Annotated in this window: 74 protein-coding genes and 1 tRNA gene; all 75 read right to left on the bottom strand. The window is 36.3% G+C overall.

Going from position 1 to position 57366, the window contains the following annotated elements; translation table 11 throughout:
- Positions 1-89: 89 nt before the first annotated feature.
- A complete protein-coding gene (locus tag RMR19_RS01355; RefSeq protein ID WP_310601754.1) occupies positions 90-2246 on the bottom strand; it encodes a VirD4-like conjugal transfer protein, CD1115 family in 2157 nt (718 codons plus the stop codon).
- Between the two features lie 5 nt (positions 2247-2251).
- On the bottom strand, positions 2252-3379 hold the full coding sequence (locus tag RMR19_RS01350; protein ID WP_310601753.1) for a PcfB family protein: 1128 nt from the start codon (positions 3377-3379) through the stop codon (positions 2252-2254).
- A gap of 44 nt (positions 3380-3423) precedes the next feature.
- On the bottom strand, positions 3424-3804 hold the full coding sequence (locus RMR19_RS01345; protein WP_310601752.1) for a hypothetical protein: 381 nt from the start codon (positions 3802-3804) through the stop codon (positions 3424-3426).
- A gap of 5 nt (positions 3805-3809) precedes the next feature.
- Entirely contained in the window at positions 3810-5003 is a 1194-nt protein-coding gene (locus RMR19_RS01340; RefSeq protein WP_310601751.1) for a hypothetical protein, read from the bottom strand.
- Between the two features lie 35 nt (positions 5004-5038).
- Positions 5039-6487, bottom strand: a complete 1449-nt coding sequence (locus RMR19_RS01335) for a relaxase/mobilization nuclease domain-containing protein (protein WP_310601750.1) — start codon at positions 6485-6487, stop codon at positions 5039-5041.
- Positions 6474-6815, bottom strand: a complete 342-nt coding sequence (locus tag RMR19_RS01330; RefSeq protein ID WP_331654596.1) for a MobC family plasmid mobilization relaxosome protein — start codon at positions 6813-6815, stop codon at positions 6474-6476. Before RMR19_RS01330 ends, RMR19_RS01335 begins: the two co-directional genes overlap by 14 nt.
- Positions 6812-7387, bottom strand: coding sequence for a multidrug transporter (locus RMR19_RS01325; protein WP_310601748.1), 576 nt, complete (start codon positions 7385-7387; stop codon positions 6812-6814). Before RMR19_RS01325 ends, RMR19_RS01330 begins: the two co-directional genes overlap by 4 nt.
- 289 nt (positions 7388-7676) lie before the next feature.
- A complete protein-coding gene (locus RMR19_RS01320; RefSeq protein WP_310601747.1) occupies positions 7677-8654 on the bottom strand; it encodes a DUF3991 and TOPRIM domain-containing protein in 978 nt (325 codons plus the stop codon).
- A 5-nt stretch (positions 8655-8659) separates the two neighbouring features.
- Positions 8660-9226 (bottom strand): JAB domain-containing protein, encoded by a 567-nt coding sequence (locus tag RMR19_RS01315; protein ID WP_331654595.1) that lies wholly within the window; start codon positions 9224-9226, stop codon positions 8660-8662.
- Positions 9171-9326: a hypothetical protein gene (locus tag RMR19_RS01310; RefSeq protein WP_310601746.1), complete on the bottom strand. Its 156-nt coding sequence runs from the start codon at positions 9324-9326 to the stop codon at positions 9171-9173. Before RMR19_RS01310 ends, RMR19_RS01315 begins: the two co-directional genes overlap by 56 nt.
- A 9-nt stretch (positions 9327-9335) precedes the next feature.
- Positions 9336-10331, bottom strand: a complete 996-nt coding sequence (locus RMR19_RS01305; RefSeq protein ID WP_310601745.1) for a DUF5688 family protein — start codon at positions 10329-10331, stop codon at positions 9336-9338.
- 13 nt (positions 10332-10344) lie between these two features.
- A complete protein-coding gene (locus RMR19_RS01300; protein ID WP_310601744.1) occupies positions 10345-10566 on the bottom strand; it encodes a hypothetical protein in 222 nt (73 codons plus the stop codon).
- Positions 10567-10661: 95 nt separating this feature from the next.
- Positions 10662-12740: an InlB B-repeat-containing protein gene (locus RMR19_RS01295; RefSeq protein WP_310601743.1), complete on the bottom strand. Its 2079-nt coding sequence runs from the start codon at positions 12738-12740 to the stop codon at positions 10662-10664.
- An 18-nt stretch (positions 12741-12758) separates the two neighbouring features.
- Positions 12759-13556, bottom strand: coding sequence for a hypothetical protein (locus RMR19_RS01290; RefSeq protein ID WP_310601742.1), 798 nt, complete (start codon positions 13554-13556; stop codon positions 12759-12761).
- 10 nt (positions 13557-13566) lie between these two features.
- Positions 13567-13956 carry a hypothetical protein gene (locus RMR19_RS01285; RefSeq protein WP_310601741.1) on the bottom strand — a complete coding sequence of 130 codons (390 nt, stop codon included), beginning with the start codon at positions 13954-13956 and terminating at the stop codon, positions 13567-13569.
- On the bottom strand, positions 13953-14495 hold the full coding sequence (locus RMR19_RS01280) for a hypothetical protein (RefSeq protein ID WP_310601740.1): 543 nt from the start codon (positions 14493-14495) through the stop codon (positions 13953-13955). Before RMR19_RS01280 ends, RMR19_RS01285 begins: the two co-directional genes overlap by 4 nt.
- The gene (locus RMR19_RS01275) at positions 14496-14648 is read right to left on the bottom strand and encodes a hypothetical protein (RefSeq protein WP_310601739.1); all 153 of its coding nucleotides are present in this window, start codon (positions 14646-14648) and stop codon (positions 14496-14498) included.
- A 124-nt stretch (positions 14649-14772) separates the two neighbouring features.
- Positions 14773-15114, bottom strand: a complete 342-nt coding sequence (locus RMR19_RS01270) for a hypothetical protein (protein WP_310601738.1) — start codon at positions 15112-15114, stop codon at positions 14773-14775.
- Between the two features lie 11 nt (positions 15115-15125).
- The gene (locus tag RMR19_RS01265) at positions 15126-16628 is read right to left on the bottom strand and encodes a hypothetical protein (RefSeq protein ID WP_310601737.1); all 1503 of its coding nucleotides are present in this window, start codon (positions 16626-16628) and stop codon (positions 15126-15128) included.
- Positions 16625-17674 carry an ATPase, T2SS/T4P/T4SS family gene (locus RMR19_RS01260; RefSeq protein ID WP_310601736.1) on the bottom strand — a complete coding sequence of 350 codons (1050 nt, stop codon included), beginning with the start codon at positions 17672-17674 and terminating at the stop codon, positions 16625-16627. Before RMR19_RS01260 ends, RMR19_RS01265 begins: the two co-directional genes overlap by 4 nt.
- Before the next feature lie 69 nt (positions 17675-17743).
- A complete protein-coding gene (locus RMR19_RS01255; protein WP_170865455.1) occupies positions 17744-17914 on the bottom strand; it encodes a hypothetical protein in 171 nt (56 codons plus the stop codon).
- Positions 17915-17969: 55 nt separating this feature from the next.
- A complete protein-coding gene (locus RMR19_RS01250; protein WP_310601735.1) occupies positions 17970-18140 on the bottom strand; it encodes a hypothetical protein in 171 nt (56 codons plus the stop codon).
- Positions 18141-18445: 305 nt separating this feature from the next.
- Positions 18446-18619, bottom strand: a complete 174-nt coding sequence (locus RMR19_RS01245) for a hypothetical protein (protein WP_310601734.1) — start codon at positions 18617-18619, stop codon at positions 18446-18448.
- Positions 18616-19092 (bottom strand): ATP-binding protein, encoded by a 477-nt coding sequence (locus RMR19_RS01240; protein ID WP_310601733.1) that lies wholly within the window; start codon positions 19090-19092, stop codon positions 18616-18618. Before RMR19_RS01240 ends, RMR19_RS01245 begins: the two co-directional genes overlap by 4 nt.
- A gap of 11 nt (positions 19093-19103) precedes the next feature.
- The gene (locus RMR19_RS01235; RefSeq protein WP_310601732.1) at positions 19104-20012 is read right to left on the bottom strand and encodes a ParM/StbA family protein; all 909 of its coding nucleotides are present in this window, start codon (positions 20010-20012) and stop codon (positions 19104-19106) included.
- Positions 20013-20067: 55 nt separating this feature from the next.
- Positions 20068-20325, bottom strand: a complete 258-nt coding sequence (locus RMR19_RS01230; RefSeq protein ID WP_310601731.1) for a hypothetical protein — start codon at positions 20323-20325, stop codon at positions 20068-20070.
- The gene (locus RMR19_RS01225) at positions 20306-20452 is read right to left on the bottom strand and encodes a hypothetical protein (protein WP_310601730.1); all 147 of its coding nucleotides are present in this window, start codon (positions 20450-20452) and stop codon (positions 20306-20308) included. The genes RMR19_RS01230 and RMR19_RS01225 overlap by 20 nt, the downstream gene beginning before the upstream one ends.
- Before the next feature lie 518 nt (positions 20453-20970).
- Positions 20971-21999 (bottom strand): DUF6017 domain-containing protein, encoded by a 1029-nt coding sequence (locus RMR19_RS01220; protein ID WP_310601729.1) that lies wholly within the window; start codon positions 21997-21999, stop codon positions 20971-20973.
- A gap of 5 nt (positions 22000-22004) precedes the next feature.
- The gene (locus RMR19_RS01215) at positions 22005-22259 is read right to left on the bottom strand and encodes a DUF6462 family protein (RefSeq protein WP_073285354.1); all 255 of its coding nucleotides are present in this window, start codon (positions 22257-22259) and stop codon (positions 22005-22007) included.
- A gap of 13 nt (positions 22260-22272) precedes the next feature.
- Entirely contained in the window at positions 22273-22731 is a 459-nt protein-coding gene (locus RMR19_RS01210; RefSeq protein ID WP_310601728.1) for a DUF6462 family protein, read from the bottom strand.
- Positions 22732-22745: 14 nt separating this feature from the next.
- Positions 22746-22988, bottom strand: coding sequence for a DUF6462 family protein (locus RMR19_RS01205; protein ID WP_310601727.1), 243 nt, complete (start codon positions 22986-22988; stop codon positions 22746-22748).
- A gap of 256 nt (positions 22989-23244) precedes the next feature.
- Positions 23245-24735: a lysine--tRNA ligase gene (gene lysS, locus RMR19_RS01200; protein WP_310601726.1), complete on the bottom strand. Its 1491-nt coding sequence runs from the start codon at positions 24733-24735 to the stop codon at positions 23245-23247.
- Positions 24736-24766: 31 nt separating this feature from the next.
- Complete coding sequence (gene greA / locus RMR19_RS01195; RefSeq protein ID WP_310601725.1) at positions 24767-25249, bottom strand: transcription elongation factor GreA; 483 nt, start codon at positions 25247-25249, stop codon at positions 24767-24769.
- A gap of 231 nt (positions 25250-25480) precedes the next feature.
- A complete protein-coding gene (locus RMR19_RS01190; protein ID WP_310601724.1) occupies positions 25481-26428 on the bottom strand; it encodes a hypothetical protein in 948 nt (315 codons plus the stop codon).
- A gap of 221 nt (positions 26429-26649) precedes the next feature.
- On the bottom strand, positions 26650-30186 hold the full coding sequence (gene nifJ, locus RMR19_RS01185) for a pyruvate:ferredoxin (flavodoxin) oxidoreductase (protein ID WP_310601723.1): 3537 nt from the start codon (positions 30184-30186) through the stop codon (positions 26650-26652).
- 243 nt (positions 30187-30429) lie between these two features.
- A tRNA-Gln gene (locus RMR19_RS01180) sits at positions 30430-30501 on the bottom strand.
- A 90-nt stretch (positions 30502-30591) separates the two neighbouring features.
- Complete coding sequence (locus tag RMR19_RS01175) at positions 30592-32298, bottom strand: methyl-accepting chemotaxis protein (RefSeq protein WP_310601722.1); 1707 nt, start codon at positions 32296-32298, stop codon at positions 30592-30594.
- Positions 32299-32613: 315 nt separating this feature from the next.
- On the bottom strand, positions 32614-33354 hold the full coding sequence (truA, locus tag RMR19_RS01170) for a tRNA pseudouridine(38-40) synthase TruA (protein WP_310601721.1): 741 nt from the start codon (positions 33352-33354) through the stop codon (positions 32614-32616).
- 44 nt (positions 33355-33398) lie between these two features.
- A complete protein-coding gene (locus tag RMR19_RS01165) occupies positions 33399-34205 on the bottom strand; it encodes an energy-coupling factor transporter transmembrane component T family protein (RefSeq protein WP_310601720.1) in 807 nt (268 codons plus the stop codon).
- Between the two features lie 9 nt (positions 34206-34214).
- Positions 34215-35078 carry an energy-coupling factor transporter ATPase gene (locus RMR19_RS01160; protein WP_310601719.1) on the bottom strand — a complete coding sequence of 288 codons (864 nt, stop codon included), beginning with the start codon at positions 35076-35078 and terminating at the stop codon, positions 34215-34217.
- Positions 35079-35093: 15 nt separating this feature from the next.
- Entirely contained in the window at positions 35094-35942 is an 849-nt protein-coding gene (locus tag RMR19_RS01155) for an energy-coupling factor transporter ATPase (RefSeq protein ID WP_310601718.1), read from the bottom strand.
- Between the two features lie 315 nt (positions 35943-36257).
- Positions 36258-37520: a DUF6709 family protein gene (locus RMR19_RS01150; RefSeq protein WP_310601717.1), complete on the bottom strand. Its 1263-nt coding sequence runs from the start codon at positions 37518-37520 to the stop codon at positions 36258-36260.
- Between the two features lie 272 nt (positions 37521-37792).
- Positions 37793-38329 (bottom strand): bL17 family ribosomal protein, encoded by a 537-nt coding sequence (locus RMR19_RS01145; protein WP_310601716.1) that lies wholly within the window; start codon positions 38327-38329, stop codon positions 37793-37795.
- 118 nt (positions 38330-38447) lie between these two features.
- Positions 38448-39407, bottom strand: a complete 960-nt coding sequence (locus tag RMR19_RS01140; RefSeq protein ID WP_310601715.1) for a DNA-directed RNA polymerase subunit alpha — start codon at positions 39405-39407, stop codon at positions 38448-38450.
- 127 nt (positions 39408-39534) lie between these two features.
- Positions 39535-40128, bottom strand: a complete 594-nt coding sequence (rpsD, locus tag RMR19_RS01135; RefSeq protein ID WP_310601714.1) for a 30S ribosomal protein S4 — start codon at positions 40126-40128, stop codon at positions 39535-39537.
- Positions 40129-40272: 144 nt separating this feature from the next.
- The gene (rpsK, locus tag RMR19_RS01130; RefSeq protein WP_167955450.1) at positions 40273-40668 is read right to left on the bottom strand and encodes a 30S ribosomal protein S11; all 396 of its coding nucleotides are present in this window, start codon (positions 40666-40668) and stop codon (positions 40273-40275) included.
- A 60-nt stretch (positions 40669-40728) separates the two neighbouring features.
- Positions 40729-41097: a 30S ribosomal protein S13 gene (rpsM, locus tag RMR19_RS01125; protein WP_310601713.1), complete on the bottom strand. Its 369-nt coding sequence runs from the start codon at positions 41095-41097 to the stop codon at positions 40729-40731.
- A 590-nt stretch (positions 41098-41687) separates the two neighbouring features.
- Positions 41688-41801, bottom strand: a complete 114-nt coding sequence (gene rpmJ, locus RMR19_RS01120; RefSeq protein ID WP_073285411.1) for a 50S ribosomal protein L36 — start codon at positions 41799-41801, stop codon at positions 41688-41690.
- Between the two features lie 143 nt (positions 41802-41944).
- Positions 41945-42163: a translation initiation factor IF-1 gene (gene infA, locus RMR19_RS01115; RefSeq protein ID WP_167955456.1), complete on the bottom strand. Its 219-nt coding sequence runs from the start codon at positions 42161-42163 to the stop codon at positions 41945-41947.
- A gap of 94 nt (positions 42164-42257) precedes the next feature.
- The gene (locus RMR19_RS01110; RefSeq protein WP_310601712.1) at positions 42258-42530 is read right to left on the bottom strand and encodes a 50S ribosomal protein L14; all 273 of its coding nucleotides are present in this window, start codon (positions 42528-42530) and stop codon (positions 42258-42260) included.
- 10 nt (positions 42531-42540) lie between these two features.
- A complete protein-coding gene (gene map, locus RMR19_RS01105) occupies positions 42541-43296 on the bottom strand; it encodes a type I methionyl aminopeptidase (RefSeq protein WP_310601711.1) in 756 nt (251 codons plus the stop codon).
- A gap of 2 nt (positions 43297-43298) precedes the next feature.
- Positions 43299-43943 (bottom strand): adenylate kinase, encoded by a 645-nt coding sequence (locus RMR19_RS01100; protein ID WP_310601710.1) that lies wholly within the window; start codon positions 43941-43943, stop codon positions 43299-43301.
- Between the two features lie 116 nt (positions 43944-44059).
- The gene (gene secY / locus RMR19_RS01095) at positions 44060-45403 is read right to left on the bottom strand and encodes a preprotein translocase subunit SecY (protein ID WP_310601709.1); all 1344 of its coding nucleotides are present in this window, start codon (positions 45401-45403) and stop codon (positions 44060-44062) included.
- A 2-nt stretch (positions 45404-45405) separates the two neighbouring features.
- Positions 45406-45846, bottom strand: a complete 441-nt coding sequence (gene rplO / locus RMR19_RS01090) for a 50S ribosomal protein L15 (RefSeq protein WP_310601708.1) — start codon at positions 45844-45846, stop codon at positions 45406-45408.
- 26 nt (positions 45847-45872) lie between these two features.
- Positions 45873-46055 carry a 50S ribosomal protein L30 gene (gene rpmD, locus RMR19_RS01085; protein WP_310601707.1) on the bottom strand — a complete coding sequence of 61 codons (183 nt, stop codon included), beginning with the start codon at positions 46053-46055 and terminating at the stop codon, positions 45873-45875.
- 15 nt (positions 46056-46070) lie between these two features.
- Positions 46071-46580: a 30S ribosomal protein S5 gene (rpsE, locus tag RMR19_RS01080; RefSeq protein WP_310601706.1), complete on the bottom strand. Its 510-nt coding sequence runs from the start codon at positions 46578-46580 to the stop codon at positions 46071-46073.
- 17 nt (positions 46581-46597) lie between these two features.
- Entirely contained in the window at positions 46598-46966 is a 369-nt protein-coding gene (rplR, locus tag RMR19_RS01075; protein ID WP_310601705.1) for a 50S ribosomal protein L18, read from the bottom strand.
- Positions 46967-46985: 19 nt separating this feature from the next.
- Positions 46986-47528 carry a 50S ribosomal protein L6 gene (gene rplF / locus RMR19_RS01070; protein ID WP_310601704.1) on the bottom strand — a complete coding sequence of 181 codons (543 nt, stop codon included), beginning with the start codon at positions 47526-47528 and terminating at the stop codon, positions 46986-46988.
- 203 nt (positions 47529-47731) lie between these two features.
- Positions 47732-48133, bottom strand: a complete 402-nt coding sequence (rpsH, locus tag RMR19_RS01065; protein ID WP_310601703.1) for a 30S ribosomal protein S8 — start codon at positions 48131-48133, stop codon at positions 47732-47734.
- 24 nt (positions 48134-48157) lie between these two features.
- Entirely contained in the window at positions 48158-48343 is a 186-nt protein-coding gene (locus RMR19_RS01060; protein ID WP_073285450.1) for a type Z 30S ribosomal protein S14, read from the bottom strand.
- Positions 48344-48359: 16 nt separating this feature from the next.
- Entirely contained in the window at positions 48360-48899 is a 540-nt protein-coding gene (rplE, locus tag RMR19_RS01055) for a 50S ribosomal protein L5 (RefSeq protein ID WP_310601702.1), read from the bottom strand.
- Between the two features lie 22 nt (positions 48900-48921).
- Complete coding sequence (gene rplX / locus RMR19_RS01050) at positions 48922-49239, bottom strand: 50S ribosomal protein L24 (RefSeq protein WP_310601701.1); 318 nt, start codon at positions 49237-49239, stop codon at positions 48922-48924.
- Positions 49240-49252: 13 nt separating this feature from the next.
- Positions 49253-49621 carry a 50S ribosomal protein L14 gene (rplN, locus tag RMR19_RS01045; protein WP_310601700.1) on the bottom strand — a complete coding sequence of 123 codons (369 nt, stop codon included), beginning with the start codon at positions 49619-49621 and terminating at the stop codon, positions 49253-49255.
- 23 nt (positions 49622-49644) lie between these two features.
- Positions 49645-49899 carry a 30S ribosomal protein S17 gene (gene rpsQ / locus RMR19_RS01040; RefSeq protein ID WP_310601699.1) on the bottom strand — a complete coding sequence of 85 codons (255 nt, stop codon included), beginning with the start codon at positions 49897-49899 and terminating at the stop codon, positions 49645-49647.
- Between the two features lie 21 nt (positions 49900-49920).
- Entirely contained in the window at positions 49921-50130 is a 210-nt protein-coding gene (gene rpmC / locus RMR19_RS01035; RefSeq protein ID WP_310601698.1) for a 50S ribosomal protein L29, read from the bottom strand.
- Positions 50120-50557: a 50S ribosomal protein L16 gene (gene rplP / locus RMR19_RS01030; RefSeq protein ID WP_310601697.1), complete on the bottom strand. Its 438-nt coding sequence runs from the start codon at positions 50555-50557 to the stop codon at positions 50120-50122. Before rplP ends, rpmC begins: the two co-directional genes overlap by 11 nt.
- On the bottom strand, positions 50557-51219 hold the full coding sequence (rpsC, locus tag RMR19_RS01025; RefSeq protein ID WP_310601696.1) for a 30S ribosomal protein S3: 663 nt from the start codon (positions 51217-51219) through the stop codon (positions 50557-50559). The genes rplP and rpsC overlap by 1 nt, the downstream gene beginning before the upstream one ends.
- An 80-nt stretch (positions 51220-51299) precedes the next feature.
- The gene (rplV, locus tag RMR19_RS01020) at positions 51300-51686 is read right to left on the bottom strand and encodes a 50S ribosomal protein L22 (RefSeq protein ID WP_310601695.1); all 387 of its coding nucleotides are present in this window, start codon (positions 51684-51686) and stop codon (positions 51300-51302) included.
- A 76-nt stretch (positions 51687-51762) separates the two neighbouring features.
- Positions 51763-52041: a 30S ribosomal protein S19 gene (gene rpsS / locus RMR19_RS01015; protein ID WP_310601694.1), complete on the bottom strand. Its 279-nt coding sequence runs from the start codon at positions 52039-52041 to the stop codon at positions 51763-51765.
- 19 nt (positions 52042-52060) lie between these two features.
- Positions 52061-52903, bottom strand: coding sequence for a 50S ribosomal protein L2 (gene rplB, locus RMR19_RS01010; RefSeq protein ID WP_310601693.1), 843 nt, complete (start codon positions 52901-52903; stop codon positions 52061-52063).
- 120 nt (positions 52904-53023) lie between these two features.
- On the bottom strand, positions 53024-53323 hold the full coding sequence (gene rplW, locus RMR19_RS01005; RefSeq protein ID WP_310601692.1) for a 50S ribosomal protein L23: 300 nt from the start codon (positions 53321-53323) through the stop codon (positions 53024-53026).
- On the bottom strand, positions 53323-53943 hold the full coding sequence (rplD, locus tag RMR19_RS01000) for a 50S ribosomal protein L4 (RefSeq protein ID WP_310601691.1): 621 nt from the start codon (positions 53941-53943) through the stop codon (positions 53323-53325). The genes rplW and rplD overlap by 1 nt, the downstream gene beginning before the upstream one ends.
- A gap of 27 nt (positions 53944-53970) precedes the next feature.
- Positions 53971-54603 (bottom strand): 50S ribosomal protein L3, encoded by a 633-nt coding sequence (gene rplC / locus RMR19_RS00995; RefSeq protein WP_310601690.1) that lies wholly within the window; start codon positions 54601-54603, stop codon positions 53971-53973.
- A gap of 156 nt (positions 54604-54759) precedes the next feature.
- Positions 54760-55077, bottom strand: a complete 318-nt coding sequence (rpsJ, locus tag RMR19_RS00990) for a 30S ribosomal protein S10 (RefSeq protein WP_310601689.1) — start codon at positions 55075-55077, stop codon at positions 54760-54762.
- Positions 55078-56248: 1171 nt separating this feature from the next.
- Positions 56249-57112 carry a class I SAM-dependent methyltransferase gene (locus RMR19_RS00985; RefSeq protein ID WP_310601688.1) on the bottom strand — a complete coding sequence of 288 codons (864 nt, stop codon included), beginning with the start codon at positions 57110-57112 and terminating at the stop codon, positions 56249-56251.
- Between the last annotated feature and the right edge of the window lie 254 nt (positions 57113-57366).

The following is a 57366-nucleotide window of genomic DNA, read 5'->3' as shown; positions in this document are numbered from 1 at the left end:
TATCTATATGATCGGAGTTTCCTCCGTTATATTATCACTTCAGGTTTACCTGATATGTGTTACTTTTATCTTATCCGATTATTTTTCTGTTATGCCATGAACGATTCTCTGACTTTAATCATGTGCTCAACACTTGTTTCTGGATAGAAATATTCTAATATCTTACTCTGAGGGACTTTTGCAGCCATTGCCTTACGAGCTTCCTCTTTCTGCTCCTTGGTATAAGGCCAATGGATTATACGATTCATGATTGTGTCTTCTTTCAAGTTTGGTCGATTTACTTGACGCATTTCATTTATTTTTTGATTCATATCCTCTGCATATTCAAGCTCTGCTTCCAGTTCCTGATTCAATTTTTCCTTCTGTTCCTTCTCGTCAAGTTTCGTAAATCGTTTGCTCATCTCCACATCACCAAGAAGCATAAATTCATCATAAGTCAACTTATCAATATATACGTTATCTCCATTCGCTTTTCGTTTTTCAAAATGCTCCAGTGCTTTCGCTGACAAGATTTCATAAGGTCTTCCAACTAATTCTCTCTTACCTCTGACATTATGAATATAAGCTTTCCCCTTTCCATCTGCCGTCTGCTGAAACATTGGATGACCAAATGGAACAAACTTACCATCAATAATCGGATCAAAACCACGAATAAATACGATGCACTTTTTGTTGTCTAATTTTCGTACTTCATCTGGTGTAAATAACTCTCTACCTAAGATATCATAATTTCTACTGCTACTCCCCTGTCTTCCTCTAGTTTCTCCGCTGGATTTTTTGTCAATCGTACCCTTCCCAAGGAGCTCTGAAACGTACTTATGGGTACTTTGTTCGTTGCCACCTAAATAGATAAAGGTGTCACAATTGCCCGGGATTGTTTCCCAGGTATCCTTGAACAAAGCCTTCAGCTGTGCAAAGTTCTGGATAATAATAATGCTGCTGATAGACCGAGATCTCATGGTACTAAGCAAGCTACAATAGTCATCCGGCAATGCTACATTAGCAAATTCATCCAACATAAAAGTTACATGAATTGGAAGTGCTCCTCCACAATTAAAATCCGCCTGATAATATAGTTCCTGAAATATCTGCGTATATAGAAGTCCTATGATAAAATTATAGGATTTATCAGAATCTGGTATCACACAGAAAAGCGCTGTTTTTGTTTCACCATCTCCATTTACTCCAATTCCTATATCAGCCAGATTCAACTCGTCTTTTGATAATAATCGTAGCACTTGCTGATTCTCTAAGTATGCCAATCTTGAATTGGCACTGATTATAATGGAACGAACCGTGTCCCCTGCACCTCGCATACATTTGTTGTACTGCTTTACGGCTGGATGATTAGCTCCTAAAGGTGATAACCCCTCTAGTTTTTTCATACGCTTATCAAGCATGGACATCTTACCCTGTTCTGCAACCTCTGCCTCGCCAATCAGTTTTAATACTGTCTCAAAATTTCTTCTTGAAGCTGGTTCTACCAGCCACACATAATAAAAGATAGACTGTAGAAATAATCCTTCTGCTTTCTCCCAAAACGGATCTGATGGTATTGACCCTTTTGGTGTTGTATTGGAAATTAGATTTGTTATCAGTTTTACTACATCCGTTTCTTCTCGAATATAAGAAAATGGATTATAACAATCTGACTTATCCATCTCCAGTAGATTAATCACCTTTACATTGTATCCGTTGTCCTTTAGCATCTGACCACAGCTTCTTAAAATTTCTCCCTTTGGGTCAGTGCAAATAAAAGAACAATTATGTGGCATTTGCATAAGATTCGGCTTTACTTCATAAAATGTCTTACCTGCACCAGAACCACCACAAATCAGAATATTTCCATTCAATTTCAATCTGCGAAAATCTAAAGACATTTTTACATTTTGACTTAAGACTCGATTAAAGTTCTCATCTTTATCGGCTAATATCTTGTTTGCTCTTTTCGGATTTTCAAATCTTGCAGTACCAAATTCCTTTCCGGGCATTAGATTTCTCTGACTGGTGTAATACATTAAGATAGCCATCCCATAGATACCTATGGCAATGGCTACTGCTTTCACTGTATTCTCATTCATATAATTTGCTAAGGGAGCGGAACAAACTTCATTCAAACGATTGATAAAATCATTTAGTTCCACGCCCTTTTCCCATGCTCCACCAATCAAATAACCAAAATAACCCGCAAGGATTGCACCAACAAGAATAAAAACAACCGATGGTTTTTTCTTACTTGTCTGCATGGTATCTACCTCTTTCTCGTACCGGTGGTCTTAGTTGTAGTCTGCGTTTTTGCAACTTCTTTGGTCTGATTTCTTTCATAATGTTCTCGAACAGCTGATTCCACTTTATCATAATGACCAGCATATAATTCTTCGCCCTTCATGGTTGATACAATTCGATTCTCTTCATCATAAATCTTGTAATCCTTTTCCTTATCAATAAAGGTAAGCATAGTCTTACCTCCATGAATATCCATTGCTTTCGATTTATCAAACCATATATACTTTGCATCCTTACCCCAGGTTCCTGGCACTCTCGTTTTCACTGCATGGTCGTTTTCTGCTGTAATCAGAGTTTTACTAATTGTAACATCAGAAAGATTTAGATTCTTAGAAGCAGATACTGCCCTCATTCGTTCTGCCAAATCCTGATATCCCCTAACACGATTTAAGAATGCATCTTTGTCCATCATGACCTTATGATATCCATTCGCATCTCTTTTATCGAGTAATCCAATGGTTTCAAGCTGCTTAATCACACTATTCGCCTGTTCATTTCCAATACTGAAATTTTCTTTCACCGCATCTACACTGATACTTTGCTTTTCCATTGCAAAAAGACCTACTTTTTCAATCAATCCCTCCATAACAACACCTGCTCTTGCACCATCAGAAGACATACTCTTATCGGTTTCCTTCTTTTGGTGCTTGAGAAAGTCCAATAGCTTTCCTAATGATTTCTCATCTCCATTCTTTAGATAATCATCAAAAGATGCAATATTTCCAAAGCCTAATTTCTGAATCATCATATTTGCTCTTGGTACTGCTTCTGTATGAAAGATAACCTCCGATAAACCATCTGCCTTTTTAACATCTGGAAGTACAGAATAGAGAATACCGTATTTCTTTGCCAGCTTCTCAACTTTCTTCATATCAGACGTTTTAAACTGCAAGACTTGTAAATCGCCACCTTTCATAAGCAGCTTTTTCATAGATGTTTTTCCAAGAGATTTTTCATAATCAAGCATTCCCTTTAAAAAGTCTATGGCTTTTTGCATGGCTCCTAAGCCACCATTTCCAACCTTCATTGCTATTTCAATCCCATCATATGCGACGCGTATAATTTGGACTGCTTCTTGTATTTCTTCTGCCATATTCGTTACTGGAATTTTCAAAACAACTCCAGCTTACCTCCTCCTTATAAAATCTTCACTTTCTGTTTTATCTGCTCTGTATCCGACTTCCTGATTTCCTCTGCCGACACATGAATACCATATGCGCCCAATACATCAGCCAATCGATTCACCGCTTTTTCTTCTTCCAGACGATACATCTCTATTGCCACTAAGAGATTCTCAATTTGATCAACCCATTTTGGCTTTATATCCAAAGCAGCTTCATATTTCAGAATCAAGGCATTGCTGTCTTTCCCCTCTGCTGCAAATTCCTCAATCATCTTCAAAGTCAATTCAACATCACCTGTCTTGAATGCAAATTGGACAATCAGTTGTATCTCTTCATCTGTTAAACCACCATGGCTGTTATGAATTGCTTCGATTGTTTCTTCTATCGTTATCATGCTTCCTACTCCTTCTCATACATTGCATTTTCAAGAACTGCAATCTCAATAATTTCTTTCATCTTCTCTGCAGAGACATTGTTATTGATCAGTTCCACCAGCTGACTCTCTGTTAACCCACGCTCAATTGCACTCTTTAATTGCATTAGCTGATCAGGCACTAAATCACCACTTGCCACTAACTTTACAATATCCTGTCTGGATTTTTTCTTTATTCCCAATTTTGAAAATAAATTTGTTATACCACTAGTCTTTTTCTCCGTGCGTTCAATTGGCAGTGTCTGAACCACTCTTCCATACGAATCCACCATCGATACCGTGTAGTAAATCGGAACCCCATATCCAGAAATGTTTTGCGGAATGATTGTTGACTGTTTCAACTCTATGCTAGGCTCTGGCACCAGAACCCTTTCTGGCTGTACTGTACTTGCCGTTTTTGATACTGCCTTACTATCAGAATCTCTTTGATCCATAATCCGGATCTGCTCTTCTAATGCCTCTGTCTTATCCTGCATCTTTTTCATCTCCTTTTCTTTTTGCTCAAGTTCAGTGCGATATCTTGCGATTGCAGAATTTGCCTGCATAATCTGATTCTGCTGTTCATTCATTACCGTTGCTTGATGAGCATTCTGTTTTACCAGATCATCTCTGACATCTTCATCTTTTTTTGTTGATTCAAAAATCTTAAGATGTTCTGCCAATGCATCATATCTTTTCTCCTGAAATTCAATATGAGTAATCATGGCTGATATTTGGTCAACTAGTTTCTTAACATAATCAGGTGCATCCTCTGCCACCATCCTTGTTTCTTTCATTTGCTCAAGTACCATTTCATATGCTTTCTTCATTGCAGCTGGAAACTCATTTTGTCCAACTACTGCCTTGATACTATCGAGTGGGACACCTTTCTCATAAAATTCCAAGGCAATGCTCATCTGATTTCTTGATAGATGTTCAGAAGTAATAACTTTAATTGCTTCCTCGGAATACCCATTACGGAGACACTTAGAATAGATTTTCATCTGTCCAATACTCCATTTTTTCTTATAGTATTGTTTCACCTGTTCTTCACTTAATCCATACTCCAAGTCTTCCTGCACCAGTGCTAAGACTTCATTAGGATAGCGCTCAAGGTTTTTCAGTCCCTGTATAAACTCGGTAATATGAATATTTATTGCTGTCTTTTCTGATTGTTCCATACGTTCCTCCTATTTCTTTCCATAAAAATAACAGCCTAACGGACTGGCTGTTTCACTATTTCTTTTATTTTTTCTTTTTCGATTATATCTTCTAATACCTTTGTATCCTCATCCTTTACTGTATCCTTCCAAATTGACTTTCCAATATTCAGTTCCTTAACAACAGCCTTTTCTTTCTGACTTATTTCCGAACATAACTTTCTATAATAATTCTTCAATTCCACTGTTTCCTCATAAGTATATCCCAGACTTTTAAGTTGTTGTTCTAGACCTATCCACCTTTTATGCTCCTCTTCAAAGAAGTTATCCCCATTCTGGTATGTGTTTTCACACTCCTTTAAAGCTGTCATATCCTCAGCAATTTGAAACAACTTTTCAAACTTTTTCTGAGTACAATAAATCTTGCTTTTTTCACTAGAAACTTCTATTCTTTTATCCGTCAGATTCATAATAGTTGCTGCAAGTTCTACACTGGATTTCACATCATGCCTTGCCAAAAACAAGTATTGTTGCTGTAATTTGTGCATTTTACGAATATCATCTTTGTATTGATATACCTGACTATACGGTTTCTTCTTAAGCATACCAATCCGATACAACTTAGCATAATATCTTTTCTGCATTCCTGACATCTTCGCTCTTCGGTATCGCTTCACACGGCATCTTACGATCTGCGGTTTCACTTCTATTTGCTGATTCTTTAAATAAGATGACATATCTTCTTCTAAAATTCTTTGTCTAATACGTTCTTCTGAATAATCATCACCTATCGACTTACACCTTTTAAATCGACTCATTCCAGGTGGACGAACCGCAAGATATTTTCCCTGTTTTAACTCATACCCTTTATCTTTAAGCATAACTAAGAAATCATCAAATGTGTTATTCTGCAAAATACAGGCATCTAAATCACGCTTTATAATATCTGACCATACAAATGGTCCGTCACGATTGACGCTCCAATTCTGATAGCCACGATCTGGATCACTTTTCTCATCACCTATCTCAAGAATAGATAGTCCATACTCTTCACATAACATATTGGTAATTGGTTGTATTTCTTTTTCCCAATCTCCTTTTTTATAGTGATACTTCCTACCGTCAATGCAACTTACGCTGTTAAATACAATATGCGAATGGATATGATCCGTATTATCATGAACAGAAAATACAACTTCATACTGATTTCTAAGGTACTGTTCTATGAACTTTTCTGTAATCTCATAGGCTGTATCTGGTGTGATTTCTCCTTCCTTAAACGAAAGTACAATATGATAGCCCTGTCTTTGATCTATCTTTCCAAATTTTCGTTTGGTTTCCTTCATCTGCTCAAATGCCATATCTGGCTGACAGTTAACTCCACCAATCAATCTACCCTCCTGCGTTTTATCAGGATTCAAAATATAATTAATACTTCGTCTTAAATGCCTTCCATGAAATCCACTACCAGAATCCTTCATATGCATTATCTTACTGATTGCCAATCATAATCACCGCCTCATTCACTGCCACATTCAATTTTTTCATATATGCTATTAGGCGTTCTTTATCTGCTTTCGTATACAATGCTGAATTATTATTACGAACAATTTGATTTATATTGTTTCCAATGTGATTGACCTCATTGATTAAATCTTTCAGCAATCTTCTAATTTCAGGATAATCATTCGGCTTCTGGCTGATAAGTAATCTCAGATACTCTGCTTCCTTCATATTTGCTGCGATTGCTTTATTGGAAAGCAACTCCGCTTCCATTGGCATCAATCGCAGCGTTTTTCTTACACAATGAATACGATCTGCCAATCCTATCACCTTCCTCTTTTATCTGTACTGTAACGGTGGACTTCCTCAGATACTGCTACAACACTTTTCTCCACATCCTTGCCGTGCTTCAGATTACTTATAAATTCATTCGCTAATTTTACTGCCAGCGTTTCAATTTCCTTAGCATAGATTGTTCTATCAAACATACGGTCAAGGCGAATTTCATCTCTTTTTAAGGATTCATAACGGTTCTGTTCATTGGCAAAATCTATAAAATCTTTGGGATTATGTCTTTTTTCATCTGCTTCACGAATCAATTCGTAATTCCACTCACATACTGTATCAATCACTTCATCAATTGTGTACTCCACTACTTCTCCATCTTCTTCTGATAGGTCTTTTCGTATCATATGCTCTTCCCGACTTCCAATTGCATAATCATGACCTTCCATATAGTTAAGAAGTATCTGTCCATCTTCCTTTGAAAGATTCATCAGGATGTCGTTTTCATCCAACCAACTCAATAATTCATCTGGTTCTGTAAAAAGCTTCACTTCTTTTCCCATTGCTTTTGGTGTACCTCCCTTATCTGTGTTTTGTACATTTTCACCCTGGCTCACGTGCCCGGATACAGACCCGAGCACGGCAAGTTACGCAATAGCGACGTCGCCGTCCTATCGCAACTTGTCAGGGGCTAAAATCCCCTGAAACCCCTTCTATATTACATATGGCTACACTTTTTGTAGCCAATATTGCTTGTTGGCTGTACTTTCTGTAGCCAACTTGATAAAATGGCTATACTTTCTGTAGCCAAACTTTATCGTAACTACACTTTATCCTGCTACTTCCTTCTATGTGGCTACACTTTTTGTAGCCAATTTTCGTTTCTGGCTGTACTTTTTGTAGCCATCACTTGATTTTGGCTATACTTTTTGTAGCCACACCAAGATTCGGAAGTCTTGTCGCTATCAAACACTCATTAAAGTCCTTAAATCCTACTGGTGGAGGAACGTTTTCCACTTCGAAGCCTAATTCATAATACTTTTTCAACAATTCCTCTGTTGCTTTTTTTCCTGGCTCATCACTATCTAGACAAAATCGAATCGTCGTAATCTGTGGATGTTCTTCTAAAAAGGTTGCCAGTGGAGCATCGGCTAACATACCAAGTGCAATCATATTACTTTCAAAATCTTTCGTAATGTCCACATAACTCATCAAATCAATTGCTGCTTCAAATACAACTATCTTTTCACTATTTTCGTGACTAAGATTAAATCCAAATCGCTTATCATTACCCACAACATCGCACTTGAACGGTTTTCCTTCTTTGTCAAAGACTCCCCTCATACTTGCAAATCTTGTATTTCCATCCTTGTCATTTCCCAGAAAAACAATATTATGGTAGTGTCTGCTTTCGTAAATAAGCTTCTGACTTATAAAATAGTCAATAACCTCTTTACTAATTCCCCTCTCTTGACCTAGATAGGAATACAGGTAAGAATTATCAAACGAAGCCGCTGGTAATTGAAAGTTTTTTCTTTCCGGTTCTTTTTCTTTCACCTGATACTTCAATACAGGTTCAGATTTAGCAGTTAAAATTTGCTGATAACCTGAAAACTCCAATAGCCAAAATACTGCCGTCTTTACATCCATTCCAGCAAACACTCGTAGAAAATCAAGCTGAGAGCCACCGTTCTCGCCTTTATCAAATTGTCTACTCCAACGAAACCAATGCGTTCTATCATAAATGCGGATGGAATCCATCTCTTTTAACGTGTAATACTTTCCTATTCTTTTCGGTGTATATCCCAGACTTTGTGCTACTGATACAAGATCTACACTTTTTGCTATGGCAAGCTCTTCTTCTGTAAAATGATTTTGCTCCATTTTGCTCACCTACTCTTTCCTTTTTCTGCAACCAGTTGTGATTCAAAGTCAAGTTGTCTGTAATTACTCTGTAATAGAATATCCGGACTTTTTAACATTTCTCTTGCTCTAAGGCTAAAATACTTACTATTATTTCCACCAACAATAATATGATCAATTAATGGTATCCCCATTAAATCTCCAACCTTTATCATCCTGTCAGTAAGCCTTACATCTGCCTTTGAAGGTTCAAGATTAGAACTGGGATGGTTGTGGACGAGCATAATTCTCGAGGCGTTACAAAGTATGCTACTCTTAAATATTTCTCTTGGATGTGCCACTGTTTCATCTATTGCTCCAATACTTACAATATTACAATTAATTGGTGTGCCATCTGTTTTCAAATTAATGACGCATAGGACTTCTCGATCCATTTCACAGAGATATTTTCCAACCAGTTCTACAGCATCCTCTGGCTTTGTTATTGGATGCCCCGAACATATCGGAGCATCTTTTACAAGCCGAATAGAAACCACTTCAAGCTCGAAAGGATTTGTTAATGGAATCGTTGATTTCTTGTTGCTCTTTTCCACCTTCTTCATGCTCCTTCCCAAACTCTATGTCAATTCTGAATTCACCATCTCTGCTATTTACAAGAGCCACCAATTCTTTCATTGTAATCTCCTGTTTCATAGCTACCTCCTATCTGGACTGTTCTTTTGTGTCATAAATTAACTTTGGTTCAGCCACAATTCCATCCAAACGCTTGTTAGGAGTATCTGTAGCAAGCGACAGTTTTCTTAAATCTTTATCATAGTGATATACCTGATTTGATAATCTCTCATCTATTGACACCTGATCCATATTGATTTCAGCTACCATCTGTGCCAATTCATTTGGATCTCCCATTGATGAAGACACTGCAATTACTTCGTGCACAGATGAGGGCATAATATAGAGGTCTGTTTCTAACTGCTCTGCAAGTTTGTGAAGCTGATCTTCATAAAGCATAGAAATTGCACCATTGATACCTCTGTCATTGCTAATGACCCACATGGTCTGTTCTGGTGGCATTTCCCCAATCATCATATCTGCAATTTCAGCTGGCATACCATCCTTCATAAACATATCTCTAATTACATCGTTCATACTTTTTACGGTTGGCGGGAACATTCTTCTGGTATTCTCTACCGCAAGCTTAAACATCTGCTCTTCTGTAAATCCCAATCTTTCCGCTAATGCATTTCGAACCACCGTACTCTGAATGCCATCCATGTCAGATTTTACTACCCATCTGTAGATCACTGATAAATCCTGGAACTTTCTATTTGGTGTATCTAAGAGCATATCCCTATTCTGCTCTGTATTAATGAGCTGAAAAACAATATTGTCCTTTGCCTCTTGCATATCAAGCGAAGGAATAATCTCAGGAGCTTCTTTCATTGCACGTTCCATTCTCTCTGCCGCAGACTGAAATACTTCCTGTAAATCCTCGGTGGTTTTATAGTGATCATACATATCATTGATATAAATTGTAGGAGATATTCCTGCCCCATCCCCTAATAAATTAATTGCGTCCATTGTCACATTTACCTTTTCAACTGGATGAACATCAATCTTCATCCCCTGATACTGTGCTGGTAAATAATCCATAAATTTCTCTGCTACTACTTCCTTAAAAATCTCATAATTCATCATATAATCCTTCTCCTTAATCTAAATTGTCATAGAGGAATCCTTCATCCTCATCGTTGTCATGGTTACTTTGATCCTTGTCCATCCACGTTTCTGCCAGTGCTTCAAGTGTTTCTGCATAAATTGTCGACTCCTGCTTTACTTTCTTTGGCTGTTCCGTTCCGATGGTAATTACAATCTCTACTGCACATTCTCCGTTCTTTAACGGAATGGTGCTCACTTTTACTTTATTCAACATTGCGACCTCCTTCTGGGCAAAAAAATAAGAAGATATGGGTTTTTGGCTCATATCTCCTAAGTTACATTTCGTGTTATTAAATTATAGGTGCCTTTTTAGTCATTAAAAATCTGAGAAATTAATCTTAATAAAGCATTTCTGCTTTCTGAATTGCCCATTCCATTATCTTTCACATATTGCTTCACCTGATTAATTTCATCTTTTGAAAATTCATAACTCTTTACTACATGTGACCAGTTTCCATCTTCCACTTTCATATTGCTCATTGCCGCTGCTAAAGTATTCCGATAGGTAACTTCACTTCTCCACTTTGATGTTGCCTCCAATCCTCCCGAGGCATAATCTTTCTGATAATAATCTGCCGCTATAAATCTTGCATACTGCTTCTTTCCATCAAAGTCCATTGGACCTTCTTTTGTTGCTTCTGTATCTACAATCGTTACCTTTGCCTGCTTTTCCGTTATATTATTTCTACTGTCTGTTGTGATATACGTTATCGTAATCACAACAGACCCTGTTAAGCCTGTAAAAGTATTTGTAGAATAATTTTTAACCCTAATCGTAGTTGTTCGATCTTCCCTGTCTGTTGATGTTACCGTTCGAAGAAGTTCCGCCTCGGTAATCACTCCTGTCTGCGCTTCATACAAGGTAAAATATCTGTCCGTGCAAGTCAGATCAGGTGCATAGTCCCAGATTGCATAAAAGTGAAACGTGTATCCATTCATACTGGTAAGATTACGAATCTGCTGTTTTTCAGCATAGGTCGCATAATAAGCATTGGCATCCGTATTCCATCCAAGATACTTACATGGATGGGATGGATAAGCAAAACTCATTGCCGGCAAGGTATAGTTCTGATCATACTTGCAGGTTAAAGTAGTCATCGTCCCACTACCACCATTCGGATGAAACACAATATAATAGGTATTCGCCTCTGCATTTGCTGTCAAAGCAACATTTCCAGTTACCAAAAAAGTATAATTTTTACTGGTAGAAGTATAGGTTCCTGTCCAGTTCTTCCATGTGTATCCGGTTTTCACTACCGCATCTACTATGCAATTAGCTCCATAATAATAACTTCCACTGCCCGAAACACTACTGATTCCTATCCCTGCACTGGCACTTACTGAATATTTCTTTCTTGAAATATAGATATAATGATTCTTTGCTCCAGTAACCGTATATTTACTAACACTTGCAGCATTGTAGCAGGCATCTCCGGAATAAGACCATTCAAAGCTTGCCCCATAATACAGGTTCTGACTTTTGGCAAGTGCCCAGTCACCACTGTAATTCCCGTTTGCATCCTGATATTTCACATAGACATTCTGCACATATTGCTTACGGGTAACCGATACATATGAAGTCTTCGCCTGCTTTGCTGTATAGGAAATACTTGCAGCATTATAGCAAGAGTCAGCATCTCTTGACCAAAAGACTGTTTCTCCATATACATAATCTTTGTTGATGACAGCACTATAACTGCCATAACCACCATCTGCCTGCTGATACCTGACATATACAACTTGTCTTGATTTTAGCTGCGTTACATAATTGATTGTCTTATTAAAATAATTGTGCAAAGAGCTTGGATTACTCCAAGGAGCTGCATTTGCAATGCCATTATAGTCAGTATAAACACTACCATAAAAATTCCCATAATCATCCATGGAACCACTATTGGTACGATTTCCATACTTATCAATCTTGATTGTAATCATACAGCTATCTACCACGATATAACCACCATTGATAATAAATTCGTTGTATGCTGTTCGGTTTGTCTGTGCCAGCTTGGATTTTACATAACTTAAGTTAATACGGCTTAGCTCATAAATATAGCCACCACTGGCTACCGAGTCAACTGTCTCCACGGTATATCCACTTAGATTAAAATAAATATAAGCGGTCTGTGAACTCGTTGTCACTTTCATCCGATAGCCTACCGTCCCCCAATGGGTCGTATTTACACTGGCACTTGCCTGTTTTCCCATTGTCGCAAAGTAAAAGTATCCATCTTTAAAAACAATCTGTGACCCATACGTATTATAAAAGGTAACTGCGTTATCAAAGGTAGCTGCATGCGCCTCCTGTGGAGGTGCAAGAGCTGTAAATCCAATTACGGACAATAAGAAAAACAGACTGAGTAAGCCTGTTTTCCATGATTTCTTCATATTCAATTCTTCCTTCCTCTAAAATACAAATGCCGACCAGTTATAGCATACGGTCTTGTTGGTTCCATCTGGATTCTGCTTTCCCGTACTATAGGTGCCTACATAGGAATACAGATTTCCACCGTCTCTCAAATCAATTTCAGGAACCTCATCAAATAGTGCATATCCTTTACTGGTAACACTGACTTCCATATAGTCTATCTTTTGCTCCTCCAGATAACTGATGATTTTATCCTTCAGCTCTGTATCCGATAAAGCACCTGATTTCCAAATCTGAATCATGGAATCAATATCTGCCTTCTGCGCAGAAGTAATATCTCCCTTTGCAGATGCTTCCGCTTTCCAACCTTCTGATATTGGAACATACTTTGTTTCTGACGTCGGTGCAACCGTCGTAGTTGGTTCGGACTGAGTAGATGGTTTTTCTGTTGGTTTCACTGCTGATGTGGTTTCTTCCTCTGATTTCGTCTCTGCTTTCTTCGTTACAGTGGACTTTTCTGTTTCTGAATTCTTGGCTTCCACCGTTGGTGTTGCGGTAACGCTAGTATTCTTTTTTGTGCTTTCCGCAGATTCCTTTGTCGGTTCTTTTGTATCTTCTACTTGAGGCGTTTCTTCTACTAAAGGAGCTTCTGTCGGTTTCACTTCTTCCTCACTTGTAATTCTATTGCCTTCAGTTTCAGAGGAAATTTGTAGCATATTCTGCTTTGACTCCAAATTAGAAACAATCAATACTCCTGCAACTAACACTATTATAGCTAAAACACCTACCATTGACTTCCAATGCTTTCTTAAAAATCTCTTCATCTTCTCTTTCATCTTGCGCCTCCTAACTAACTGTAACTGTATACTGTTCCATAATCACGGTTCTCTTTACAGACACCTGACCTTCTGTTCCAATTGGATGTTTATATTTCTCTATGATTTCTACGGATAAGAGACCCTTCTGATAGTCCACATCCAATACATTTACTATTATGGAACATTCAGAATTGATCTGCACCAATAAGGCTTCCATAAAATCTGCTACAAATTCATCATTACTGCTCACGGAATAGGTCTTACTATCAAACTGGTTCTCCACGGTATCCTGTAAAGCACTGTCTACTGCACGATTTAGCTCGTTCTGTCTCATATTCGTTCCACACAGGGTCATTACAATGACAATCGAAATAATCGCACAGATGGTAATTCCAAAGCCTAAAAACACATTCTTCATCCCAAGCTCCTCCTCTCATCCACTGCAATCGGTATCTTCCAGACACTGGTCAGATTTTCTCTGTCCCTGATCTGGAAATAGACCACATACACGCCTGCACTTGGAAAGCAGATGCTCCCATCCGTAGCGGAATAGGAACTCATAACACTTGTTCCATCGGCTCTTCTGATATCTAACACTTTACCAAACATGGTATTTGTAAACAACTTTGCAAGGATTACCTTATCCATCGGATAAATCGTTCCTTCCATATCCTTGGCATAATACTTGGAAAGAAAACTGGTACTATCCAAAGCAAAGAACCTACCATAAGAAGCTGTGTATGCTGCAACCGGCTTCGTCCTGTTATGCCAAGTAACTACGGAATCAAAGTCATAATAAGAAGCATAATCTGTTTCTTCTTTTTCTACTGACACTCCTGCAATCTTTAATATTCCTGTTTTGCCTGATATCGAGATTCCAACTAAAACTCCAAGTATCAAGACAGCAGTTACTATAGCAATGATTGCCGTTCCAAACTCATGGAATATCTCTTTCATCTAAGCACCACCTCCTAACACACTGGTAATGAAAAGATGAATCAGCGTTGTCATAGGCGTACCGAGAAAGAAATATGCCAGTATTCCAAGAAAGAGTCCTCCACTGACTGCTTCAATGATAAACTCTCCATACTCTTCAAAAATCTCCTTCATTTAATCCTCCTCAACTGCTGATCACTCTTAAAAAGCCAATCAGTATGGCTGCCATTCCACTTCCTGCAATGGCATAAATAATCCCACTTCCAAATTGTTCTATAATCAACTTCATAAAATCCTCCTATCTTGCAAATGCCCGAATCTGCTGGGTGCTGATGACTCCTAAGAAGTCCACATGATAGTTGTATTTCAGAATCACTTCCATCAAAGTTGGTTTTCCATCTTCGTCTTTTACAATACTGCTCTCGTCAATCAAAAGCTCATAGCCTGCATTTACTGCCTGCGTCTTACATGCAGTGATCACACTTGGTGCAAAGTTAGAATCCTCGATTTCTGCAACTACAGAAGCATGAAAATCCCTCGCATTGTTTGCGTCTATACAGGCTGTCATAACTCCAGCCATCGTAAATACGGATAACAGAAGGATAAAAATTCCCACATAGGTCTTAATTGTTGTGCTCATTCTTTTCCCTCCTACATTCCAAACGTCAGGTTCTGAAGGAATACCACCAAAAGCAGTGCCATATCCACCATCAACTTAAAAGAAGCAAGTAGTGACGGTAACAGAATATAGATCTTCATCCCTGCAATCTTATCTTCTTGAGTCAGCTTCTCAGCCTTATCCATCATGGCATTATTGCGGTCTATAAGTTCTTCCACCTGCTTTGTGACATCCCCTGCATTTCCACTGGATAATGCATAAAGCATTTTCATGGCTGACTGCACATCTGGGTTTCGATAATCCTTTAAAAATCTGTGATATGGTTCAATTGCATTTGGATCATCTTCCAGTTCCAAAATCAATTCATCCAGTGCATGAATCAAGACCTCCGGCGCACTGTCCATGGATTTACGGATTGCCATCTGCACGTTATCGGTCTGTAACAGTAATGCTACCTCCATCAACCAGTTAGGGAACTGTTTTTCAATCTCCCTTGCTACCTTTTTCTTGGCAAGATTATGCCCCACCTTATGCTGATTTAAGAAAAACAGTACCACTACAATCCCACCTACCAGCACAGCAATATTTTGAAAATACACAAATGCACCGATAAAAAGGATTGCTGGAATGACCGCCATTTTCTGACTGCTTTTGGCTTCCTTTGCTTCATCGTAGTCTCTTACCTGAAGGTATTTCCGCTCCATTCCTGAACTGTCCGTTTCCTTCTCAATCCAGCTTCTACACAACTTCTTATCTGCCTTTACATAGATGAGCATACAGATACCAATCAATACCACCGCCGATACCTGGCATAGAGGAATCGCACTGATATCCAAGTCTCCGCCTAACAGATAAAGAGGAAGAATACAAATCAGCAACGTTGCTACCAATGCAATCATGATATTTCGTTTTACAATTTGAAATTCCTTTTGTAGATTGATAATGCGCTCTGCCCACATGGCTCTATTCTTAGAAAGCAATGCAATACTGCCTCCTGCATCACCACCACGTCTCTGTGCACCCATTACAAAGGAATGAACAGCATCGACTCTTTCACAATGAAAGAACTCTCCAATCATCGCAAGTGCTTCTTCCTCTGGATTTTCACTGTCTGTGGCATACTGAATATGTTCGATTGCCTGAAGCAGTATTTCATGAAACTCTCCTTCATCAAAAATAGTTGCCGTCTCTGTCAATGCATTCAGTATGGTTTTGTTTCTCTTAAAGGAATACAAGAACTGTTCCATATAATTATTTGCCATAGAAAACATGGTCGTGTGATACTTCCCCTTCATGGTCTGAATCAGAACCAGTGGCGAGAACACCACCCCAATAATTCCGATTGCTGCAATATAAGGTAACTGCAACTTATACAACAGTCCAAAGATAGCTGCAAGAAGCACAATCATTCCATAGGAAATCATTGCTTTCTTAGGTGTAAACTCATATCCATACCTTGCAAGCTCCAGTGTCAGGTTCTTATATCGCAAAAACCTGAGAGAACTTTTTTTCTTTTTTCCACATTCTTTCTTCAATCCTCATTTCCTCCTTTCTCTGAAAAAGGTGTAATACCCATTCGATTAAATTTCTCAAAGACTGGTTCTGGAAGGTTCTTCTCTGCCAATTCTCCATTTAATACCACCGGAACCGTAATATTGCATCCGTCCTTTCGATAAAAGAAGCAAACCTGATCAATGTATCTTCTGATTTTGCCATCCTCCATCTGTTTCTTACGGACTAGAATACCTACATCAATGAACATGAAAATATCATTCTCCATTCGGTCAGCATCAGTTCTACTTGCCAACATATTTAAAATACGATCTGGTATCTTTCTTACATCATCCGTATGAATTGTGGTGAATCCACGAATTCCTGTAGATAAGCTTTCAAGCAGATATTTTACTTCCACAGAGCGGGCTTCTGATAGCATAAGCCATTTAGGATTTTGTCTCAGACTTGTCTTAATCGCTTTTGTATAGCTGAACCCATCCGATACCATCAATTCCACACAATCCTTTTCTGGATTGATTTCCCTGTAATGAAGCTCCGGGGTATCTTCAATCGTAATGACTCTTTCGTTTGCAGAGATATACTGTGAAAAGAACTTAATTCCCTCTGTCTTTCCCACACCTGGTTCCCCACAGAATACAAAGTTCATACGTGCTTTCACGCAATTTGTCAAAAGCTCTAAAATTTCTTTGGTACAATATCCATCTGTAATCATACTTTCTCTTGTCATACGAACGGTCGGAAGGGTCTTTCTGATACAAACCGACCTTCCTGAAATTGCTGATGACTCATGGACAATACTGATACGAAGGGTATCGGTATCTGCCTCTAACAGATTCTCCACCTTGTTAAAAGGCTTGCTCACGTTGTTGGCAATATAATGGCTGAACTTCTCGATAAATTCCTTCGAAACGCCATGCTCCTCCACTTTTATTCGTTCATTTGCTGTATTGGTAATCCATAAATCCGTACCATTAAAATCAATATCCGTGATTTCATCATCCTCGATATATGACCATAAAGGTCCAAAATGTGCGGGAACAAGCTCCCACTTTGTACTTCGTTCCATAGTTCTCCTTCCCAAGAGGGGAGAATGTCCCCTCTTCGTGTAATTCTGACTTTACCTCGTTCTTCAGCATTAGCCTGTAATGGTTCCAGCTGCTCTGTTGAAAAAACTGTCGATCAGGTTCTTGAAGGAATTTGCTACTACTCCATCTGTTGCCAAAAGCATTACGATAATTGCTACCAATGCGCTGATTGCTACCGCTGCAATAATTACTGATCCATACTGTTCAAAAATCTCTTTCATTTGATTTACCTCATTCTTTCTTAATTGTTGTTATTGGTTTCTCTACTACATTCCATTAGCCTGTAATAGTTCCTACTGCTCTGTTAAAGAAGCTGTCGATCAGGTTCTTGAAGGAATTTGCTACTACTCCATCTGTTGCCAAAAGCATTACGATAATTGCTACCAATGCACTGATTGCAACTGCTGCAATAATTACTGATCCATACTGTTCAAAAATCTCTTTCATTTGATTACCTCATTCTTTCTTTTATTATTTGTAATTGTTTATATGAAAATAGCGGCTCCTTATAGCCGCTAATACCTACCCAATCCAGTGGATAGGCAATACTGTTCTCCGTTACTACCTATCCACATGACTGTGTGAAATTATTCAGTTTTGTACACGGAGACAGTAAATGGTTTGTCCCGTATTAAATGCATCTAGTTCTCCTTTTCTTAAACTGCCATATTTCTTAATTGAAAGAAATACTTCATCAATCTTCGGTTTTCTCTGTACGCTTTATATCCAGTAGCCATACAAACAACCTCCTTTCATGGTGTTCCTGCTCTTACGAACGCAAGGAATACTCTGAGAACAAGTCCAAACAATAGAAGTATTACCCTTGCTAGCTCCAATAGCAATTTTAATAAATTCAATATAAGCCAAACGATTCCTTTTAGAAATCCAAGAAATCCATACCCTATTGTTGAAAAAACTTTTCTCATTCACCCATTCCTCCATCTTCTTCCATCCAGCTACTAGCAAGGTCAGCCAGCTGGTCTATCGTTTGTTTATCTTGCATATGATCTTCTTCATCAAATCTTCTTTCCTGACCCTGCGGAACCGGATAATATCCTTTCGGTACTATCTGTTGCATTCCAGCTACAACACCACCAAGTAATCGAATTACTTCATTCCTAGCTTCGGTAATTACACTGGCATGCAACTCCTCTTTAATCTCCTCTATATCATCTCTAGTCACATATTCATTCGATTTTATTTTATCTAATTCTACCAGATTGGCTTTCCCAACATTATCAACATAAAACTCTAATGCAGATATAAAAAGTTGGTTTTGCGTTTTGTTCATTTCCTGATTCAGATGCTTAAATATCTTATGAATCTCCAAATGTCTAGGATTCTTTAGATTAAGCCTAAGACTATAATGAACAATGCTATCACGATCTGCTTTTGCCATTTATCTCACCCCTATCTTCTTTTTAGTCCAATATTTGCAAGATATTCAAATCCTTTAGCATTCGCTTTCACGTCTAAAATATAGTTGATATTCTTTTGTTTAAACGTGCTGAAATTTTTCATTACTACAGCTCCACCTCCTACAAATACCAGCTGCGTCGTCTTTAGGTTGTAACCATATTCTCTAAGAGAATTGAATACACGGTCTGTGTAATCTGTGATTTCTTTCTTGATGATATTTTGGTACTCTTCATCAATATCACTTGTACCATTCCTCATAATATGCTGAATTTCGCTTTCATCAATTCCAGCTCCGAGTTGTCGTACACATTGATCATTTACTGACCTCATACAGGTAATCAACCCCTGCTGTGTTGTGGTACATCTTGAATTATCTGGTTTTCTATCAACAACAGGCATAATATCAATTGTCCAACTTCCTATATCAATGATTACAACCTTATTCCCAAAGTTTTGAATTCTATCAGCAATTGCTGCATAACACTGAGGAAATACAGCCGCATTTACAATCTTGATTTGATACATCTCTTTTTCATAGTAAAATCTCACTTCTTTTCGTTTTGTGAGATATTCCAAAAATCCAGATTTCTCAACACCGAATCTTGTAAGTGGCAAACCCGCTGCAATAAATACATTAGCTTCTTTCTTGCCACGTTTTCTTAACTCTCTTGCAATACCGGCTAAAGTGAGTATGTAGAAATTGTCATTTTCAATCTTTACATCTCTTACCTCTAATCTCACACCGCCAATTTTGTAATACTTTCCATCCAGTTCAAGTACATCATCAAACATCCCTGGTTCGGTAGTTATCTCCTTTACACCAGTAACAAATACCTGGCTTGATGTCTTGACCATTGACCAACCATGATCAATCCCTATGATTTCAAAATCATTATCCATTTGATTTAATCTCCTTTTCAATAAACTTTTTGCTCTTCCCCACATTCTTTTTTTGTCACTTTCTTTCCAATATTTTTTTCATACACGGAAAACAATACCCATCACCTTGTTTGTAGGAACAATCCGTACATTCACTACGTACTGTCTTTTCTGGTTCCTTTCTCTTCTCCTTAAAGCAATTGCTGTTAATACATCTACTATCATTGCCCCAAAAGAATTTGCATCTCATACAATCTTTTAGATCTTTGTTGAACTTTCGTTCTTCTCTTTCCGCTTTCGTTAATCTGTGCTTGTTATTCTTCTTTTCCTCCATCTTTACATTCCTTCCATCGGATAAATGCATTATGAAGTTCTAATAACTTTTGATTCACAGCTTTTACTAGTTTATCAAGTGAATAGAATGTGGATGTTGGTATTTCTGTTACCGCACTTCCTATCATTCTGCATCCTCCTGCGTATTCATAGCTTTTCGCTATGTATGGTGTACGTCAACTGTTTCAAGTCCCTCTTCGCCCCGTACACAAGGAATGTACTCATTCCCGGGAGTTACAAACGAGCTGCCTACGCATTCATGACGCCTTACCTTGCGGTAACACTATCTCCTCTCTTGCCGTTTCGAGGATAAGGTCGAACCTCTCGACCTCCATGGGTTATTATCCTTCCACCATATTCGACTTCCCTTTACCAAGCTTGTGCCCTGCCTCTCGTTCTTCATCTTTCAATCCATCGAACTACTAATGTGATAACATTGGTCTTGAGCCCTCCAGGCGAATATCCTGAAATTTTACTCCTTCAAAGATTTCTCTTTGTGTTGCTTTATATTGCAAATCTGTAACTGATATTCAATTGTCCTTCCGTGCTTTCGCTTGGAATATGTATATATTAACCTCATATCAGTTATCCGGATAGAAACTAGGCTGGTGTATTTTATCTTTTTCACACCAGTTTCTGGTGTTTTTCATTTTCTAGCAAATTGAGGCATATCATAATTCACTAAAGATTGATAGTAACCTGATATTGTTGATGGTGCATTGAACAATGCAGCAAGCAAATACTTCTTGATATTATTCACCTTTGTAGTATTACCTTGAAGACTGTTCATCACATACTCAATATGCGACAAATTTAGTTTTAAGAATCTGCTCTTTACTAATGCACTTGGCAGTTCTGAACTTGAAATAACCATCATCTCACTTTGATTCAATACAACCTCAATCAGTAAATTGTAAATTCCCTCTATCAATTCTCGATCATAGGGATGACGCTCAATTAGCAAATCATAATCGATATTTTCTCTAATTAATTCTTGATACGCACTTACGACATCAATCCCATCATCTCGCTTCTCATCACCAAATATGATTTGATTCGATTTGATATGATTCGTATCAGTCTTACTAAAATCTGTATCACTAAATTCAGTCTTACTAATAAGTGCCATCTTTTTCTGCTGTTCTTGAACTTCCATGTTTACTGTTCTTGAACCTTCATTTTCTACAGGTCTTGAAACTGTATTTTCTTCAGTTCCAGAACAGTCATTTTCTACAGGTCTTGAACTGTACAATTTACCAGTTCTTGAACTTCTCTCACTTTGGATACCTTTTTCTTCTATGTCTTCTTCCTTTTCTTGCTTCATATCATCAATAATAAAGTTTTTAACATATAGAAGACTCGGCAATCCTAATCCACGTCTTTTCTTTTCGACTAAACCTACAACCTCTAATTCTTTCAATGTTTTAATAGCCGTTTTTTCAGCCATATTTAGATTTTCCATAATCTCAGATATTTGATAAATGATGTATACACGATTTTCTTTGTCTAACCACTTATTCTTCATAGAAAGACTCATTCTATCGAGAAGAATTCCGTATAACAATTTTGCTGACAATGACAAGTCTGCAAATAATGGATCTGTAATTAACCGCTTCGGAATTCGTATGAAATTAAATTGATCCGCTTCCGAACCGTAATAATAATTAAAGACCATTATAATCAACTCTCCTTCTGGTTTCTCCAAGTATGCTTTGGTAATGGTTTGGCTGGTTCCAAAAATTGTTCCAAGTACTGTTCAAATTCCTCTGTATTAACTAGTGCAGAAGCTCCTACTTTATATACTGCTCCCGCTTCTTTCGCCAGTGCCATAAATCGTGTTTTACCTAAACTGTAAATAATAGATCCTTCTGTCGCATTCACGTATTTCTTCATTACATCCTTTGTTTGTGAATAGCTTTTATACGAATATGCCATGTCTTCCCCCTTCCTAACTTTCGCTTTCTTTCCATAATGGGTTTTTCATCGGAACTGACTTTTCTCTAAACTGCTCCATATAATCATCAAATAACTCTAAGTTAATCAGAACAGTTCCACCAGTCCCTTCATTAATTTTATATACCGCTCCTGCAGCTCTTGCCATTTCAATAAAGCGATGATGACCAATACTGTAAATGATAGAACCCTCACCTATTCGAACATATTTCTTATGAACTAATTTATTTGTACCATGTACTTTGTAAAGGTGTTTCATGTAATCCTCCAATCTCTGATGACGAATAAGAAGTATCCTTGGTAATTGATAGATAGCTCCAGCTGCTGAGGCAAATTGAATAATGCGACTTTCATCTAAACCAAAAATCTTGCTAGCCTCTTCTGGGCGTAAATATCTTTTATAAATATTGTCATCATGAATGTAACTCCTGACAGATGGTTTTAGTTTATTCAACAAATCATCACCTCTTACTTGTAAAAGTCATCATCTAGTATTCTGAATGTTTCAATGTATTGATCCAATACCTCCAGACTAACTAAGACCATTTGATTCAATTTATAACAAGCTTTTGCATCTTTAGCGAGTTGCATAAATTTCGATACACTCATATGGTACATTTGTGCTCCCTCAGAATACCTAACAAACTTGTCAGGGTTTAATTTTTTCTTCTCAAGATTTAATGGAGTCTTTTTTTCTATCTTATTATCCATACAATTCTCCTTCAGTTTTGGGTCATTATTATCTGACCAATTTTTAAATTTTCTTTGACTAATTTCCATAACGCAAAAAAAGGACATCTTCTAAATTTCTTTAGAAAATGTCCTCTAATAGTGCTTTTTTCTATTAAATTGAAATCCAAACCATTCTTTATCTAAGCGTTGACTCGTGTTAATGACTATGTTTTTTCTTGGTCACAACTTGGTCAACCTTATATCAAAAACCTTGGAAGTACTGATTTTACTGGACTTATTTATCCAAGCTCTTCATCGTAGGGAACAACAACACATCCCTAATCGCTGCTGAATCAGTAAGCAACATAATCAAACGGTCGATACCAATACCAATACCGCCTGTAGGTGGCATACCATATTCAAGAGCACATAAGAAATCTTCGTCAAGGTGATCAGCTTCATCATCACCAGCAATACGATTCGCTTCTTGGGCTTCAAAACGTCCACGTTGGTCAATTGGATCATTTAATTCAGAGAATGCGTTAGCCATCTCTCTCTTAGTAATGAACAATTCAAAACGTTCTGTATAGTTAGGATCAGTTGGTTTTCTCTTAGCAAGTGGAGAAATCTCAACTGGATGATCCATAATAAATGTAGGTTGCACTAATTTTTCTTCTACAAACTCTTCGAAGAATAAATTAAGAATATCACCTTTTTTATGTCTTGTTTCAAATTTAACATGATGTTCTTTTGCAAGTGCTTTCGCTTGCTCTTCTGTCTCGATTTCGTTGAAATCAATACCAGCATATTTCTTAACAGCCTCAACCATTGTTAGACGCTCGAATGGTTTTGCTAAATCCATTTCAACACCATCATATGAGATTACAGTAGTTCCAAGAACTTTTAAAGCTACAGTACGGTATAGTTCTTCTACTAAGTCCATCATTCCGTAGTAATCTGTATATGCTTGGTATAATTCAAGTAATGTAAACTCTGGGTTATGACGTACAGATAAACCTTCGTTACGGAATACTCGTCCAATTTCATAAACACGTTCTAAACCACCAACAATCAATCTCTTTAGATATAATTCAAGAGAAATTCTTAAATTCATATCTTGGTCAAGTGAATTATGGTGTGTTGTGAAAGGTCTTGCAGATGCACCACCTGCGATTGGAACTAATACTGGTGTTTCTACTTCGATAAAGCTCTTGCTATCAAGGTAGTTACGAATCTCACGAATAATTAAAGAACGCTTAATAAATGTATCTTTAACTTCTGAATTTACAATTAAGTCAATATATCTTTGACGATATCTAACATCAGTATCTTTTAATCCATGGAACTTCTCAGGAAGTACTTGTAAGCTCTTTGATAGTAAAGTAACTTTTGTTGCATGGATTGAAATTTCACCTGTTTTTGTTTTGAAAACTGTACCAGCTAAACCTACGATATCACCGATATCGAATTTTTTAAATTCTGCGTAATCTTCTTCTCCAACGCTATCTCTAGCAACATAGGATTGAATATTACCTTGAACGTCTGCTATATTACAGAAAGAAGCTTTTCCCATAACACGTTTAGACATAATACGCCCTGCAAGTGCTACTTCTTTTTCTTCTAATTCCTCAAAGTTATTTTTTACTTCCATACTATGATGTGTTACATCATATTTCATAATTTGAAAAGGATCTTTTCCTCTTTCTTGAAGGTCTGCAAGTTTTGCTCTTCTCACCTTTAATATTTCATTAATATCCTGCTCAACTACATTCTTTTCTTCAGCCAATTTATTCACTCCTTTATGTAACCTAACTGGCTTAGTTAGATCTTTGAATTTCTAGTATTTTATACTTAATTGGACCTGCTTGTGTTTCCACTTCAATAACATCGCCAATTTTTTTACCAAGTAATGCTTGACCTACTGGTGACTCATTTGAGATTTTTCCTTTTAGTGTATTTGCTTCTGTTGAACCAACTAATTTATAATCTAAAATATCATCATATTCCATGTCCATAATTCTTACACGACAACCAATGTTGATTTTATTAAGATCAACTTCATCTTCAATAACAACTTCAGCGTTCTTTAAGATTTTATCAATCTCTTCGATTCTAGCTTCGATATCTCTTTGCTCATCTTTTGCCGCATCATATTCTGCATTTTCAGATAAATCGCCTTGTTCTCTTGCTTCTTTGATTTTTTGTGCAACTTCTCTTCGTTTATTAACCTTTAACTCTTGTAATTCTTCCTCAAGTGTCTTTAACCCTTCATAGGTTAAAATATTTTTTTTCTCTGCCATGTTAAACCAAACCTCCATACATAATTATTACAGTCGTTATCCATAAGACTCCAAGCCACCATTCATTTGTGACCCCTACGAATACTCTTCTGAATAGTTACTACGATTCTTTATCTTTATCAGCTTATATCTACTGACACTTTCTCACTGTACATTCCTTGTATTATAACGTATGAACCGTACAATGTCAAGAATATCAAAGTTCCTACTCCTCTAGTAATCGCTATCTCACTACATAACACACTCTCTAATCTCCATGTTGCATTCCTCTAATAATGCAAAAATTTCACTTTGGTTTGTATTCCTATAATACTCCCCATAAATAGATTCAATATTCATACTTTTCGCTCTCAGATAATTTACTACAATATCCTTCCTGATAACATTTCCTTGATACAATAAATCCACATCATAGATAATCCTTAAATCCTTTCTTCTCTCTTGAAGATACTGCCTCTTCTTTGTAGAACTATTTACATCAATCACACATGCCCCATAAGGGAAATATTTATAATTTTTATAACTTTCACTATCTAAGTCGATAATAATATTTCCATCAATATTACTTTGAAGTGGTAGTGATTCCAATTCTACAACTAATCCTGTTGTATCATATATCATATCTCTAAAGCTACTAAAATATTCTTCTCTATTAGTAATAATTGTTAGATAATTCAAATTGCTAATAAACATCTCTAATACAGATTCTATCCTCTTATCACAAGAATCAATAACAACCAATTTCATATCCTTTTCTCTAATTCTTAGCTCTTTTCTTGTGGATCTAACAAGGTGTTGTATATAGAGAAATTTAATTAAACTGCGCTCTCTTTCACTTCTTTTATTGTCTCGCTCTTGTAATTCACCAATACAATACGCTCGATTAACATTCAGGTATTTCATAACTTCTTCTATATAATTATCTAGATACTGCTTCGGTAAATTCTCTTTTTGCTCCTTTGTAAAAGGCAATACTACACATGGAACATAATCACCTAGAACGGAATACCTCCCCAGCTTCATAGGCAATCTCTTTATAAGACTTTTGTAATACCACTTATCAGAAATCTTTTTTAACAAATCCGTAGATGATTTTAACTCTCTTTCCTGCTCTTGAACAAAAAAGCTCTCTTCCTCACTTGTGTCTTCCAATTTAATAAAAATAAATTCCCTAGACATAGACATCCTATAATCTTTTTATAAATTATATTATTTTGCTTTGGATGTTATACCCCTTTTACAGAAAACAATGTTGCGATTCACACAAGATGTTCACAGCAACGAAATCCAGCCCATTTAAAGTTCGCCTTTGGCGAAAGGGCTGGATTACTCGTTCTGGGTTATTAGCCTTACAGAAACGTAAGGCTTGTTTTCCTACTATTTTATATCTTTGTTATTCTCTATTCTGCACGACCAGCTTTATAGACTAACTGACTATATTTTTCTTTGGCATCGTTCTCCGCTTTATCAAAAAGTTTCTCCGCCCTTTCAGGATTTGAACGATATAGTCTATTGTAACGTAATTCACTATTAAGAAACTCTTTAAAGTCTGCTTTTGGCTCTTTCGAATCTAATTGGAATGGATTCTTCTTTTCTTCTACAAGGCGAGGATCAAAACGGAATAGATGCCAATAACCTGCTTCCACAGCACGCTTTTCCTCTGCTTGTGCACACATCATACCCGCCTTAATACCATGAGAGATACAAGGGGAATATGCAATAATAATAGAAGGCCCATCATAACTTTCTGCTTCAACAAATGCTTTCACACATTGATTATAATCCGCACCTTGTGCAATCTGAGCTACATAAACATAGCCATAACTCATAGCAATTGCCGCAAGGTCTTTCTTCTTAACATCTTTACCACTCGCTGCAAACTGCGCAATTGCTCCTGTAGGAGTTGATTTTGATGATTGCCCACCTGTATTAGAGTACACTTCTGTATCAAATACAAGAATGTTTACATTTTCTCCACTAGCAATAACATGGTCAAGTCCACCAAAACCAATATCATAAGCCCAACCATCTCCACCAAAAATCCACTGTGATTTTTTTGATAGGAAGTCCTTATTATTTAAAATGTTATTTCTGTCTTCATTATCACAATCACATGCTTCTAATGCCTTAATTAATTCCTTTGAAGCAATCGCATTTGCTCCACTATTATCCTTTGTTTCAAGATATTTTTCACATGCCGATTTTACCCCTTCTTTTTCGGCAACTTTAGCAAGAGCCTCTACAGAAGAAATCAGACGTATTCGCATTGCTTTTTGTGCTAGAGCCATACCATATCCAAACTCCGCATTGTCCTCAAACAATGAATTCGCCCAAGCAGGGCCTTTTCCTTCTATATTAACTGTATAAGGTGTTGAAGGCGAAGAACCGCCCCAAATTGAAGAACAGCCTGTTGCATTGGCAATATACATACGGTCACCAAACAACTGTGTTACTAACTTAGCATATGGCGTTTCTCCACAACCAGCACATGCACCTGAGAATTCAAATAATGGTTGTTTAAACTGACTTCCTTTTACTGTGCTTTCTTTGAATTTCTCAGTAACTGCTGCTGGCGTTTCTATATCGATACCAAAATCAAAAACTTTTTGTTCCTCTAACATTGCATCAATTGGTTTAAATCCTAATGCTTTTTCGCCCTTCTTACCAGGACAAACCTCTATACATGCACCACAACCTGTACAATCAAGAGCAGAGATACTAATTGCAAATTTGTGACCTGAAACGCCTGTCATATCTAACATAGACATACCTTCTGGCGCACCTGCTGCTTGTTCCTCTGTCATTGCCACAGGACGAATAACCGCATGTGGACATACATAGGAACAGAAATTACATTGAATACAGTTTTGTTCATACCATTTCGGTACATCTACAGCAATACCACGTTTTTCAAACGCTGCTGAACCTGCTGGTGCTGTGCCATCAACGTAATCAACAAATGCAGACACTGGTAAGCTATTACCTTCCTGAGAATTAATCTTGCTTTGAATTACATTAACATAATCAACTACATCTTTTCTGTTTCCTTCTACGGAAACAAGAAGTTCCTCTGCTTCCGCATTTACCCAGGACTCAGGCACTTTGAATTCTACAACATCAGTAATACCACGATCAATTGCCTCATGGTTCATACGTACAATGTCATCACCCTTTTTTGAATACGAAGCTGTTGCTGCTTCTTTCATAAATGTAACTGCTTCTTCTGTTGGAATAATCTTAGCAAGGTTAAAGAATGCAGCTTGAAGAATTGTATTAATACGTCCACCAAGGCCAACTTCTTTACCAATCTTGATACCATCAATTGTATAGAATTTAATATTATGTTTAGCAATATATGATTTCACTTGACCAGGAAGATGCTTCTCAATCTCTTCTGGCGTCCAGCTACAATTTAGCAGGAATGTACCACCATCTTTCAAATCCTGAACCATATTGTATTTGCCAACATAGGCAGGGCAATGACACGCCACAAAATCAGCCTTTTCAATAAGATAGGTTGCCTTAATCTTATCCTTACCAAAACGCAAATGAGATATCGTTACACCACCCGATTTCTTTGAATCGTAATCAAAATACGCTTGTGCATACATGTCTGTATGATCACCAATAATCTTAATAGAGTTCTTATTTGCACCTACTGTACCATCTGCTCCAAGTCCCCAGAACTTACAGCTAATTGTGCTCTCTGGTGTTGTATTCGGATTTTCTGTTATAGTAAGTGATAGACCTGTTACATCATCTACGATACCAATTGTAAAATGTTTTTTCTCTACATTTTTAAATACTGCAATAATTTGTGCTGGTGTTGTATCCTTTGAGCTTAAACCGTATCGTCCTGCATAAACAGGTATATTATGAAATTTTGTATCTTTCAGTGCCGCTACTACATCTAAGTATAGTGGATCACCAAGCGCACCAGGTTCTTTCGTTCTATCAAGTACACTAATCTGTTTTACTGTCTCAGGAATTGCATCAATTAGATGCTTTGCGCTAAATGGACGGTATAAACGAACTTTTACTACACCAACCTTTTCACCTGCTGCCAGCATATAATCAATTGTCTCATCGATTGTTTCACAGACAGAACCCATTGCAATAATAATATGTTGTGCATCCGCCGCACCATAATAGTTGAACAATTTATAATCTGTCCCTATCTTTTCATTTACCTTGTCCATATATTCCTGTGTTAAGTTTGGAACTGCATCATAGTATGTGTTGCACGCTTCTCTTGCTTGAAAGAATACATCTGGATTTTGAGCAGTACCACGAGTAACCGGATGCTCTGGATTTAATGCACGACGACGAAATGCCTCGACAGCATCCAAATCACACATCTCTTTTAAATCTTCGTAATCCCATGCCTCAATTTTTTGAATTTCATGAGAAGTACGGAAACCATCAAAGAAATGTAGGAATGGAACTCGTCCCTTAATCGCTGTCAAATGCGCTACAGCACCCAAATCCATTGTTTCCTGCACACTACTTGAACATAACATTGCATAACCTGTTTGACGGCATGCATAGATATCTTGATGATCACCAAAGATAGATAATGCATGGCTTGCTAAGGTACGTGCAGACACATTAATAACACCAGGAAGTAATTCTCCTGCCATTTTATACATGTTTGGAATCATTAGTAGTAGTCCTTGAGATGCTGTATACGTTGTTGTAAGTGCTCCTGCTGCCAGCGAACCATGAACAGCTCCTGCTGCTCCGGCTTCCGATTGCATCTCTGAAAGAACTACTGTATGTCCAAATATATTCTCTCTACCTTGTGTTGCCCATAGGTCTGTATAATCTGCCATTGGTGATGATGGTGTAATTGGATATATTGCTGCCACATCTGTAAATGCATAGGACACATGTGCCGCTGCTGTATTTCCATCCATTGTTTTCATTTTTCTAGCCATCTAAAACGTCCTCCTTTATTATGAAACTATTTGTATTCTTCCATATTCTCTTTCTTTTTATAACTGTTTTGAGACTATTAATAAATTTTATGTTTTACATATATTTACAGTCATTATTTTGATTGTATCACCACAATTATACTTTGTAAAGGGGAACTATTTTATATTTTGTTTTTTCGCAAACAAAAAAAAGAAAGCATTGTCTTGTTATAAACATTGCTTTCTTCTTTTCTAATTTTATTACTGGGCCACAAGGATTCGAACCTTGAGATGCTGGAGTCAGAGTCCAGTGCCTTACCGTTTGGCGATGGCCCATCAACTGTGCTAATCCAATATTAGCACAGTCAATTATACTCGATTGACTTTTATTTTGCAATACTTTTAAAACATTTTGCACATTATTTTTTACATGTGGAAGATTTCAACCTCTGCACTTAATCGCTCTGTAATTTGTTTTAATAGAGTAATCGCATCGGAAACCTCTTTCATGGTATCTGTTAACTCTCTTACTGACGCTGAAGTCTCTTCAGAACTTGCTGCATTTTCTTGCGCAATTGCGGTTAAGTTTTGAACAGCATCAACAATATATGTTCTTTCTTCATCTAGTTTTGTTGTACGTTTGCGAATCTCACCAATTCCTTCTGTGAAATTCTGAATGCCCTTACTAACGCTAACCATTTTTGTTCTACTTAATTCAACCTTCTCACTTTGTTTTTCGATGGTATCCTTAACAACTTCCATTGTCTCTACCGCTTGATCAGAATCTTTAATTAACATACCAATGATGTTTTGAATATTCTTAGCTGATTTATCTGATTGCTCTGCTAATTTCTGTATCTGTGATGCTACTACGGCAAAGCCTCTTCCTTGTTCACCTGCTCTTGCCGCTTCTATGCTGGCATTTAATGATAACAGGCTTGTTTCTTCTGCAATATCCGTAATAATGTTTGTTACTTCCCTAATCTTTTGTGCTGATATATTTGTTGTATTTGTCTGCGTGTAAATCATCTCAATCGCTTCCTTTGTCTGAACATTGCTTTCTTGCAATTCTTCAAGAATCCCCATTGCTTCTGCACTTGATTCATTCATGGCACTTGCTCTTGTTGTCAATTGACTTACATCAGATACTGTACTTGCTATGTAATTACCCATCTCAATAACATGTTCATTTGCTACTGTTGTTTCTTCTGCCTGTGTCATAGCACCTTTTGAAATTTCACTAACAGCACGTTCTACAATATCCGTTGTTTCTTGTGTTCGCTCTGCTGTTACGCTTAACTTCTGTGAAGATTCTTTCAGCACATCTGTCGATTCAATAATTCCACCAATTACGCTACGCAAAGAGTCTCTTACTTTCATCGTTGCAATTGCTATCTCTGATATCTCGTCTGTCCTCTTAATTGGCCCTGTTTGCTCTGTTATGGCAAGTTCCCCTTCTGCAACTAACCCAAGCTCCTTTACTGACCTTTTAAGCGATTTAATAATTACTAACAACAATGCGAATACAAATATCATAGAAATCACAATAATAGCTGCTGTAATAAGAAATACTTGTGTACGCATTCGATTAATTTGACTTCTTACTTCTTGCTCTGGCTTTCCTGTAAAGAAACATCCCACAATTTCACCTGAACTTGGTTGTTTTATTGGTTGGTAATAACCGTAATATGTCTTACCACCAATCTTTTGATCCGTTAAAAAGTATGTTTCCCCACGATTATATACTGCCTCATGAATTTTTGACTCTAACTCTGCGTCCAATATCTGATTCCCGTTTTCATCTTTCCATGTTGAAGCGTATTGTTCATCCCCGTAATAAAATATTGCTTCAATCCCTGAGTATTCTTTAATTCGATCAACAACCGAAGATACCCCTGATATCTGTACAACACCTTTATAAAGTGTCCCACTCATATCCATATAATAATCTGCAGCATTTCCGTTCTGATAGTGTTCAATTCCTACCATTGAAGCAGCATTAAGCTGATCTCGAATCTCATTATTAATAATTTTGGTGACAACATTTGTGCTAGTGATTATAGCTGCCAAACCAACCGCTATTGCTGGAAGCAGTACCAATAGCGTGATTTTACTTCTTAATGATGCTTTCATAAATGTACATTCTCCTCTCGCCACATACTAGCGTCTATTCCCTCCTCGGCACTAATATATTCGTTCTTTAAAATACCCTAATCGATAACGTTTTCGTGGATTTTTACCACCTAATCATTATATCATATTCTTATTCTTTAATAAATTATAAAATTCTACAATATATCCGAACTGCCATATATTGTTTTACACAAATCCTACTATTATTCTACTTTATGTAACAATATACCGCTTAAACGTTTACTTTAATAAGATTTAGCTCCAAGAAATTAAAAAACTCTCGCAATCCATCTAATTATGAACTGCGAGAGTATATTAATTTTTAAATTCAATATTCACAAGTGTTAATCCATTTGCTGGTGCATTAGGGCCTACTTTTACACGTTCTGTAGATTGTAACACCTCTGCGATTCTTTCTGGCTTCATAGTCCCCATTCCGACCTTAATTAGCGTCCCTGCAATGATTCTTACCATATTATATAGGAATCCATCACCTCGTACACGTAATATAAGTTCATCACCTTCTTGAATTACATCCAAGCTATATATTGTTCGTACTGTGCTTTGTACTTGCGTTCTCATGGCTGAAAAGCTCTTAAAATCATGTTTCCCTATTAGATAATTAGCAGCTTCCTGCATCTTCTCTATATCTAGTTTCTTATAAACATGATGATAGTACAAACGCATTGTTGGAAGTAAAAATTCTCGATTTGATATCTTATATTCGTATGTCTTACAACTCTTATGGTATCTCGGATGAAAATCTAATGGCACTTCACTTGAAGATTGTATTATGATATCCTCTGGCAGTCGTTGGTTCAACGCATATGATATCTTTTCCGCAGGTATTCTAGTCTCTGTATCAAAAACGGCTACATTACCAAGCGCATGAACTCCTGAATCCGTTCTGCTTGAACCAATCACCTCTATATTTTCACCAAGTAACTTTGTAAGTTTCTTGTTAATAACTTCTTCTACTGTAATTGCATTCGGTTGCTTTTGCCAACCACAATAATTCGTTCCATCATAAGCAATTACTAACTTAATACGTCTCATATATTTGTAACTCCTAACTATATAACTTAACCTGAGATGTTGTTCTAGAACGGGCTAACGCTCTTCACAGCAACTAACAATACCAGATAACCAACCAATATAAGATAAGCAACCGCATCCTGTTTATGGTATTGTAGTGGTTTCATCTTCGTCCTTCCTTCACCGCCTCGATAACATCTTGCTTCCATCGCCATTGCTAAATCATTTGCCCTACGAAATGCTGAAACAAAAAGAGGTACTAGTAGTGGTACTAAACTTTTTGCCTTCTTAACTAAATTACCAGATTCAAAGTCCGCACCTCTTGCCATCTGCGCTTTCATAATCTTATCTGTCTCTTCCAATAGAATCGGTATAAACCGAAGAGCAATTGACATCATCATTGAAATTTCATGTACAGGAACTTTAATTTTCTTCAAAGGGTTCATAATCTTCTCAAGACCATCTGTTAGATGATTTGGGGTCGTTGTAAATGTCATAAGGGAAGAACCCATAATTAATAATACAAGACGAATCGCCATAAATCCTGCCGTCTCAAGACCTTGCCTCGTTATCTTTAAAAATCCCCATTTCCACAATACATCACCAGGTGTCAAAAATATATTAAACACTACCGCAAATACAAGCAAGAACAGTATCGACTTCAAACCCTTTAGAATATGTTTCAGTGGCACTTCTGACGTCTTAATTACCACTCCTAGAAAACCTAGCACAATAAGATAGGGAATAAACTTACGGAATAAGAACAAGGATATGATATATATAAAAGTTCCAGCAATCTTCGTTCTAGGATCTAGTTTGTGTATGAACGAATCTTTTGGGTAATATTGCCCAATTGTTATGTCTCTTATCATTTTCCTACCTTACCCTTCTATTATTTCCCGTCTAGCCCATCTAAGAATCTCTTCTTTCGCCTCAGCAACCGTTGTTGCATTCGTATCCACCATGATTCCTTGCTCTCTTAATCCATTCATAACATACGTAACTTGAGGTGCTGCTAGTCCTATTGTTTCTAACACCTTATAATTCGCAAATACTTTTTTAGGTATTTCGCTATATACAACCTCACCTTTATTCATTACAATAATACGGTCTACATATTTTGCAACATCTTCCATACTATGAGATACAAGTATCACTGTTATTTTACGTTCTTTATGCAGTTTTGCTATCTGCTCTAAAATCTCATCTCTACCTGCTGGGTCTAAACCTGCGGTAGGTTCATCTAATATAAGTACTTCTGGTCTCATCGCAAGAACCCCTGCAATCGCTACCCTTCTTTTTTGACCGCCAGACAATTCAAATGGCGAGCAATCTATTAAATCTTCCCCTATCCCAACTTGCTTTAATGCCTCATAGGAATGTAAATCTACCTCCAATTGAGATAATCCTTGGTTTTTAGGTCCAAAATTAACATCTTTAATTACTGTTGTCTCAAAAAGTTGATGCTCTGGGTATTGAAATACTAATCCAACCTTATTGCGTAATTCACGCATATTAAAATCCGAATCATAGATATCCTTACCATTATAGTAAATCGCTCCACTTGTTGCCTTCATTAATCCATTCAAATGTTGAATTAATGTAGATTTACCTGAACCTGTATGTCCTATCAATCCAATAAACTCACCATCTTGAATTGTTAAATTCACGTCTTTTAGTGCATGTTTCTCATATGCACTTCCTACACTATAACTATAATTTACATGATCTAATATAATTGACATTGCTTCACCCTCTATCTATAGCCTTGTAAGCTCACTCACAAGTTCATCTACTGTTAAGATTCCTTCTGGTATCACTAGTCCGTTTTTTCTCAATTCATATGCCAATTCTGTCACTTGAGGCACATCTAAACGATATTCTTTTAATTCCTCTACCCTTGTAAATACTTCTCTAGGTGTTCCTTGCATTACAATTTGACCTTTATCCATAACAATAACCTTGTCCGCATTAATTACTTCTTCCATATAGTGTGTAATAAGAAGAACAGTTACTTTCTCTTCACGATTCAATCTTAGTATTGTACGAATTACATCTTTCCGTCCATTTGGGTCAAGCATAGCTGTTGGTTCATCTAATACAATACACTCTGGCTTCATTGCCATAATTCCAGCAATTGCGACACGCTGTTTCTGTCCACCTGAAAGTTTATTTGGAGAATGAGAACGATATTCCAGCATACCAACTGCACGTAAACTTTCCTCAACACGTTTCCATATGTCTTCTGTTTCTACCCCTAGATTTTCAGGACCAAATCCAACATCTTCTTCTACTATTGTCCCAATAATTTGGTTATCAGGATTTTGAAATACCATACCTGCAGATTGTCTTACATCCCAAATATGTTCTTCCTCCTTTGTATCATATCCATTCACCCATAGCGTTCCTTCTGTGGGCATAAGAATTGCGTTAAGGTGCTTTGCAAGTGTTGATTTACCAGAACCGTTATGACCTAATATAGCAACAAAATCACCTTTTTTTATATCAATATCAATTTCATCGAGAGCACGGTTAATACCAACTGTATTTCCTTCTTCATCTCTACGAATATATTCATGTACTAATTTTTTCGCCTTAATGATTCCCATGTATATTTCCTCATCTATCTATAATTCAGCCGTCATTTACTTTTAACATTGTACGGTATTCTCCTTGTAAATGCAAGTGTAACTATTTTGGAGTACATTCTATTGCATTTATCTGTTGCTGTGAACAATAGTAAAGCTGTTCATAATAATTATAAATGGCTATGCAAAACACCAAGATACTTTCATATCCTTTGTTTTGCATAGCCTAATTATATCGCATTTCTATTCTAATGTAATGATGTTTGGAGTCAAACTATATCTTCCACAACTGATTTGCAGATTGCTATACATCTCATACTCTAGCAAACTATAATCTTATAATGTGAAGTTATTTTTTTCAAAAGAATTATAATCTGATTCCTCTTCCTCTGCAGAATTGTTTTCTTCTGCAAAACTATTTTCTTCCGTAAAGCCTTCTTCTGAAAAACCATTTTCTTGTGAATTATTATTTTCTGGTACATTTTCCGAATAGTTATTCTCAGAATAATTATTTTCACCATAATTATCTTCATCTCTTGCTACTGTTTGGTATGGAAGCATTATGAATTGTTCATAGTTTTTCTTATACATTCTCTTTAACTCTTCATTATATCCAAGTACCATCTGTGGTTGTGAGTCTGCATAGAACTGCAATACGCTTCCTGCCTCTTCTTCACTACCTACAGTAATCGGAATAAGCTTCTTGTTCTTATTTCCCAACATAACCATTCTCGTTACTGTAACAATACCTTTATTGTTTGTTCGTTGCTCTTTATAGTATGCCCATACGAAGTCTTCATTTTTTACAATCTTCACTCTATTTCCAACAACATATACCGTGAATTTAGGTAATAACCATGTGCTACCAGTTGTATATGCGCGATCTAAATCCGTACAAATCTGCTCAAACGTAATGCCATTCTCTGTTGCATATTTTCTAAGTTGTTTTGTATATCGATTACTTAGTCCACTATATAATGAATAGATTGCAAAAAGAAATGCTATAACAATTGCTGCACTAGTTATATAAACTGTAGCCTCGTCACATTTTCCAATATTATCCACCTTAAATATGTAGTCTGCATACCAATCTACTGGTACCTCATACTTATTCATATAGCTCTTATATTGAGTATATTCTTCACCAGTTAATTTAAGAAATGTACCTTTAAAAGAAGTTGACTTAGGAGTGTACCCATTAGCATCTGCTACATATGTTGCATCCAAGATATCATCAAATTGTGACATACGCTGCTTGCCATCTGCCAACAGTGCAATATACTGACCATAGGTATCTCTATTTACTTCTGAGATATAATATAGTGCTGTAGTTCTTCCTGGTGATCTTCCACCACCCTTATATTGTGTATATGTTTCTTGTTCCAAGAAGCATTCCCATACATATGCAATATCTACCTCTACATATTTTCCTTCATACTTCTCTAAGTCAAAATTGTTAATATTAATCTTTTCTGGACCCATCAACATTTTAACTGGTGCCATCTTTGTAAATATTAATACACCTGCAATAATAGCTGCACAAATAACCACCTTAATAATTGTCCACTTAATATTTTTCTTTCTTATTTTCTCAAGCATACATTTCCTCCAATCGTAAAGTTAAACTACCCATAATTTTAATTACCTCTCTTATTAACATAACAACATAATTCTACCACATGTTTCCTATATAAATCTATAGGTCTATTGATTTATTTTTAACAATACTCACAGCAACAGAATCCAGGCATCTCCACTTGCTTTATTTCAGACGCAAAAAAGAGGCTGTTACTTAAGAAGTACAACAGCCTCATTAAAAAAGAAAGTAAATGGCATCTACCACTTACTTTCTAATATATCTACGATTTTTCTTATACTAATTCGATAAGAACTTCCATAGCTGCATCACCTTTACGTTGACCAATCTTAACGATTCTTGTGTAACCACCGTTACGATCAGTGTATTTAGGTGCGATTTCATCGAATAATAAATCTGTTACATCAACAGTCTTAGTATTCTTTTTCTTACCAGCAGCTTCAGCTGGAACTTCTGTTACAGTATAAAGAGTTTTTAACATTTGTCTTCTAGCATGTAATCTTGAAGCATTGTCTTTTTTGATAGTTTTATCAACTTCATCAAAAACAGTTACCTTCTTACCATCAACAACTTCTTTCACTCTTTTACCATCTTTATCTTTACGAGCAACTTTAGCTTTAACTGTTACAGTTTCAAAGTTATCCTTTTCTCTAACAGCAAGTGCAATCATGCCCTCAGCGATTTTACGAATTTCTTTTGCCTTAGCTTCTGTAGTAACGATTTTACCATGATATAATAAATTAGTTACTTGGTTACGAAGTAAAGCTTTTCTTTGACTTGAAGTTCTTCCAAGTTTTCTATAGCCTGCCATTTTCTTACCTCCTTGTGACTTTTATTCGCAACTATGTAAGAGTATGCCCTCCATAATTACAAATCATGTACCCAAATTACTTTTATGTAATCTGTGTCCATCAAACCATATAGTTATTTTATTCATCACTTAAATTAAGTGATAATCCAAGTTCTTTCAACTTAGCAAGTACTTCCTCAAGGGATTTACGGCCAAGATTTCTTACTTTCATCATATCTTCTGAAGTTCTGTTAGTTAATTCTTCAACAGTATTAATTCCAGCTCTCTTCAAGCAATTGTACGAACGAACGGACAATTCTAGCTCATCAATATTCATTTCAAGTACTTTTTCTTTCTCATTATCTTCTTTTTCTACCATAACTTCAGCAGTTTTAGCATTTTCAGATAAATCAATGAAAGAATTAAGATGCTCGCTTAAAACCTTTGCAGCCAAACTAACTGCTTCATCAGGCACAAGTGTACCATTTGTATAAACATCTAATGTTAGCTTATCATAATCTGTAATTTGACCAACACGAGTATTCTCAACTGTTAAGTTAACACGTTCTACTGGTGTGTAGATTGAATCAACAGGGATCACACCGATTGGTAAATCATCATTTTTATTTTTGTCAGAGCTGATATAACCTCTACCCCTAGTAATTGTTAATTCCATATATAGTTTGCTATCAACACCACCGCTTAAATTAGCGATTACTAAATCTGGATTTAAAATTTCTATGTCTGGATCGGCCTGGATATCTCCAGCTGTCACAACTCCTTCACCTTCAAACTCGATATATGCAGTCTTTGGCTCATTCGTTTCGCTAGTATTCTTGATTGCTAAGCTCTTGATGTTCATTATTATTTCAGTAACGTCTTCTTTAACACCTGGAATTGTACTAAATTCATGAACAACACCGTCAATTTTAACTTGACTTACTGCTGCTCCAGGTAAAGAAGAAAGCATAATTCTTCTTAAGGAATTACCCAATGTTGTTCCGTAACCTCTCTCAAGCGGCTCAACTACAAAACGTCCATATTTTTTATCTTCAGAAATCTCTGCAATCTCTATTTTTGGTTTTTCAAAATCAAACACTATTGGACCCTCCTTTTGGGTTGAATTATTGAGGGTAATCATACATAACACATAATTTCTTTATATTGCAGTTATAGGCTGCAATACAGTAACCTATAACCACAGTAATAAAAATAGAAACTATATCTTATTTAGAATACAACTCGACGATAAGCATTTCGTTAACTGGAACATCAATTTGATCTCTTGTAGGTACTTCTTTAACAGTACCTTTTAAAGCTTCTTGGTCAGACTCTAACCAAGCTGGAACTAATCTAGAACCAGTTACTTCTAAGACATCTTTATATCTTTGTGCGCTCTTGCACTTTTCTTTGATTTCAATTACATCACCTGGTTTAACTGAGTAAGAAGGGATGTTTACACATTTGCCGTTTACTAAAACGTGTTTGTGGTCAACGATTTGTCTAGCTTCTTTTCTAGTTCTACCAAATCCCATACGGAAAATAACATTGTCTAATCTAAGTTCAAGAAGGATCATTAGGTTTTCACCAGCAGTTCCGTTCTTCATTTTCTTAGCTTTAGCAAAATTATTTCTGAAAGGTTTTTCTAATACTCCATAGATAAATTTAGCTTTTTGTTTTTCTTTTAATTGTAAGCCGTACTCGCTTAACTTCTTACCAGCTCTTGGAGCTCTATTAGATTTCTTGTCTACTCCTAAATAAATAGGATCAAGACCAAGTGATCTACATCTTTTTAAAACAGGACTCATGTCTCTTGCCATGCTATTAGTTACCTCCTAATCTATTAACTTAAATCTTTACCAGCAAACATGCATGTTATACATTTTTTACCTAAATCGTAGCAATAACGCTCCTTGCCACGTTTGAAAAGATTCTCGTTGTCATAACGCTACTATATATATAAACTACACTCTTCTACGTTTTGGTGGTCTACAACCATTGTGTGGAACTGGAGTAACATCTTTGATGCTTGTTACTTCAATACCGCAAGCTTGAAGCGCACGGATAGCTGCTTCTCTACCTGAACCTGGTCCTTTAACCATAACTTCTACTGATTTTAAACCATGAATAATTGCTGCTTTAGCTGCTGTTTCAGCTGCCATTTGTGCTGCATAAGGAGTAGATTTCTTAGAACCTCTGAATCCTAATCCACCTGCACTAGCCCATGAAAGAGCATTTCCTTCTGCATCTGTTAGCGTAACAATTGTATTGTTAAAAGATGACTGAATATGTGCTTGTCCACGGTCAACGTTTTTCTTAACACGTTTCTTAGTCACTTTTTTTGCTATTTTTTTAGCCATTTCCAAACCCTCCTATTGGATTTTTATTCCTATTTCTTTACGCGAATAAGTTAAGATCTATTATTTCTTCTTGTTTGCAACAGTTCTCTTAGGACCTTTTCTAGTTCTAGCATTAGTCTTAGTTTTTTGTCCACGAACAGGAAGACCTTTTCTATGACGGATTCCTCTGTAACATCCAATTTCTTGTAATGTTTTAATGTTAAGTGCTACTTGTCTACGTAAATCACCTTCAACAGTATGCTTAGCATCGATTACGTCACGAATTCTTGATACTTCTTCGTCAGTTAAATCTCTAACACGAGTGTCTGGATTAATATTAGCTTCTGCTAATATTTGATTGGAACTTACTCTACCGATTCCATAAATGTAAGTAAGACCGATTTCAACACGTTTTTCTCTTGGTAAATCTACACCACTGATACGAGCCATGTGCGTATTACACCTCCATGATTATTGTAATTAATTATACTGTTAAGACCGTCTGCAATATCATATGACTAACTATTGTTGTCATATGGTGAAATGCATATCACCAAACTTCTTAACAAACTTAGTTTCATCTTATTAACTCTTATATGTAATTAGGACTAGCAGTCTCAAAATTACATATACTATAGAATATAGATAATGTATATTCTATTTTTATGCAACGAACAACCTTTCCAGGCGTTTCATTACATCAGCCGCTTTAAATTGTGACAAACATAAGGATTACTCATGTTCGCTTATACTAAAGTATATTACTGCCTAAGGCACGTAATAATCACACCTTAGCATAACAAATAACAAGTGCACATTCTTACTAAACGCAAGAAAAAGTGCATAACATTCCTGTTATCCACAATATCACAATGGAATATCGTCAATATGAAATTAAATCATATGACATATATTCAACATATGCCTTAGCATATGTGCTAGTGACCTAGCAGATTGCAACACAAAAAGCAAGAACTATTTATGATCGAATAAATATATATATACGAAACAATAAAAAGCCCACCGCTTTTTATTGGATATTAGCCTTGTCTTTGTTTGTGTCTAGGATTTTCACAGATTACTCTGATACTTCCTTTTCTCTTAATAATTTTGCATTTTTCGCAAATTGGTTTTACTGATGACCTTACCTTCATCGAGATTCACTCCTTTCACAAAAGTCAGCTCCCATTATATCATGAAAAACAATATATGGCAAGCATTATTTTATATAAAAATAAATTTATATACTATGATTTTGTATTACATCTAAACTGCAACATTATTGCTATCTTATTTCTTATTTATCTCTCCAGATAATTCTTCCTTTTGATAAATCATATGGTGATAACTCCAATGTTACTTTATCTCCTGGTAAGATACGAATGAAGTTCATTCTTAATTTACCACTAATATGAGCTAATACTTTGTGTCCATTTTCTAATTCAACTTGGAACATCGCGTTTGGTAATTTTTCAATAACTGTTCCTTCAATTTCAACTACATCTGCTTTTGACATTTCAAAACCTCCTAATTCTTTCAAAGGGGATATCCTATCCCGTGGTTACCTAACGAATCTATTCACAACCCTCTAACAAGATTATGTTGTATCATTATTTCAAGAACTGTTTAATAGCTCTCTTAATATCGATATCCGTTATTTTTTGACCTGAGTTTATACATTCTTTTATGCTCTCAGGGATTTCATTAATGATTTGAATGTGCTTTATTTTTTTCTTTTTCGGACTATCGATTTTTTTATAAATACCATCCACTAGATATACATATTCATAATCTGCTTCAATTATTACATATAATTTTCCTTTGTCATGTCCAGCTTTGGAATACGCAAGTGTTCCAGACTGGAAAGTTTCTAACTGATACATGTACACTCTCCTACTTTTTTGCAGATAGCAACACTGGTTCACCATCTGTTATCAAAACCGTATTTTCGTAATGTGCTGACAAAGAACCATCTGCTGTAACAACTGTCCAATCATCCTCAAGCCATTCTACATCATAATGTCCAATGTTTACCATAGGTTCTATTGCAAGCGTCATACCTGCTCGCAGCTTAATCCCTCTTCTTTTCTGTCGGAAGTTTGGGATTTCGGGATCTTCATGTAATGCTGTTCCTATTCCATGCCCTACTAAATCCCTTACAACTGAAAATCCAAAAGACTCTACATATTCCTGTATTGCAATTGAAATATCATTAAGATGATATCCTTCTTTGGCGAATTTAATTCCTTCAAAAAAACTTTGTCTTGTTACTTCAATTAGTTTTTTTGCCTCTTCACTAATATTACCAACTGCCCAGGTTCTTGCTGCATCCGAATGATAGCCTTTATATATTACACCAGCATCTAAACTTACAATGTCTCCCTCTTGTATATATCGGTCCCTTGATGGAATTCCATGAACAACTTCATCATTAACTGATACACAAATAGAAGCTGGATATCCATTATAATTTAGAAAAGAAGGTATACATCCGAGTTTTCTTATGATCTCTTCTCCCTTTTTATCAATATCCATTGTTGTAATTCCTGGTTTAACAAATTGCTTCAATTCATCATGCACGATCGCAAGTATATTACCTGCTTCCTTCATCAATTCAATTTCTCTACTTGATTTTATCGTAACAGACATTATTATTCACCTAAAATCTTAACAATATCAGCAAATACGTCAGCCATATCTACTGTTCCATCTACTTCTACAAGAATATTCTTCTTTGTATAGTAATCAATAAGTGGTTGTGTTTGTTCATGATAGATAGAAAGACGTTTCTCTACCGTTTCTGGTTTATCGTCTTCACGTAAAATCAATTCTTTTCCACATTTATCGCAGATATTTTCTGCCTTTGGTGGAATATGAACTAAATGATACGTAGCACCACAAGCTACACAAGCTCTTCTACCTGACATTCTACGAACAATGTTTTCATCTGGCACTTCTACATTAATAGCATAATCAACTTTTTCATCAATAGCTTCTAATGCTTTATCAAGTGCTTCTGCTTGAGGAATTGTTCTTGGGAATCCGTCAAGTACATAACCGTTTGCACAATCATCTTGCTTTACACGGTCAACTACTAAATCTACTACTAACTCATCTGGAACTAGTAAACCTTGATCCATATAAGTTTTTGCTTTATTACCAAGTTCTGTACCATTCTTAATATTTGCACGGAAGATATCTCCTGTTGAAATATGCGGAATTTTATATTTATCAGCGATTTGTTTCGCTTGAGTTCCTTTACCTGCTCCTGGAGCACCTAACATAATAATCTTCATAAATTGCCTCCCTTAAACAAATAGTATTACCATCTTTATTCTCTAATCAATCTTTTGTAATTCTTTATAGCAGTAAAAGCTGCAGGACGAATCACTACAGCTTAGTACTTTTCTTATTAATCGTTTAGAAAACCTTTATAGTGACGAACAAGCATTTGTGATTCAATTTGTTTCATAGTTTCAAGAACTACACCAACAATAATGATTAATGATGTTCCACTGAAAGATACATTAGCACCAAATACACCAGAGCAGAAAATTGGCACAACAGCAACAACTATTAAGCTGACTGCTCCTATAAATATAATGCGGTTTAGTACTTTTGTAAGGTAATCTGTGGTAGGTTTTCCTGGACGAATACCAGGGATAAATCCACCTTGTTTCTTCATATTATTTGAAATCTCAATTGGATTAAAAGTAATTGAAGTATAGAAATATGCAAAGAAAATTAACAATGCAATATAAATTACAAGACCTAATGTATATTTAAATTCGCCGAAGCTTTTAAAATTACACCAAGACTGTTGATTCATAATTTTAAGCATCTTCTGACCAAAGCTTGCGCCTGCACCAGAAGCTGGATTGGTTCCAAATAAACTTGCAATAATAATAGGGAATTGCAATAATGAACCAGCAAAGATAACTGGAATAACACCAGCTGTGTTTACTTTTAAAGGAATATTAGAAGATTGTCCACCAACCATCTTTCTTCCTTGCACTTTTTTAGCATATTGAACTGGAATTCTTCTTTCTCCATCTTGAATGAAGATAATGAATACTACCATTCCAACAATAATTGCCAAAATAATTGCTGCTGCAAGTATTGAATTAACTACATTGCCTGAACTTTCAACATCAACAAACTTTTTATAAAGTGTGCTCATATCGCTTGGTATTCTTGAAACGATATTAATCAATAAGATAATTGAAATACCATTTCCAACACCTTTTTCTGTGATTCTCTCCCCTAACCACATTAGGAAAGCTGAACCTGCTGTTAATGATACTGCTACCATAACAACACCAGTAAATGTAAGCCCATTGTCTAAATACCCTGAGTTACCAAATCCAATTGCCATAGCAACACTTTCAATAACAGCTAAAGCAACTGTTACGTAACGTGTATACTCTGCAATCTTCTTTCTTCCATCTTCCCCGTCTTTTTGCATCTCTTCCAACTTTGGAATTGCAATAGTTAAAAGCTGCATAATAATTGATGAAGTAATGTATGGTGTAATATTCAATGCAAAGATTGACATGGTGGTAAAAGAACCACCAGTCAACGCATCAAAAAACCCCAAATTAGTCTGTTGACTAAAGAACTCTGTAATTGCAGCTCTATTCACCCCTGGGATAGGAAGTTGACAACCGATTCGAACAATAATGAGTGCTATAAAAGTATAAATTAATTTTTTTCTTATATCTTTAACTTTCCACGCATTTCGGATTGTCTGCAACATCCTTAAATCACCTCTGCATTTCCACCAAGAGCTTGGATTTTTTCAACAGCGCTTGCGCTATACGCATTAACCTTAACCTCAAGCTTCTTAGTAAGTTCTCCGTTTCCTAAAATCTTAACACCGTCTCTTGGATTCTTAACGATTCCAGCTTCGATTAATGAGTTTACAGTAACAACTGCACCATCTTCGAATCTGTTAAGAGTATCAAGATTAATACCAACGATTTCCTTAGAGTTTCTACAAGTGAAACCTCTTTTAGGTAAACGTCTGTATAAAGGCATCTGTCCACCTTCAAAACCTGGTCTTGGAGCTCCTGAACGAGCTTTTTGTCCTTTATGACCTTTACCTGCTGTTTTACCGTTACCTGAACCGTGTCCACGGCCTCTTCTAAAGTTATCACTGTGTTTAGCACCGTCAGCTGGTCTTAATTCTGATAAATTCATGTGTGCACCTCCTTACTAATTTAATATTATATTTCTTCAACCTTTACTAAATGTCTAACGTGGTTAATCATTCCTCTTACAGCAGCGTTATCTGGCATTTCTACAGTCTTATTAAGTTTTCTAAGTCCTAATGCTTCAACAGTTGCTTTATGTTTTGGAATGGCACCAATTGTAGATTTAACTAAAGTGATTTTTAATTTTTCTGCCATGTCTTTAACCTCCTACTAACCTAGTAGCTCTTCAACTGAAACACCGCGAAGTTTAGCTACTTCTTCAGGAGTTTTAAGTTGTCTTAATCCTTCAATTGTAGCAAGTACTACGTTTTGCTTATTATTTGATCCTAATGATTTTGTACGGATATTCTTAAGTCCTGCAAGTTCTATAACCGCACGAACAGAACCTCCTGCGATAACTCCTGTACCTTCTGGAGCTTTCTTAAGTAATACAGAAGCGCTTCCGAAATTACCAACGAAGTCATGTGGAATACTTCCATTTTCGTCCATAGGTAATGAGATTAATTTTTTGATTGCATCTTCTTTTCCTTTACGAATTGCTTCTGGAATTTCAGTTGCCTTACCTAAACCAACACCAACGTGTCCGTTCTTGTCTCCAACAACAACTAATGCAGTAAATCTAAAGTTACGTCCACCTTTTACTACTTTAGTAACACGTTTGATTGATACTACTTTATCTTCTAATTCCATTTGACTAGCATCAATGATTGTACGTTTCATCTGTTCTCCTCCTTACCCTAGAATTCTAGACCAGCTTCTCTTGCTGCGTCTGCTAAAGCTTTTACTTTACCTTGATATATAAATCCGCCTCTATCAAAGACAACTGTTGTAATACCTTTTTCTAATGCTTTCTTCGCAATTGCAGTTCCTAAATATGCTGCTGCTGCTACGTCATTCGTTTTGTCAAGCTCTGCTTTAACTTCTTTTTGTAAAGTTGAAGCGGATACTAAAGTATTACCAACTGTATCATCAATAATTTGAGCGTACATATGATTATTACTTCTAAATACAGCTAAACGTGGTCTCTGAGCAGTACCAGCGAAACGATTACGTAATTTTCTATGTTTTTTAACACGAACTTTACTTCTTGATTCTTTACTAACCATTGTTTTTACACTCCTTTAATTATTTTTTACCAGTCTTACCAACTTTACGTCTAATAACTTCATCAGCATATTTAATACCTTTACCTTTGTAAGGTTCTGGTTGTCTCTTTTCTCTGATATTAGCAGCGTATTGGCCAACTTTTTCTTTATCTATACCTCTAACAAAAATCTTGTTTTGTCCCTCAAGAGTTACTTCGATACCTTCTGGATCTTCCATAACTACTGGGTGAGAGTAACCTAAAGATAATGTTAATGTTTTTCCTTGTTTTGCAGCTCTATAACCAACACCGTTGATTTCAAGAATTTTTTCATAGCCAGCTGTTACACCAACTACCATGTTTGAAATTAATGTTCTAGTAAGACCGTGTAAAGATTTCATTTTCTTTAAGTCACTTGGTCTTGTTACAACAATTTCTTCGCCTTCAACTTTAATGTCCATTTCCGATGGTAAAACTCTTTCAAGAGTTCCCTTTGGACCGTTAACAGTCACTTTGTTATTTTCTGCTACCGTTACAGTAACACCTGCTGGGATAGCGATAGGCATTCTTCCTATACGTGACATGTTGCACCTCCTGTAATATTATGTCGCATATTCATACCTGTTACAGCTACTCAAATGCGTACACCTTTTTAGTTATTCGTAACTTTCGTTACAATTTATCTTCTAACCTCTTTAGTAAGGCTTACAAAGTAAGCTCACTACTAGGAATGAAGTACATGAGAATCTAAGATTCTCATGTATAGCAGCTACATTCTAGTCGTTTATTACCAAACGAATGCTAAAACTTCTCCACCTACGTTAAGAGCTCTTGCTTCTTTATCAGTGATAACACCTTTGTTTGTAGAGATAACAGCTGTTCCTAAACCACCAAGAACTTTTGGTAAGTTTTCTTTAGTTGCATATACACGAAGACCTGGTTTAGAAATTCTTTTAAGACCTGTGATGATCTTAACATTTTTATCTTTACCATATTTTAATGTAATATGGATATTGTTAAATCCGTCTACTTCTTCAATTTCAAAACTTTTGATGTATCCCTCTTTTAAAAGGATTTCAGCGATAGCTACTTTCATTTTAGAAGCAGGTACATCTACAGTATCATGTTTAGCAGTATTCGCATTACGAATTCTTGTAAGCATATCTGCGATTGGATCATTCATTGTCATTTAATTTTGCCTCCTTCCTTAATTCTACCAGCTTGCTTTTTTAACACCTGGAATTTGTCCTTTATATGCTAATTCACGGAAACAAATTCTGCAGATTCCGTATTTTCTTAAATAAGCATGTGGACGACCACAAATTCTACAACGGTTGTATTCTCTAGTAGAGAATTTTTGTGGACGTTGTTGCTTAACCTTCATTGACGTCTTAGCCATGAATTTTCCCTCCTAACTATTTTTTGAATGGCATGTTGAATAATGATAATAAATAACGAGCTTCCTCATCTGTTTTAGCTGTTGTTACAAATATGATATCCATACCTCTAACTTTATCAACCTTATCATATTCAATTTCAGGGAAAATTAATTGTTCTTTAATACCAAGTGCATAATTTCCTCTACCATCAAATGCATTAGGATTAACACCTCTAAAGTCACGTACACGAGGTAATGCTAAATTGATTAAACGATCAGCGAATTCATACATTCTTTCGCCTCTAAGAGTTACTTTACATCCGATAGGCATACCTTCTCTGATTTTGAAGTTTGCTATTGAATTTTTTGCTCTTGTTAATACAACTTTTTGACCAGCGATAATTTCAAGATCTTTAACTGCTGTATCTAATACTTTTGCGTTGTCTTTTGCTTCACCAACGCCCATGTTAATTACTATTTTATCAAGTTTAGGTACTTCCATAACGTTCTTGTATCCGAACTTTTTGATCATACCTTCAACAATTTCGTTCTTATAAGTTTCTTTTAATCTACTCAACTTATGAGACCTCCTCTCTTAATTAGTCGATAACTTCGCCAGTTGATTTAGCGAAACGTACTTTTGTAGGACCTTTTTTACCATCAACAGTTTTAAAACCGATTCTAGTAGTTTTTCCTTTTACAACATACATAACGTTTGACATATCAATTGGTGCTTCTTGGTGTACAATACCACCGTTTGGATTAGATTGACTTGGCTTAGCATGTTTAGTTACAGTGTTTACGCCTTCAACTAATACCTTTCCGTCTTTAACAGAAACAACTTTGCCTTCTTTGCCTTTATCTTTACCAGCGATTACTTTTACAGTATCACCTTTTTTGATTTTTGTTGTTGACACAGTCGACACCTCCTTATAATACTTCTGGTGCTAATGAAACGATTTTCATGAATTGTTTTTCTCTTAATTCTCTTGCTACTGGTCCAAAGATACGAGTTCCTCTTGGGTTTTTGTCATCTTTGATTACTACTGCAGCGTTTTCATCAAATCTAATATATGATCCGTCTTTACGACGTGTTTCTTTTACAGTACGAACTACTACAGCTTTAACTACATCACCTTTTTTAACAACTCCACCTGGTGTTGCATCTTTAACCGAAGCAACGATGATATCTCCAATAGCTGCGTATCTTCTTGTAGATCCGCCTAATACTCTGATACAAAGTAATTCTTTAGCACCAGTGTTATCAGCGACTTTTAGTCTTGATTCTTGTTGTAACATGCTATCAATACTCCTTTCAGAAATTATTTTGCTCTATCAATAATTTCCACAAGTCTCCATCTCTTATCCTTAGATAAAGGTCTTGTTTCCATTACTTTAACTCTATCTCCAATATTACAATCATTGTTCTCATCATGAGCTTTTAATTTATAAGTTCTCTTAATGATTTTGTTGTATAATGGATGCTTAACGTGATCCACTACAGCAACTGTGATTGTCTTATCCATTTTATCACTTACTACTTTACCTATACGAGTCTTTCTAAGGTTTCTTTCCACAACAATTCCTCCTTTCTAGGATTACTCAGCAGCGTTTGCTTGCTTTGAAAGTACAGTTTGAATTCTAGCAATGTTCTTTCTAACATCTTTAATTCTGCTTGTATTATCTAATTGATTTGTTGCGTTTTGGAATCTTAAATTAAAAAGTTCCTTCTTAGCAGCTACTAATTCTTCCGATAATTCAGCTACTGATTTTGTATTTAAATCTTGTACGTAATTTTTAGTTTTCACTGCCCGCACCTCCTTCTAAGTCTGCGCGAGAAACAACTTTACATTTAACTGGTAACTTATGTGTTGCAAGACGTAATGCTTCTCTAGCTACTTCTTCAGCAACTCCAGAGATTTCGAACATTACACGGCCTGGTTTAACAACAGCTACCCAGTACTCTAGTGTTCCTTTACCTGAACCCATACGAGTTTCAGCTGGTTTAGTTGTTACTGGTTTATCTGGGAAAATCTTAATCCAAACTTTACCACCACGTTTGATATAACGAGTCATAGCAATACGGGCTGCATCGATTTGGTTTGATTTAATCCAAGCTGGTTCCAAAGCTACAATACCGAATTCACCGTGAGAAATAGTGTTACCTCTCAAAGCTTTACCTGCCATAGAACCACGGAATTGTTTTCTACGCTTTACTCTTTTTGGCAGTAACATTATTTATCGCTCCCTTCCTTAGTTGCCTTAGTTGGAAGTACTTCACCATGGTAAATCCAAACTTTAACGCCTAATTTACCGAAAGTTGTATCTGCCTCTGCAAATCCATAATCAATATCCGCACGTAATGTTTGTAGAGGGATAGTACCGTCACTATAGAATTCTGTACGAGCCATATCAGCTCCGCCTAAACGACCAGAAACAGCTGTTTTGATACCTTTAGCGCCAGTTTTCATAGTTCTTGCCATAGTAGATTTCATTGCTCTTCTGAAAGAAATACGGTTTTCAAGTTGAGCTGCAATGCTTTCAGCTACTAATTGAGCATCTGCATCTGGTTTTTTAACCTCTTTGATGTCTACCATTAATTTATTGTTTTCAGAAGTGAATTTTTGTAATTCAACTTTTAATTTTTCAATTTCAGATCCGCCTTTACCGATAACTACACCTGGTTTAGCAGTGAAAATGATAACTTTTAATCTATCTGATGCTCTTTCGATTTCAATCTTTGAAACACCAGCTGAATATAATTTCTTTTTAAGATATTTTCTGATTTTATAGTCTTCAACAAGATTATCTGCAAAATCTGATTCCGCATACCATCTTGAATCCCAATCGCTAATAACGCCGACTCTTAAACCATGAGGATTAACTTTTTGTCCCATTGTAATCTCCTTTCACTCAATTAGTTCGGTTTTATAGAACTATCTTAGTAACTATGAAAGACTTTGTCTTAAAGAGTTACTTATCTTTCATTAAGAACTACAGTGATATGGCTCATTCTCTTTTCGATTCTATAAGCTCTACCCTGTGCTCTTGGTTTGATTCTCTTCATTGTTGGTCCTTTATTTGCGAAACATTCTTCTACATAAAGGTTTTCAACATTCATACCGTTATTGTTTTCAGCATTTGCGATTGCTGATTTCAATAATTTTTCTACTAAACTTGAAGCATATCTTGGATTGTATGCTAATATACCAAGTGCTGTTTGTACATCCTTACCTCTGATGGCATCTAATACGAAACAAGCTTTTTGAACTGAAACTCTAGCGTATGATAACTTTGCTGATGGTCTAGTATCTTTGTTCGCATTTCTTTCTCTTTTAATCTGGGATCTATGTCCTTTAGCCATGGATGAAACCTCCTTCCAAAGTGAAACAATTCTGTCAGTTTTTCGTCCACTGACGATTATTTTTTATATTTTATAACTATCTTCTTGATTTCTTTTCGTCTTTTCCGTGTCCGCGATATGTTCTTGTAGCAACGAACTCTCCAAGTTTGTGACCAACCATATCTTCAGTTACATATACAGGCACATGTCTTCTTCCATCATGAACAGCAATAGTGTGTCCAACGAATTGTGGGAAGATTGTAGAACGACGTGACCAAGTTTTGATTACCGATTTGTCACCAGCTGCATTCATAGTATCTACTTTGTTAAGTAGACTAGCGTCAGCAAATGGTCCTTTTTTAAGTGAACGACCCATAGGTTCTACCTCCTTATAACTATTTTATATTCTTACCGTCTCTTCTTCTTACGATCATCTTGTTAGATTTCTTGTTTTTCTTTCTTGTCTTTAAGCCAAGAGCTGGTTTACCCCAAGGAGTAACTGGGCCTGAACGACCGATACCAGTCTTACCTTCACCACCACCGTGTGGATGGTCATTAGGGTTCATTACAGAACCACGAACTGTAGGTCTGATACCCATATGGCGTTTACGACCTGCTTTACCGATGTTGATAAGTTCATGATCGATGTTTCCAACTTGACCAATTGTTGCTCTTGCAATGATTGGAACCATTCTCATTTCGCCTGATGGTAATCTAAGTGTAGCATATTTGCCTTCCTTAGCCATTAATTGAGCTGAGTTACCAGCCGAACGAACTAATTGTCCGCCTTTACCTGGGTATAATTCGATGTTATGAACTTGAGTACCTACTGGAATATTTTGAAGTGGTAAACAGTTACCAACTTTAATTTCAGCTTCAGCACCATTCATCAATGAAGTTCCAACTTGTAGTCCGTTAGGAGCTAAGATATAAGTTTTTTCACCATCTGCATAGCAGATAAGTGCAATATTAGCTGTTCTGTTTGGATCGTATTCGATACTTACAACAGTTGCTGGAATACCGTCTTTCTTTCTCTTGAAATCGATGATTCTATATTTTCTTCTTGATCCACCACCATGGTGTCTCACTGTAATCTTTCCTTGATTATTACGACCAGCGTTTTTATTTAAAGATACTACTAATGATTTCTCAGGTGTATCTTTTGTGATTTCAGAGAAATCTGAGCTAGTCATATGTCTTCTGGAAGGTGTATATGGGTTAAACTTTTTAATTCCCATGTTCTGCACTCCTTTACGCAATAACGACTCTTGTTCGTCTATTTTATTCTTATCGGTTATAAAAAACCATATTGTCAATCTATCATCTATCTAGTAACAAAGTTCATATAAGAGTTAATCTTATAATCCTTCAAAAATTTCAATATCAGCACTATCAGCTGTTAATTGAACGATAGCTTTTTTAGTTTTAGCAGTTTTACCTGTAACAGCACCACGTCTACGATTTTTACCATCAAGATTCATAGTGTTTACTTTAGCAACCTTAGTTCCTTCGAACATTTTTTCAACTGCTTCTTTAATTTGACCTTTAGTTGCATCTGTATGAACAGAAAATGTATACTTCTTTTCGCTCATAGCGTTCATGCTTTTTTCAGTAACGATTGGTTTAAGTATAACATCATAATATTTTAAATTTGCCATTATGCGTACACCTCCTCAATTTTTGCTACTGCATCTTTTGTTAATACTACTGTATCATACTTTAAGATGTCATATACATTAATTGTATTTGTTAATGCAGTTCTTACCGCTGGAATATTTCTAGCAGATAATGCTACATTTTCATTTTTTTCTCCTAAAACAACTAATGCCTTGCTTACTTTCAAATTATCAAGTACAGCTTTCATTTGTTTTGTTTTAATTTCTGAGAAATTAAGTTCATCAAGAACTACTAATTTAGAAGCATTTACTCTTGATGTTAAAGCAGATTGGATAGCTGCTAATTTTTCTTGTTTATTCATCTTGAATGAATAATCACGTGGCTTTGGTGCAAATACAACACCACCACCAGTCCATTGTGGAGATCTTGTAGAACCTTGTCTTGCATGACCAGTTCCTTTTTGTTTCCAAGGTTTTCTTCCACCACCACGAACTTCTGCGCGAGTTTTAGCGCTTTGAGTTCCTTGACGTTTATTTGCAAGTTGTTGAACAACTGCCATATGAACTAAATGTTCATTTACTTCAACTCCGAAGACAGCGTCATTAAGTTCGATTGAACCAACTTCTTTACCTTCGATATTGTAAACAGATACGTTTGCCATTAGTTTGTTCCTCCTTCCTTAAAGCAACTAGTTTGCTTTTACTGAATTCTTTAACATAACCATTGATTTCTTAGGTCCTGGTACTGCACCTTTAACTAAGATAAGGTTATTTTCTACATCTATTTTAACAACTTCTAGGTTTTGAATAGTTACTTTAACAGCACCCATGTGTCCTGGCATTTTTTTGCCTTTGAATACTTTACTTGGATCTGAAGCAGCACCATTTGAACCAGCATGTCTATGGAATTTAGAACCATGTGCCATAGGTCCTCTTGATAAACCATGTCTCTTGATAGCACCTTGGAATCCTTTTCCTTTTGACTTAGCAGTTGCGTCAATTTTGTCTCCTGCTGCGAAGATATCTGCTTTGATTTCTTGTCCTACAGTATATTCTTCTGCATTGTCAAATCTGAATTCTCTTAAGAATCTCTTGTTAGCAACACCTGCTTTAGCAAAGTGTCCTTTTTTTGGTTTGTTGACTAATTTTTCTCTGATGTCGCCATAACCAACTTGTACTGCACTGTATCCATCATTTTCAGCTGTCTTTACTTGAGTTACTACACAAGGACCAGCTTGTAATACAGTTACTGGAGTTAATACTCCATCTTCATTGAAGATTTGAGTCATTCCGACTTTAGTAGCTAATATTGCTTTCTTCATTACGAATGCACCTCCTGTTTAATCTACAGCGGATTACACAATTTTCGTGTAATCATCCTAGATGGCTTACTTTTGAGTGCTTGGTTCAGGTAGCCCTGACGCTTGGTCTCTATATATAAACCCTAAAGGATTACTTGCTTAATAATTTTTTGAAAACTATTTAGTTTTCATTTTGATGTCGATATACACACCAGCTGGCATTTCTAATTTAGATAATGCATCAACTGTTTTTTGGCTTGGAGTGATGATATCGATTAATCTCTTATGAGTTCTTTGCTCAAATTGTTCTCTGGAATCTTTGTACTTATGAACAGCTCTAAGAATTGTTACTACTTCCTTCTTAGTTGGTAGTGGCACAGGCCCACTCACCTTAGATCCTGTTTTCTTTACAGTTTCAATGATTTTCCCAGCTGATTGATCGATTAATTGATGATCATACGCCTTAAGTGTAATTCTCATTACTTGACTTGCCATAAAAAAAGTCGCCTCCTTTTCGCACTTAATATCAGTACGACAAGCGGTGACTGTACACGTATCCGTGTGTATCGCAGATAACCCATCTCGTAAAACGAGTAGCTTCTTGCTTCGTAATCAGAACTTGTCTAATTACACACACTCCCTCTTCTGCAACTTGCAGAGCTATTGATTTGTACAGTGACTTGTCGCCAGTTTAATAACTTGACATTCGCTCCACGGAAAACCTGTGTCTTGCACAGCAACCTCACGCTTCTACGCTATCAATGTCACAACAATAAGTATTATACAGTAGGTCTATAATAATTGCAAGCATTTTTTTCATTTATTTCTTTTAAAAAATGCACAATCTTTTAAGTCTAGTCTTTTATTTTTTAAACATTTTGTCATATACCAAAATTATTACTCTACTCTTGTGGACGTTTGTATTATTTATATAGGAAGAAACACAACTTTCAGGACTGCTGAGCGGAGGTTACAGAACAATATAATGAATTTTCAAACATGCCCCAGGAAGCTATCTTTTATTCTATCCCACAAAATGCATTCTTAAACAAGTATCACTTCTATATTTATTATGAAACATTTATTATAAAACTATATCTTCAAGAATCTATCTTTTTTCAAGTAGCTCCAGAGAATAGTTATTCATTCAACAACTTACCTGTACTTGTGTATCTGCAAAGCAAACATGCAAAACTCAATAACCTATAACCTGCTTCTTCCCTGATGGTCTATAACTAAGAAACGATAGCAAAACACCTCTAGTACTTCTTAGTGTGTACATCAATAACCTAGGAAGGCGAGGCATGGACGCCGAGCCAGCCCGAGCTAGAGTGTGTATGAAAAATGCTTGTACTGCGCTGTGCACTCCACTTAGTTGGATGGAAGTTCAAAATTCAGGAGACGTAGCGGGCTACGTTGACTGAATTTTGAACTTTCAGACTGCTGAGTGGAGGGTGCAACACAGTACAATGATTTTTCAAACACGCTCTAAGGCAGGATGCCGAATCGAGGGTGCTTCCGTAACATTTCAACACATATCCGTACACACTTAGAAGTAATTAGGTATGTAGCGTGTTTCGTGTTATAGGACATTAGTGAAGAAGCATTGAAAATGTAAAAAGTTTTGCATTGAACTCACTTCCATACACAAGTACATTCAACAAGCTTACTGCGATTCCCATCGACCAGAAGCACCACATGGCAAAGTTAAACCATTTGAGCTAACCGGAAGACCAACCTCGTCAGCATTTACAATTCCACCAAAACGTGGTACTAATTCTGTTCCCATCATATATGCAAGTACTGCTGGTTGCAATCCTGTTGTATAGGAATTAATTAAAAAGAACAACGGCTTATCTGATAATACATTCATACATAATTGTACAAAAGGATAAATCGCTTCTTCAATCTTCCAGATTTCTCCCTTCGGACCTCTTCCGTAGGATGGAGGATCCATAATAATTGCATCATACTTGTTTCCACGACGAATCTCACGTTCAACAAACTTCACACAGTCATCTACAATATAACGAATAGATGCTTCTTCTAGTCCAGAGGATTTTGCATTTTCTTTCGCCCATGTAACCATACCCTTTGACGCATCAACATGTGTAACTTGCGCACCTGCAGCCGCGGCAGATAACGTTGCACCACCCGTATACGCAAACAGATTCAATACTTTAATTGGACGTCCTGCCTTTTTAATTTTGTCAGAGAACCAATCCCAGTTTGTAGCTTGCTCCGGAAAGACCCCTGTATGTTTAAAACTAAATGGCTGTAAATTAAATGTCAAACTCTTATAATTAATTGTCCATTGTTTTGGCAAATCAAAGAATTGCCATTCTCCACCACCTCTATTACTTCTATGGTAATGACCGTTCATTTGTTTCCAACCTTTATGTTTTCTTGGGGTATCCCATAGAACTTGAGGATCCGGTCTTACCAATAGATATTTTCCCCAACGCTCTAATTTTTCTCCTTTTGAAGTATCAATTACTTCGTAATCTTTCCAGCCATCTGCTAACCACATTGTATTTTACTCTCTTTCCTTAATAAGATTCTATAGCTTCATAATCATTTTCTATTAGCGATTATACACGTTTTTCGCCACTTAGACAAGATGTCACTTGTATTTGTACATATTATTATGAGTTGCCCGACAAATGAGGTATTATAAATCTGCCTCTTTGTCATATTGTTCCTTGAAAATTTAATATATTATCTTCTATTGAGAGAAGTGATAATCTTTTGATATTTTTCACTCTGCATAGATTAGTTTCCGCA

The sequence above is a fragment of the Anaerosporobacter sp. genome (assembly GCF_031551385.1).
Taxonomy (GTDB): domain Bacteria; phylum Bacillota; class Clostridia; order Lachnospirales; family Lachnospiraceae; genus Anaerosporobacter.
The sequence above is the reverse complement of the archived record's forward strand: the minus strand, read 5'-3'. Positions and strand labels throughout refer to the sequence as shown.

What these genes read in the sequence shown, in the direction of transcription:
- rplW (WP_310601692.1), bottom strand. Translation starts at nt 53,323, where the DNA reads ATGGCAAATTTAAAATATTATGATGTTATACTTAAACCAATCGTTACT.
- rpsD (WP_310601714.1), bottom strand. Translation starts at nt 40,128, where the DNA reads ATGGCAAGAGACATGAGTCCTGTTTTAAAAAGATGTAGATCACTTGGT.
- RMR19_RS01205 (WP_310601727.1), bottom strand. Translation starts at nt 22,988, where the DNA reads ATGGATAATAAGATAGAAAAAAAGACTCCATTAAATCTTGAGAAGAAA.
- rplP (WP_310601697.1), bottom strand. Translation starts at nt 50,557, where the DNA reads ATGTTACTGCCAAAAAGAGTAAAGCGTAGAAAACAATTCCGTGGTTCT.
- rpsH (WP_310601703.1), bottom strand. Translation starts at nt 48,133, where the DNA reads ATGACAATGAATGATCCAATCGCAGATATGCTTACAAGAATTCGTAAT.
- RMR19_RS01250 (WP_310601735.1), bottom strand. Translation starts at nt 18,140, where the DNA reads ATGAAAGAGATTTTTGAACAGTATGGATCAGTAATTATTGCAGCAGTT.
- rplD (WP_310601691.1), bottom strand. Translation starts at nt 53,943, where the DNA reads ATGGCAAACGTATCTGTTTACAATATCGAAGGTAAAGAAGTTGGTTCA.
- RMR19_RS01150 (WP_310601717.1), bottom strand. Translation starts at nt 37,520, where the DNA reads ATGCTTGAGAAAATAAGAAAGAAAAATATTAAGTGGACAATTATTAAG.
- RMR19_RS01305 (WP_310601745.1), bottom strand. Translation starts at nt 10,331, where the DNA reads ATGATGAATTATGAGATTTTTAAGGAAGTAGTAGCAGAGAAATTTATG.
- RMR19_RS00985 (WP_310601688.1), bottom strand. Translation starts at nt 57,112, where the DNA reads ATGTGGTTAGCAGATGGCTGGAAAGATTACGAAGTAATTGATACTTCA.
- RMR19_RS01285 (WP_310601741.1), bottom strand. Translation starts at nt 13,956, where the DNA reads ATGAAGAATGTGTTTTTAGGCTTTGGAATTACCATCTGTGCGATTATT.
- RMR19_RS01300 (WP_310601744.1), bottom strand. Translation starts at nt 10,566, where the DNA reads ATGTTGAATAAAGTAAAAGTGAGCACCATTCCGTTAAAGAACGGAGAA.
- RMR19_RS01295 (WP_310601743.1), bottom strand. Translation starts at nt 12,740, where the DNA reads ATGAAGAAATCATGGAAAACAGGCTTACTCAGTCTGTTTTTCTTATTG.
- rpsS (WP_310601694.1), bottom strand. Translation starts at nt 52,041, where the DNA reads ATGGGTCGTTCACTTAAAAAAGGACCATTTGCTGACGCTAGTCTACTT.
- nifJ (WP_310601723.1), bottom strand. Translation starts at nt 30,186, where the DNA reads ATGGCTAGAAAAATGAAAACAATGGATGGAAATACAGCAGCGGCACAT.
- map (WP_310601711.1), bottom strand. Translation starts at nt 43,296, where the DNA reads ATGTCTGTTACGATAAAATCAAGTAGAGAAATTGAATTGATGAAGGAA.
- RMR19_RS01240 (WP_310601733.1), bottom strand. Translation starts at nt 19,092, where the DNA reads ATGGCAAAAGCAGATCGTGATAGCATTGTTCATTATAGTCTTAGGCTT.
- rpsM (WP_310601713.1), bottom strand. Translation starts at nt 41,097, where the DNA reads ATGGCTCGTATCAGTGGTGTAGATTTACCAAGAGAAAAACGTGTTGAA.
- infA (WP_167955456.1), bottom strand. Translation starts at nt 42,163, where the DNA reads ATGTCAAAAGCAGATGTAGTTGAAATTGAAGGAACAGTTATTGAAAAA.
- rplO (WP_310601708.1), bottom strand. Translation starts at nt 45,846, where the DNA reads ATGAATTTATCAGAATTAAGACCAGCTGACGGTGCTAAACACAGTGAT.
- RMR19_RS01350 (WP_310601753.1), bottom strand. Translation starts at nt 3,379, where the DNA reads ATGGCAGAAGAAATACAAGAAGCAGTCCAAATTATACGCGTCGCATAT.
- RMR19_RS01340 (WP_310601751.1), bottom strand. Translation starts at nt 5,003, where the DNA reads ATGGAACAATCAGAAAAGACAGCAATAAATATTCATATTACCGAGTTT.
- rpmD (WP_310601707.1), bottom strand. Translation starts at nt 46,055, where the DNA reads ATGGCAGAAAAATTAAAAATCACTTTAGTTAAATCTACAATTGGTGCC.
- RMR19_RS01145 (WP_310601716.1), bottom strand. Translation starts at nt 38,329, where the DNA reads ATGGCAGGCTATAGAAAACTTGGAAGAACTTCAAGTCAAAGAAAAGCT.
- rplR (WP_310601705.1), bottom strand. Translation starts at nt 46,966, where the DNA reads ATGGTTAGTAAAGAATCAAGAAGTAAAGTTCGTGTTAAAAAACATAGA.
- RMR19_RS01110 (WP_310601712.1), bottom strand. Translation starts at nt 42,530, where the DNA reads ATGTATCAGTTAGAAACTTTCCAGTCTGGAACACTTGCGTATTCCAAA.
- rplN (WP_310601700.1), bottom strand. Translation starts at nt 49,621, where the DNA reads ATGTTACAACAAGAATCAAGACTAAAAGTCGCTGATAACACTGGTGCT.
- RMR19_RS01060 (WP_073285450.1), bottom strand. Translation starts at nt 48,343, where the DNA reads ATGGCTAAGACGTCAATGAAGGTTAAGCAACAACGTCCACAAAAATTC.
- RMR19_RS01255 (WP_170865455.1), bottom strand. Translation starts at nt 17,914, where the DNA reads ATGAAAGAGATTTTTGAACAGTATGGATCAGTAATTATTGCAGCGGTA.
- RMR19_RS01160 (WP_310601719.1), bottom strand. Translation starts at nt 35,078, where the DNA reads ATGTCAATTATATTAGATCATGTAAATTATAGTTATAGTGTAGGAAGT.
- rpsC (WP_310601696.1), bottom strand. Translation starts at nt 51,219, where the DNA reads ATGGGACAAAAAGTTAATCCTCATGGTTTAAGAGTCGGCGTTATTAGC.
- RMR19_RS01190 (WP_310601724.1), bottom strand. Translation starts at nt 26,428, where the DNA reads ATGTCTAGGGAATTTATTTTTATTAAATTGGAAGACACAAGTGAGGAA.
- truA (WP_310601721.1), bottom strand. Translation starts at nt 33,354, where the DNA reads ATGAGACGTATTAAGTTAGTAATTGCTTATGATGGAACGAATTATTGT.
- RMR19_RS01230 (WP_310601731.1), bottom strand. Translation starts at nt 20,325, where the DNA reads ATGGAGGAAAAGAAGAATAACAAGCACAGATTAACGAAAGCGGAAAGA.
- rplC (WP_310601690.1), bottom strand. Translation starts at nt 54,603, where the DNA reads ATGAAGAAAGCAATATTAGCTACTAAAGTCGGAATGACTCAAATCTTC.
- RMR19_RS01320 (WP_310601747.1), bottom strand. Translation starts at nt 8,654, where the DNA reads ATGGAGCAAAATCATTTTACAGAAGAAGAGCTTGCCATAGCAAAAAGT.
- rpsJ (WP_310601689.1), bottom strand. Translation starts at nt 55,077, where the DNA reads ATGGCAAGTCAAGTAATGAGAATTACACTTAAGGCGTATGATCATCAA.
- RMR19_RS01280 (WP_310601740.1), bottom strand. Translation starts at nt 14,495, where the DNA reads ATGAAAGAGATATTCCATGAGTTTGGAACGGCAATCATTGCTATAGTA.
- rpsK (WP_167955450.1), bottom strand. Translation starts at nt 40,668, where the DNA reads ATGGCTAAAAAAATAGCAAAAAAAGTGACTAAGAAACGTGTTAAGAAA.
- RMR19_RS01245 (WP_310601734.1), bottom strand. Translation starts at nt 18,619, where the DNA reads ATGAGAAAAGTTTTTTCAACAATAGGGTATGGATTTCTTGGATTTCTA.
- RMR19_RS01345 (WP_310601752.1), bottom strand. Translation starts at nt 3,804, where the DNA reads ATGATAACGATAGAAGAAACAATCGAAGCAATTCATAACAGCCATGGT.
- rpsE (WP_310601706.1), bottom strand. Translation starts at nt 46,580, where the DNA reads ATGAAACGTACAATCATTGATGCTAGTCAAATGGAATTAGAAGATAAA.
- RMR19_RS01355 (WP_310601754.1), bottom strand. Translation starts at nt 2,246, where the DNA reads ATGCAGACAAGTAAGAAAAAACCATCGGTTGTTTTTATTCTTGTTGGT.
- RMR19_RS01310 (WP_310601746.1), bottom strand. Translation starts at nt 9,326, where the DNA reads ATGAAACAGGAGATTACAATGAAAGAATTGGTGGCTCTTGTAAATAGC.
- RMR19_RS01270 (WP_310601738.1), bottom strand. Translation starts at nt 15,114, where the DNA reads ATGAGCACAACAATTAAGACCTATGTGGGAATTTTTATCCTTCTGTTA.
- RMR19_RS01235 (WP_310601732.1), bottom strand. Translation starts at nt 20,012, where the DNA reads ATGGATAATGATTTTGAAATCATAGGGATTGATCATGGTTGGTCAATG.
- RMR19_RS01225 (WP_310601730.1), bottom strand. Translation starts at nt 20,452, where the DNA reads ATGATAGGAAGTGCGGTAACAGAAATACCAACATCCACATTCTATTCA.
- rplV (WP_310601695.1), bottom strand. Translation starts at nt 51,686, where the DNA reads ATGGCTAAAGGACATAGATCCCAGATTAAAAGAGAAAGAAATGCGAAC.
- RMR19_RS01220 (WP_310601729.1), bottom strand. Translation starts at nt 21,999, where the DNA reads ATGGTCTTTAATTATTATTACGGTTCGGAAGCGGATCAATTTAATTTC.
- secY (WP_310601709.1), bottom strand. Translation starts at nt 45,403, where the DNA reads ATGTTGCAGACAATCCGAAATGCGTGGAAAGTTAAAGATATAAGAAAA.
- RMR19_RS01155 (WP_310601718.1), bottom strand. Translation starts at nt 35,942, where the DNA reads ATGGGAATCATTAAGGCGAAAAAATTAGTACATGAATATATTCGTAGA.
- greA (WP_310601725.1), bottom strand. Translation starts at nt 25,249, where the DNA reads ATGGCAGAGAAAAAAAATATTTTAACCTATGAAGGGTTAAAGACACTT.
- RMR19_RS01165 (WP_310601720.1), bottom strand. Translation starts at nt 34,205, where the DNA reads ATGATAAGAGACATAACAATTGGGCAATATTACCCAAAAGATTCGTTC.
- RMR19_RS01175 (WP_310601722.1), bottom strand. Translation starts at nt 32,298, where the DNA reads ATGAAAGCATCATTAAGAAGTAAAATCACGCTATTGGTACTGCTTCCA.
- rpmJ (WP_073285411.1), bottom strand. Translation starts at nt 41,801, where the DNA reads ATGAAGGTAAGGTCATCAGTAAAACCAATTTGCGAAAAATGCAAAATT.
- RMR19_RS01275 (WP_310601739.1), bottom strand. Translation starts at nt 14,648, where the DNA reads ATGAAGGAGATTTTTGAAGAGTATGGAGAGTTTATCATTGAAGCAGTC.
- rplB (WP_310601693.1), bottom strand. Translation starts at nt 52,903, where the DNA reads ATGGGAATTAAAAAGTTTAACCCATATACACCTTCCAGAAGACATATG.
- rplF (WP_310601704.1), bottom strand. Translation starts at nt 47,528, where the DNA reads ATGTCACGTATAGGAAGAATGCCTATCGCTATCCCAGCAGGTGTTACT.
- RMR19_RS01260 (WP_310601736.1), bottom strand. Translation starts at nt 17,674, where the DNA reads ATGGAACGAAGTACAAAGTGGGAGCTTGTTCCCGCACATTTTGGACCT.
- RMR19_RS01290 (WP_310601742.1), bottom strand. Translation starts at nt 13,556, where the DNA reads ATGAAAGAGAAGATGAAGAGATTTTTAAGAAAGCATTGGAAGTCAATG.
- RMR19_RS01100 (WP_310601710.1), bottom strand. Translation starts at nt 43,943, where the DNA reads ATGAAGATTATTATGTTAGGTGCTCCAGGAGCAGGTAAAGGAACTCAA.
- RMR19_RS01215 (WP_073285354.1), bottom strand. Translation starts at nt 22,259, where the DNA reads ATGGCATATTCGTATAAAAGCTATTCACAAACAAAGGATGTAATGAAG.